Here is a 46,734-nt window from a genome sequence, read left to right on the forward strand (position 1 = left end):
AGACGGCCGACCGCTACGGGCGCTACCTGCAAGCAGATTTCGACAAAGTCAGTATTGCCACCTTGCTGCTTCCTTCGGGGATGAACGGCGATGAGGACTTGAACCAGAAGTTCAAGCTCATGGACGACTTCGGCAAGTACCTGGACAAGCAGCGGCGTAAACGTCGCGAGTACATTTATTGTGGCTCGCTGTACGTTGCGCAGCAGAAGCTCGACATCAAGAACTGGCGCGACAGTCAGCAATCCCCGGGCTTCCTGGCGCCAGAACGCGCCTGGATGGACGAGATTGTCGGCAACATGGGCTATGTCGATGCCCTGCGCGAAGTCAGCCGCGAAGGCGACCAGTACAGCTGGTGGCCGGACAACGAACAGGCCGAGATGCTGAATCTGGGCTGGCGCTTCGACTACCAGCTGCTGACCCCAGGCCTGCGTCGCTTCGTACGCAGCGCACGCCTGCCGCGGCAGCCACGGTTCTCGCAGCACGCGCCGCTGATCGTCGACTACGACTGGACGCTGACCATCTAAGCGTCGATTTGTCGTTAAAAAATGCCCGTATCGCGAGATACGGGCATTTTTTATGCCGCGCCTTAAGCAGCCCAGACCTCAGACGGCGACAAAAAACGGCAAGGCCAGATAAAGCTTTATGACGATCACGTTGATGATGTCGATGAAGAATGCACCAACCATCGGCACCACCAGAAACGCAAGCTGCGAAGGCCCGAAACGCTGCGTCACCGCCTGCATGTTGGCAATGGCCGTTGGCGTTGCGCCCAGGCCAAAACCACAATGTCCTGCCGCCAGGACCGCCGCGTCGTAGTTACTGCCCATCACTCTGAATGTCACGAAAATCGCAAACAGCGCCATGACCAACGTTTGCGCAGCCAGGATGATGAATATCGGCAGTGCCAACGCTGCCAGATCCCAGAGTTTGAGAGACATCAAGGCAATTGCCAGAAACAGCGACAGGCTGACATTACCCAGCACCGACACTTCCCGCTCGAATACCTGATACAGGCCCAGCGCCGACAGCCCATTACGCAGCACCACTCCCACGAACAAAACGCAAACAAACGTCGGCAACTCGAACGCGGTTCCGTGCAGAAAACCATTCAGCAGATTGCCAGCCAATAAACTCACCGCAATCAATGCCAGTGTCTCGATAAACGAAAAGGGCGTGATCGAACGCTCCTTGTTCGGCTGCTCAAAACCCTTTGGCATCCGTGGCGTTTGTTGAGGCTGGCAACCGGGCACCGCAACGCGCTTGATGAGCAGGCGAGCCACCGGCCCACCAATCAAACCGCCCAGGACCAGGCCGAAGGTTGCCGAGGCGATTGCAAGCTCGGAGGCCGACGCAAGGCCGTACTTTTCACTGAATACCGTGCCCCACGCCGCCCCCGTACCGTGACCGCCCGCAAGCGTGATTGAACCCGTCAGGAGCCCCATCAACGGATCAAGACCCAACGTTGTGGCAAGGCCAATGCCCAACGCGTTCTGAACCAGCAAAAGCCCGGTAACCGCCAGTAGAAATATGCCGACTACGCGACCACCCTTCTTCAGGCTGGCAAAGTCTGCGCTCAAACCGATTGTTGCAAAGAATGCCAACATCAACGGCGTCTGCAGTGAAGTATCGAATCTGATTTCCATATCAAAAGTTCGCAACATCAATAAACCCAGCGCAACCACCAGTCCACCGGCGACGGGTTCAGGGATATTGTAATTACGCAGAAAACCGACTCGTGCAATAAGTCCGCGCCCCAGTAAAAGCACCAGAGAGGCGGCCACGAGCGTTCCATAAAAATCGAGCTGGATCATTGGGGTTATTCTTGGCTATATATTCATCAGGCGCACTTTTTACCCGCGCACGCCTATTGAATCGGCTGACTGTCTCAACACTGATTGATTTGGAATTCAAGGACCTTCGATGGCTTGAATATATCGAGATATTTCTGAAGCAACGTTACGCGGAGCAACCTTAACAACCGACAAGTCCTGTTGCCAAGGACTGAGATCGTGTTAAAGCATTGCAGTTGTGACTAAAAGTGTAAGAGTTAAATATATAAAAATTATCGACTACCGCTTGTCGCAGATAGAACTGTTCCTACACGAAAAAGTAATTATTCGAGTTGCAGAAACACAAATGCCCTGACAAGTCAGGGCATTTGAATTAAAACTTTGCGAATCACGGAGGCCTTGCACTGATCGTTATTTGATCAATCGCCAAGTGAATGGATAACGGTAGGGAAAGCCTTCGTTCGCCTTCACCCCGGCGATGATCGTCAGCACCAATGCGCCGATGGCCAGCAGGCCGAGCAAGAAGAAGCCGATGATCAACATCATCAGCAGCAGACAGATCGCGGCAGCAATCGCCACGGTGATCTGAAAATTCAGCGCCTCCTTGCCCTGAGCGTCGATGAACGGGTCGGTTTCGCGCTTCATCTGCCACAGGATCAACGGCCCGATCAGGTTACCGAACGGAATCCAGATCCCCAGCAAGGCGGACAAGTGACAAAACATCGCCCATTGGCGAACCTCCTGGCTCGGCTTGGGCAGCAACTCCTGCTCATCACTCATCACGTCCTCCTTGCGGGTTACGAACCTGCTCAGTCGGCCAGTGCAGCCTTTTGCAGTTCGAAGATTTCGTTCATGCCTTTCTTGGCCAGTTCCAGCATGGCGTTCAGATCTTCAGGCTGGAACGGCGCGCCTTCGGCGGTGCCCTGGACTTCGATGAAACCACCGGTGCTGGTCATCACCACGTTGAGGTCAGTCTCGGCGGCGGAATCTTCAAGATAGTCCAGATCCAGCACCGGCTCACCCTGATACATGCCGACCGACACCGCGCCGATCATTTGCTTGAGCGGGTCGCCGCCTTTCAGGCCGCCGCGCTTCTTGATCACTTTCAGTGCATCGACCAGGGCAACCATCGCGCCGGTGATGGAGGCGGTGCGGGTGCCGCCGTCAGCCTGGATCACGTCGCAATCGACGTACAGGGTCACGTCGCCCAGCTTGGACATGTCCAGCGCAGCGCGCAGCGAACGGCCGATCAGGCGCTGGATTTCCAGGGTGCGACCGCCCTGCTTGCCACGGCTGGCTTCACGCTGGTTACGCTCGCCGGTAGCGCGCGGCAGCATGCCGTACTCGGCGGTCAACCAACCCTGACCTTGCCCTTTCAGGAAGCGCGGCACGCCGTTTTCGACGCTGACGGTGCAGATGACTTTGGTATCACCGAATTCGACCAGTACGGATCCCTCGGCGTGTTTGGTGTAGTTGCGGGTAATGCGGATCGAGCGGAGCTGATCGGCAGCGCGACCACTTGGACGTTTCATAGGGAATACCTGTACTGGGGACGGAAAACTGCCGAGCATTATAGAGCGCTGCACCGCGCCTGGGCACGGGTTAAAAATTCCAACCGTCGACCCAGGGCCCTGAAACACGCATAACCGACGGCCTGCAGCCCTTTGTCACACCGTGTGTTTGGGCGCATCCGCCGCACTGCGCTACAATCCTGCGCCTTTGCTGCCAGTCGGCTTAAATTCATTGATATCGAGCCTGCGGAACATCCCTTCTGCGCCGATCTGCATTGCGAGGTCACCGCCATGGTGCACAGCATGACCGCCTTCGCCCGCGTCGAAAAAGCCGGCGTCCAGGGCACCCTGAGCTGGGAGCTGCGCTCGGTCAACAGCCGCTATCTGGAACCGCACCTGCGCCTGCCGGAGTCGTTCCGCGACCTCGAAGGCGCCGTGCGTGAGGCCCTGCGCCAAGGCCTTTCACGGGGCAAACTGGAATGCACCCTGCGTTTCACTGAAGAAAGCACCGGCAAGCCGTTGCAGGTCGATCGCGAGCGCGCCGCGCAACTGGTCGCCGCCGCCGAAACCATTGCCGGCCTGATCAACAACCCGGCAGCACTCAACCCGCTGGAAGTGCTGGCCTGGCCCGGCGTACTGGTGGCCGACGCGACTGACCCACAGGCGCTGAACGCCGAGGCGCTGACACTGTTCAATCAAGGTCTCAAGGAACTCAAGGCCGGCCGCGAGCGCGAAGGCGCGGAGCTGGCACGCCTGATCAACGAGCGCCTGACCTCCATTGAAGAGGACGTCGTGACCTTGCGTGAACTGGTGCCGCAGATGCTCGCGACCCAGCGTCAGAAAGTCCTCGACCGCTTCAACGACATGAAGGCCGAACTGGACCCGCAGCGCCTGGAACAGGAAATGGTCATCCTCGCGCAAAAGAGCGATGTGGCAGAAGAACTGGATCGCCTGAGCACCCACATCATCGAAGTGCGCCGGGTGCTCAAGTCCGGCGGCGCCGCCGGCCGGCGCCTGGATTTCCTGATGCAGGAGCTCAACCGCGAAGCCAACACACTGGGCTCCAAGGCCTTCGACCCGCGCAGCACCCAGGCCGCCGTCAACCTCAAGGTGTTGATCGAGCAGATGCGCGAACAAGTGCAGAATATTGAGTAAGGCAACAGACATGACCCACAGCACCGGCACCCTGTACATCATTTCCGCGCCATCGGGCGCAGGCAAGAGCAGCCTGGTCAAGGCTTTGACCGATGCCAATCCGGAGATTCGCGTCTCGATCTCCCACACCACCCGCGCCATGCGTCCGGGTGAAGTGGACGGCGTGAACTATCACTTCGTGACCCGCGAAGAGTTCGTGAAGATGGGCGAGCACGGCGATTTCCTCGAACGCGCCGAAGTCTTCGGCAACTTCTACGGCACCTCGCAAAGCCGCCTGCAGCAGACGCTGGACGAAGGTCACGACCTGATTCTGGAAATCGACTGGCAAGGCGCCGAGCAAGTGCGCAAGCTGATGCCGCAGGCACGCTCGATCTTCATCCTGCCGCCGTCGTTGCAGGCCTTGCACCAGCGCCTGACCAACCGCGGCCAGGACAGTGACGAGATCATTGATGGCCGGATGCGCGAAGCCGTCAGCGAGATGAGCCACTATGTCGAGTACGACTACCTGATCATCAACGACGATTTCGCCCATGCACTGGACGATCTGAAGGCGATTTTCCGCGCCAATCAGCTGCAACAGAAGCGTCAGCAGGTACGTTTCGGCAAATTACTGGCCGAACTGCTCGGTTAATCAACTCTTCCCAAAACCGCTGCAAGGGCTTTACATTGGTGCTTGCAGCGCGTTGAAGGGTCTGGTCAAAAAATCAGCGCTTCCCTAATCGCTGGTGATTTTTTAAACTGCTCAGTCCGCTCGCCCAACCGGGCAGCGCGCATATTGCATTCGCTCCGAGGAATACCATGGCCCGCGTAACCGTTGAAGACTGCCTAGAACACGTGGAAAACCGCTTTGAGCTGGTCATGCTCTCTACCAAGCGTGCCCGTCAACTGGCCACCGGCGGCAAAGAGCCACTGGTCCAGTGGGAAAACGACAAGCCGACCGTTGTCGCCCTGCGTGAAATCGCAGAAGGCCTGATGAGCTACGAGTTCATCGCCGAGCAGGAAATCGTCCACGAAGACCCGGTCTTCGCTGCGTTCGAGGACGAGTCCAACGAGGCCGTCTATGCCTTTGCCTGGTCGACGTAGCACGGCGCAGGAACACAGCCTACGGCAGGAGTCATCATGCCGAGCATAGACGCCCTCGCCGATCGCTTATCGACCTACCTCGGCAACGACCAGGTCAACCTGGTCCGCCGAGCGTATTTCTACGCCGAACAAGCCCATGACGGTCAGCGCCGTCGCAGCGGCGAGGCGTACGTCACGCATCCTCTTGCGGTGGCGAATATTCTTGCCGACATGCACATGGACCATCAGAGCCTGATGGCCGCGATGCTGCATGACGTGATCGAAGACACCGGTATCGCCAAAGAAGCGCTGCAAGCGCAGTTTGGTGAAACCGTGGCCGAACTGGTCGACGGGGTCAGCAAACTGACCCAGATGAACTTCGAGACCAAGGCCGAAGCCCAGGCCGAAAACTTCCAGAAGATGGCCATGGCCATGGCCCGCGACATTCGCGTGATCCTGGTCAAACTCGCCGACCGCCTGCACAACATGCGCACGCTGGAAGTGCTGTCCGGGGAAAAACGCCGCCGGATCGCCAAGGAAACCCTCGAAATCTACGCGCCCATCGCCAACCGGCTGGGCATGCACGCGATTCGTATCGAATTCGAAGACCTCGGCTTCAAGGCGATGCACCCGATGCGTTCGGCGCGGATCTACCAGGCGGTCAAGCGCGCCCGGGGCAACCGCAAGGAAATCGTCAACAAGATCGAAGAGTCCCTCGGTCATTGCCTCGCGATCGACGGCATCCAGGGCGAAGTCAGCGGTCGTCAGAAACACCTCTACGGCATCTACAAGAAAATGCGCGGCAAGCGTCGGGCCTTCAACGAGATCATGGACGTCTACGCGTTCCGGATCATCGTCGACAAGGTCGATACCTGCTACCGCGTGCTGGGTGCTGTGCATAATTTGTACAAACCGTTGCCGGGGCGCTTCAAGGATTACATCGCGATCCCCAAGGCCAACGGCTATCAGTCGCTGCACACCACGCTGTTTGGCATGCACGGCGTACCGATCGAAATCCAGATCCGTACCCGCGAAATGGAAGAGATGGCCAATAACGGCATTGCCGCCCACTGGCTGTACAAATCCAGCGGTGACGAGCAGCCGAAAGGCACTCACGCCCGCGCCCGCCAGTGGGTCAAAGGCGTGCTGGAAATGCAGCAACGTGCCGGCAACTCGCTGGAATTCATCGAGAGCGTGAAGATCGACCTGTTCCCGGACGAGGTCTACGTATTCACGCCTAAAGGCCGGATCATGGAGCTGCCCAAAGGCTCCACGGCAGTCGACTTCGCCTACGCGGTGCACACCGACGTCGGCAACAGCTGCATCGCCTGCCGGATCAACCGCCGACTCGCACCGCTGTCCGAACCGCTGCAAAGCGGCTCCACGGTCGAGATCGTCAGCGCCCCTGGCGCGCGGCCGAATCCGGCGTGGCTTAACTTCGTGGTCACCGGCAAGGCCCGTACGCACATCCGCCATGCGCTGAAACTGCAGCGCCGCTCCGAGTCCATCAGCCTCGGCGAACGCCTGCTGAACAAAGTACTCAACGGTTTCGACAGCTCGCTGGAGAAAATCCCGGCCGAGCGCGTCAAGGCGATGCTCAGCGAGTATCGCCTCGAACTGATTGAAGATTTGCTCGAAGACATTGGCCTGGGCAACCGCATGGCCTATGTCGTGGCGCGCCGCCTACTCGGCGAAGGCGAACAGCTGCCTAGCCCGGAAGGCCCGCTGGCGATTCGCGGTACCGAAGGCCTGGTGCTCAGTTACGCCAAGTGCTGCACACCGATCCCGGGCGACCCGATTGTCGGGCACCTGTCGGCGGGCAAAGGCATGGTCGTGCACCTGGACAACTGCCGCAATATCAGCGAAATCCGGCACAACCCGGAAAAATGCATCCAGCTCTCGTGGGCCAAGGATGTCACCGGCGAATTCAACGTCGAACTGCGCGTCGAGCTGGAGCACCAGCGTGGCCTGATCGCCCTGCTGGCCAGCAGCGTCAACGCGGCCGACGGCAATATCGAGAAAATCAGCATGGACGAACGCGATGGCCGCATCAGCGTCGTCCAGCTGGTGGTCAGCGTCCACGACCGTGTGCACCTGGCCCGCGTGATCAAGAAACTGCGCGCCCTGACCGGGGTCATCCGCATCACCCGCATGCGTGCCTAATTCACACCTAACAAGGAGTCATACATGACCAAGACCGTTATCACCAGCGACAAGGCCCCAGCCGCCATCGGTACCTACTCCCAGGCGATCAAGGCCGGCAACACTGTCTACATGTCGGGTCAGATCCCTCTGGACCCAAAGACCATGGAACTGGTTGAAGGCTTCGAAGCCCAGACCGTCCAGGTGTTCGAGAACCTCAAAGCCGTAGCCGAAGCTGCCGGCGGTTCGTTCAAGGACATCGTCAAGCTGAACATTTTCCTCACCGACCTGAGCCACTTCGCCAAGGTCAACGAGATCATGGGCAAGTACTTCGATCAGCCGTACCCAGCGCGCGCCGCCATCGGCGTTGCTGCCCTGCCGAAGGGTTCGCAGGTCGAAATGGATGCCATCCTGGTCATCGAGTAATGCGCGCGGCGCAGCCTTCAAACGCTGCGCCGACTGCTCTGCGGTAAAGAAAAGGTTTTGAAAGGATTCCACCATGCGCAAAGCGCTTGCTCTCTCGCTGCTCGCCATTTTCCTCGGCGGCTGTGCCAGCGACCCCGCCGACCGTGACATCAGCGGCACCTGGATCAACCAGGTGGCGATCGACGCTGCGGCCAAGGGCGGCCCCCTGCGCGAAGCGCTTCAGGCCTATGGCCCGAACCTGGAGTGGGACGTCAACACCAAGGCCGGTCAGGCCCGCTACACCAACGGTTTCGAGAACGTCGAAGGACGGCTGCAGGGCGAACAGTCCGGCGCCTGGAAAGTCGACTTCTATGGCAGCTCCGGCAGCGAACTGAAACGCGACGGCGGCCGGATGAAACAAGCCGCCACCGAAAACGAACCCGACCAGTTGTTCGATCGTGCGCAAATCCCCGTGCCGGAAGGTGCGCCAATCGGCGCCAGCTTCGAACGCGCGCTGTATTCGGCCTATCTGGGCGGCAGCTGGAAGATTGCCAGCGGCGACGGCGAAGGCAACACTGTGCAATTCCAGGCCGATGGCCAGGTCTCCGGTCTGCCCGGCGCCGACCGCTATGCCCTGTGCCTGGCAGGCGACTGCGCCTCGATGAACAGCGACCACGACAGCATGTGGCTGCAACTCAACGGCCAGGGCAACAACTGGATCTTTGCCCGCAAAGGCAAGGCGCTGGAGATTTTCCAGGCAGTGAACAGCGCACTGGCGGATGAAATGCCGCAGTTCACCCCGGGTGAGCGCAAGTGGTTGCTTGAGAAGCAGTAACCGCGCCTGAGAACAATATATAACCCTGTGGGAGCGGGCTTGCCCGCGATGAGGCCATCAGACTCAACACCTTAGTTGACTGCCAAGCCGCCATCGCGGGCAAGCCCGCTCCCACAGTGGTTTGTGGCGTTAGAAGGTCAGCACTTGCCTTCAAGAATCGCCGCATAACCTTCGCGATAACTCGGATAAGTCGGCGTCCAGCCCAGCGCCTTCGCCCGGGCATTGCTGCAGCGCTTGCTGCCGGTGCGGCGTACGCTGGCGTCTTCCGCCCACTCGGTAACGCCCAGATACTCGCGCAGCCACGCGACCACCTCGGCCAGCGGCGCCGGCGCGTCGTCCACACCGATATAGATATCCTGCAATGGCTCGCCGCGATGAGCCGCCTGCAGCAGAAACGCCATCAGCCCTGCTGCGTCATCAGCGTGAATGCGATTGCCGTACAGCGGCGGCTCGACCGCCACCCGATAACCGCGACGCACTTGAGTCAGCAGCCACTCACGTCCCGGGCCGTAGATACCGGTCAGGCGCACAATGCTCGCCGGGATGCCGCTGTTCAGCGCCACTTGCTCGGCCTCAAGCATCACCCGGCCGGAGTATCCGCTAGCCACGGTTTCTGATTGCTCGTCGACCCATTCCCCTTCCTGCTGCCCGTACACACTGCTGCTGGAAACGAACAGCAGCCGCTCAGGGGCCTGCCCAAAGTCATCCAGCCAGCTCAGCACATTCTGCAAACCCTGCACGTAAGCCGCACGATAACCGGCCTCATCGTGATCGGTGGCCGCCGCGCAATACACCAGATAATCCACCGCCCCGAATGGCCAGTTTTCCGGGCAGTCTTCCTTGAACAGGTCACCCGCCACGCCGATGACGCCATCCGGCAAACGCGAAATATCACGGCGCAGACCATGCACCTCCCAGCCGGCGGCCAACAATTGCGTAGCCAGACGACTGCCGACATCACCACAACCGGCAATCAAAACAGAAGGCGCGGACATCAAAAAACTCCCAGACGAAAGGAACAGACTAGCCCTCACAAAGGACGAACGGCTAGCAATGAAGGAAAAAAAGAAACTCTATTACTTTTGTTAACAAGAATTACTTGCAATAATGCACCCCACTTTTGTTCTCGGCCTCACGAGGCCTGGAAGAGCATCAACCGTTTTTTACTTCAGGTCCGGCCAGCATGACACGTAATCAAATCCCCGCTTCGCCAACCAAACGACCTCGCGCCTTCAGCGCGGTGGCGGCCCTGCTGCTCAGCCTGATGCTGGCGCCGACCGCCGCCTTCGCTGATGCCCAGGCGCCAGCCGCCCCGGCTGCCACCGAACAGCACGCCCCTGCCGCCGCCGCGCCAGCCACCACCGACCCGGTGCAGGCTGTAGACGCCAGCCCGGCCGACGCCCCTGAAGTGCTCGAACCCGACAACACCCTGGGCATGGCCCACGACCTGTCGCCATGGGGCATGTATCAGAACGCCGACATCATCGTGAAAATCGTGATGATCGGTCTGGCCATCGCTTCCATCATCACCTGGACCATCTGGATCGCCAAAGGCTTTGAGCTGATGGGCGCCAAGCGTCGTCTGCGTGGCGAAATCGCCGCCCTGAAAAAAGCTGCAACGCTCAAGGAAGCCAGCGCCACTGCGGCGAAAGAAGGCACCCTGGCCAACCTGCTGGTCCACGATGCACTTGAAGAAATGCGCCTGTCGGTCAACAGCCGTGAAAAAGAAGGCATCAAGGAGCGCGTCAGCTTCCGCCTCGAGCGCCTGGTGGCTGCTTGCGGTCGCAACATGAGCAGCGGCACCGGCGTCCTCGCCACCATCGGCTCCACCGCGCCGTTCGTCGGCCTGTTCGGTACCGTATGGGGCATCATGAACAGCTTCATCGGCATCGCCAAGACCCAGACCACCAACCTCGCCGTCGTGGCGCCAGGCATTGCCGAAGCGCTGCTGGCCACCGCGCTGGGCCTGGTTGCCGCAATTCCTGCGGTAGTCATCTACAACGTGTTCGCCCGCTCCATCGCCGGCTACAAGGCGCAGGTGTCCGACGCTTCGGCGCAGGTCCTGTTGCTGGTCAGCCGCGATCTCGACCACCAACCTGAGCGCAGCTCGCAGCCGCACATGGTCAAAGTGGGGTAATCGGCCATGGGCCTGCATTTGAAAGAAGGCGCAGACGACGATCTGGCCGAGAACCACGAAATCAACGTCACGCCGTTCATCGACGTGATGCTGGTACTGCTGATCATCTTTATGGTGGCTGCGCCGCTGGCCACCGTGGACATCAAAGTCGACCTGCCGGCCTCGACCGCCAAACCGGCGCCGCGCCCTGAAAAACCGGTGTTTCTCAGCGTAAAAGCCGATCAGCGCCTGTACATTGGCGACGACGAAGTCAACGCCGATACCCTTGGCGCCGTGCTCGACGCCAAGACTCAGGGCAAGAAAGACACCACCATCTTCTTCCAGGCCGACAAGGGTGTGGACTACGGCGACCTGATGAGCGTGATGGATAAATTGCGTTCGGCCGGTTACCTGAAGGTCGGTCTGGTGGGCCTTGAGAGCGCAGCCAAGAAATGATCACGACGCGCCATAAGCTGACGCGTTACAGCGGTAGCCTGGCCGTGGTGCTGGGCGTTCACGCGCTGGCCATCGCGCTGGCGCTGAACTGGACCGCCCGCCCGCCCATCGAACTGCCGCCGCAGGCAATGATGGTCGAGCTGGCACCGGTTCCGGCCCCGCCACCGCCTGCTCCGCCGAAAGTCGTCACACCGCCGCAGCCACCAGCTCCGGTTGAAGAGCTGCCGATTCCGAAACTGGCTGAAGCACCCAAGGCCGAGATTGCCGTACCGAAGCCCAAACCCAAGCCAAAGCCGAAACCGCAGCCGCCCAAACCGGTAGAGAAGCCAGAACCACCGAAGGAAAAACCTTCCGAGGAGAAACCGGCCGACACGCAACCGACCCAGGCACCGACAGAGAAATCCGCTCAGCCGGCACCGGGCCCGTCGCCCGCACAAATGGCAGCCAAAGCCAGTTGGCAAGGCACCCTGCTCGCGCACTTGGCCAAGTACAAGAAGTACCCGGCCAGCGCTCAGGCGCGAGGCAAGGAAGGCTTGAACCGTCTGCGCTTCGTGGTTGATGCTGAAGGCAATGTGCTGTCGTTCGAACTGGTGGGCCGCTCCGGCAACGCCGATCTGGACCGGGCCACCCTGGAAATGATCCGCCGCGCGCAACCGCTGCCCAAGCCACCGGCCGACATGCTGAACAACGGTTCGATCGAAATTGTTGCGCCGTTTGTGTACTCGCTCGAACGTCGTCGCTAAGTAGCAAGATCAAAAGATCGCAGCCTTCGGCAGCTCCTACAGGTATCCCGCCCCCCTGCAGGAGCTGCCGAAGGCGGCGATCTTTTGCTTTTCAGCTCATCCATAAACGGCAAACCCACATTGCCCGGTGTCGCATTCCTCACTCAGTCTGATAACGTGCGTCTATCGATTGCAGCCGTTATGCTTGGCCCGCAACTTCATGGACGCTTGCTATGACCCTCACAGAATTACGCTACATCGTTACCCTCGCCCAAGAGCAGCACTTCGGCCACGCCGCCGAGCGTTGCCACGTCAGCCAGCCGACCCTGTCGGTGGGCGTGAAAAAACTTGAAGACGAACTCGGTGTGCTGATTTTCGAGCGCAGCAAAAGTGCCGTGCGCCTGACCCCGGTCGGCGAAGGCATCGTCGCCCAGGCGCAGAAAGTCCTGGAGCAGGCGCAAGGCATCCGTGAACTGGCCCAGGCCGGCAAGAACCAACTGACCGCACCGCTGAAAGTCGGCGCGATCTACACCGTCGGGCCGTACCTGTTCCCGCACCTGATTCCGCAACTGCACCGGGTCGCCCCGCAGATGCCGTTGTACATCGAAGAAAACTTCACCCACGTGCTGCGTGACAAACTGCGCAACGGCGAGCTCGACGCCATCATCATCGCCCTGCCGTTCAACGAAGCCGACGTGCTGACCCTGCCGCTGTACGACGAGCCGTTCTACGTCCTGATGCCGGCCCAGCACCCGTGGACGCAAAAAGAATCCATCGACCCGGGCCTGCTCAACGACAAGAGCCTGCTGTTGCTCGGCGAAGGCCACTGCTTCCGCGACCAGGTGCTCGAAGCCTGCCCGACCCTGACCAAGGGCAACGACGGCGCCAAGCACACCACGGTGGAGTCCAGCTCGCTGGAGACCATCCGCCACATGGTCGCCTCCGGTCTGGGCATCTCGATCCTGCCGCTGTCGGCGGTGGACAGCCACCACTACGCCCCGGGCGTGATCGAAGTACGACCGCTGTCGGCGCCGGTGCCGTTCCGCACCGTGGCGATTGCCTGGCGCGCGAGCTTCCCGCGGCCGAAAGCCATCGAGATCCTCGCCGACTCCGTTCGCCTGTGTTCGGTGGCCAAGCCCGCCGCGCCGGTTACGGCCGGTTAAGCCAGGGTCATGACTGAGCTGTCGCAAGTGTCGGTGACGGCACTCAAGGGTGTCGGCGAAGCCATGGCCGAGAAACTGGCCAAAGTCGGCCTGGAAAACCTTCAGGACGTGCTGTTTCACCTGCCGCTGCGTTATCAGGATCGCACCCGCGTGGTGCCGATCGGCCACTTGCGCCCGGGCCAGGACGCCGTGGTCGAAGGCACCGTCAGCGGTGCCGACGTGGTCATGGGCCGGCGGCGCAGCCTCGTCGTGCGCATGCAGGACGGCACCGGCGGCCTGAGCCTGCGCTTCTACCATTTCAGCAATGCGCAGAAAGAAGGCCTCAAGCGCGGCACGCGGATTCGCTGCTACGGTGAAGTGCGCCCCGGCGCTTCGGGACTGGAAATCTACCACCCGGAATACCGCGCCATTAACGGTGACGAACCACCGCCGGTGGACGAAACCCTGACCCCGGTCTATCCGCTCACCGAAGGCCTGACCCAACAGCGCCTGCGCCAGCTGTGCATGCAGACCCTGACCCTGCTCAAGCCGAACACCCTGCCCGACTGGCTGCCGACCGAACTGGCCCGCGACTACCAACTGGCGCCGCTGGCCGACGCGATACGCTACCTGCACAACCCGCCCGCCGATGCCGACGTCGATGAACTCGCCCTCGGTCATCACTGGGCCCAGCATCGGCTGGCCTTCGAAGAATTGCTGACCCATCAACTGTCGCAGCAGCGTCTGCGCGAGAGCATGCGTTCACTGCGCGCGCCGGCGATGCCGAAGGCTACGAAGCTGCCGGCAAAATACCTGGCCAACCTCGGCTTCAGCCCGACCGGCGCCCAGCAACGGGTCGGCAACGAAATCGCCTACGACCTCAGCCAGCACGAACCGATGCTGCGGCTGATTCAGGGCGACGTTGGCGCGGGCAAGACCGTGGTCGCCGCCCTCGCTGCCCTGCAGGCGCTGGAGGCGGGTTATCAGGTCGCATTGATGGCGCCGACCGAGATCCTCGCCGAGCAGCACTTCATCACCTTCAAGCGCTGGCTCGAACCGCTGGGCATCGACGTCGCGTGGCTGGCCGGCAAGCTCAAGGGCAAGAATCGCGTCACCGCGCTGGAACAGATCGCCAGCGGCACGCCGATGGTGGTCGGCACCCACGCGCTGTTCCAGGACGAAGTGCAGTTCAAGAATCTGGCACTGGTGATCATCGACGAACAACACCGCTTCGGTGTGCAACAACGCTTGGCGCTGCGGCAGAAAGGCGTCGGCGGGCGCATGTGCCCGCATCAACTGATCATGACCGCCACGCCGATCCCACGCACGCTGGCGATGAGCGCCTACGCCGACCTCGACACCTCGATCCTCGACGAACTGCCGCCCGGTCGCACTCCGGTCAACACCGTGCTGGTCACCGACACCCGTCGCGTCGAAGTCATCGAACGGGTGCGCAGCGCCTGCGCCGAAGGGCGCCAGGCCTATTGGGTGTGCACGCTGATCGAAGAGTCGGAAGAGCTGACCTGTCAGGCCGCCGAAACCACGTTCGAAGACCTCACCGCCGCCCTCGGCGAGCTGAAAGTCGGACTGATCCACGGGCGCATGAAGCCCGCCGAAAAAGCCGCGGTCATGGCCGAATTCAAGGCCGGCAACCTGCAACTGCTGGTCGCCACCACGGTGATCGAAGTCGGCGTCGACGTGCCCAACGCCAGCCTGATGATCATCGAAAACCCCGAACGTCTGGGCCTTGCGCAACTGCACCAGTTGCGCGGTCGCGTCGGCCGGGGCAGCGCGGTCAGCCATTGCGTGCTGCTCTACCATCCGCCACTGTCGCAGATCGGCCGCCAGCGCCTGGGCATCATGCGCGAGACCAACGACGGTTTCGTCATTGCCGAAAAAGACCTCGAACTGCGCGGCCCCGGCGAAATGCTCGGCACGCGTCAGACCGGCCTGCTGCAATTCAAGGTCGCCGACCTGATGCGCGACGCCGACCTGCTGCCTGCCGTGCGCGATGCCGCGCAAGCGCTGCTGGAACGCTGGCCAACCCACGTCAGCCCATTGCTCGACCGCTGGCTGCGCCATGGGCAGCAATACGGCCAAGTGTGAGCACCGTCGCAGTTTGTGCAGGATCGTTCCGACAGAGCTGGTTATACTCCTGCCATTGTTTCAAAAACGGATACAGACCATGACTGACGCAGCTCTCGCCCCTGAACTTCCGCACGCGCCGTCTGTAATTCGGCTGCTGCTCGGCAAGCTGGGGATCGCCTACGAAGAAGTGCTCGACCACCACGGCCTCAACGCTTCGCGCAAGGTACAAGCCGTGTTGCTGGACGATGCCGTCGGCGCGCTGATGGTGCTGTTTCCGCAGAGCCAATTGCTGGACCTCAACCGCCTCGCCGAACTGACTGGCCGGCGCCTGACCGCCGTGTCCACCGAGCGCCTGGAAAAGATGCTCGGCAAACACAGCCTGAGCCTGCTGCCGGGCCTGCCGGCGCTGACCAGTTCGCCGTGCCTCTACGAAGAAAGCTTGCTGCGCGAGCCGAAGCTGCTGATCAACTCCGGCGAGCCGGGCGTGCTGCTGGAGATCACCAGCGAAGCCTTCAAGACCATGCTGACCAAGGCCAGCGCCGCCAATTTCGGCGAAGCCCTGAGCAGTATCCGCCCGAACCTCGACCGCCCGGACGATGACCGCGAGGAAATCACCCAGGCCGTGCAGGCATTCACCGCACGCCGGATTCAGCAGCGTCTGGAAGCGACCATCGAGATTCCGCCGCTGGCCGAGACGGCGCAAAAAATCATCAAGCTGCGGGTCGACCCCAACGCCACCATCGACGACATCACTGGGGTGGTCGAAACCGACCCGGCGCTGGCTGCACAAGTGGTGAGCTGGGCGGCGTCGCCGTACTACGCCTCGCCAGGCAAGATCCGTTCGGTGGAAGACGCGATCGTTCGCGTGCTGGGTTTCGATCTGGTGATCAACCTGGCGCTGGGCCTGGCCCTCGGCAAGACCCTGAGCCTGCCGAAAGACCACCCGCAACACACCACGCCGTACTGGCAGCAGTCGATCTACACCGCCGCCGTCATCGAGGGCCTGACCCGCGCCATGCCGCGCGCCCAGCGCCCGGAAGCCGGCCTGACCTATCTGGCCGGTCTGCTGCACAACTTCGGCTACCTGCTGCTGGCCCACGTGTTCCCGCCGCACTTCTCGCTGATCTGCCGCCACCTGGAGGTCAACCCGCACCTGTGCCACAGCTACATCGAGCAGCACCTGCTGGGCATCAGCCGCGAACAGATCGGCTCGTGGCTGATGCGCTACTGGGACATGCCCGACGAACTGGCCACCGCCCTGCGCTTCCAGCACGACCCAAGCTACGACGGCGCCTACGCCGAATACCCGAACCTCGTCTGCCTGGCCGTACGCCTGCTGCGCAGCCGCGGCATCGGCTCCGGCCCCGACGAAGACATCCCCGACGCCCTGCTCGAACGCGTCGGCCTGACCCGCGACAAGGCCAACGACGTTGTCAGTAAAGTCCTCGAAGCCGAAGTCCTGCTGCGCGAACTGGCCTCGCAGTTCAGCCAGGCCTAAAAACTTCGCGAGCAAGCTCGCTCCCACAAGGTTTCGGTGACCTCCTGTGGGAGTGAGCTTGCTCGCGAAGAATCCAACCCAATTTACCTGCCTGACACAAAACCTGTGGTGAGGGGATTTATCCCCGACCGGCTGCGCAGCAGCCGCAACTAGGCCAACAGGGTGTTTCAGGTAAATCGAGATCTCAGGTTTTGGGGCTGCTTCGCAGCCCATCGGGGATAAATCCCCTCACCACAACAGCCCCTCCACTCAAGCCCGTCTACTCAAGCCTTCGGCTTGGCCTTCCTCGGCTTCAAATACTTCATCAACCCCTGAAACCACATCACCAGCGCCGGATTCCCCTTCAGCTGAATCGACTTGTCCTGAATCCCCTGCATAAACGCCAACTGCTTGTTCTTCGCCTGCATCGTGGCAAAGGCATAACCCGCATCCTTGAACGCAATCGCAAACGCCGGCTCCGCCACCACGCCAGACTTGCTTGTGATGCGCTGATCCTTCACCACGAAATGCCGCGCCACTTTCCCGTCCAGCGTCTGCAGCTGAAACACCAGATCCTTGTCACCCAACTGCTGCTGGAACGCAGGATTTGTCCGGCTGGCCTTACCCATCAACAAACCCATCATCCACAGAAGAAAACGAAATTTCATGCGCACAGCCTCAAAAGGAAAATGAACGGCCGGGGCAGTGTAAGGGATTCAGACGATAACGCCACTATCGACCGCCATTGGAAGATGATGCAGCCCATTTCCCGCACGATGACCGCCAAGTCACACTTCTGCCCCCCACTTCCTACACCTGTTGAAACACATCCCTGTAGGAGCTGCCGAAGGCTGCGATCTTTTGATCTTCCAGCCTGCAAACCTATGGGAAATTTCCTGCAAGGCGTGGTGTTGTGCGTGAACTAGGCAGGCTGGAGCATGGTCGATAGCCTGTGTGTGTCACTGCAAAATCGGTGACTCGGACGTGCAAGTCCAGACTCGTCATGCATTCAGTTATGGCTATTCGCCGGGCGTTTTCCTATGCTCGCGAACTGTTATGGCGGCTGTGTATGGGAGGCCTTCGGGTCTGCCGGTTTCCGAGTCCGGTCTTGCACACCTATACACAGCTGCCACCCTCTCGAAGCAAGCGAATCGGTGTTGGCTCCATAACTCGGAAATAACTATGATCAAACCAACACCCAATCCCCCCGAAACCCCAGACATATCGCCCTACGAATCGCTGGAATCCAAGAAATTCCACGAGGCCGCCGAACGCGCCCTCGACCACCACTTCAAACCGCGCACCGAATCCCAACCCAAACGCGAAACCGGCCTCTTCAGCCTCACCCCCGGCACCGACGCCGAAGCCCTGATGGCCAACGCCTCCGAAGACCTCCTGTCCATCAGCGCCATCGCCTGCGACCTCGCCGACGACCTCCACGGCTCCCGCCGCTCGGTAGCACTGGCCCTGAGCAGAATGGCGGACGGGGTGCGATTGATGGTGGAAGGGACGCTCGACCATATTGAAGTGCGAAACCTGGCAGCCAAGTCGTAGCGGGATTTGCGGATGAAAAAAGGGGACGTTAAGTCCCCTTTCTCAATGAACCCCGGCTCACCACTGACAGCCTGTTTCTGGCGTAGCGTCCATGGTGATGTCTTGATCGAATGAATACTTCTTACCGGATTTGTAGTTCGTGTAGGTCATCCCGTAGATTCGGGCACCTTGGCTGACCATTTCGTATTCGCCTGTCAGCGACCCTTCGGAAACCTCCACCCAGATTATCGTGAACTGAGAGGGGCGCCCCTCCTCCATGACTTCCTCTTCGACACTCCGGTAGACAAGAGGAATCGCCTTTGGGGACTTTGTGTACCTAACCCCCGCTCCACTCCACCGGGAGACCGTGTCGTAATAGGATCGAAACTCGAAATTGATGTTGTTGCCTTCCAACGAACGGAAGCAAGAAACCTCGGTAGTAACCTCACCGTGGGCAGTCAGCGGTATCAAAAGAAGCGCAGAAATAAACGCAGACGAAGATTTCAAACCGATCATTCCTTTAGCGGTTCATGGGTAATTGAAAGCGCACCCTCACCGCGCAGTAGGCGACGTCTTCACGCAACAGACGGCCAGCCATCTCACAATGCCCGTCTGCGTACCTCTTCCAAAGCGGATCATCGAACTCATCCCCTCCCAGTCGCTCAATCGCGGCCGCTAAATTTCTCTCACGATCGTTCCCCGCAATCGCAGATGCGGCTTTATAAAAGCCATCTAGCGTTAAGCCCGTCTGCAGAGCAATCAACTCTCCCAACCGGGCATTGGTCGTTTGCACCAGGCACCCAAGCCTCTCGATTGGCGCCTCAGCGCCCGGCAAAGTGGATTGATAAAGCTCCTCGCAAAACGACTCTTTGAAACGCACCCAGTTCTTTTGCACATCTCTCAGATGGCTCTGCTCCGCAGGAGCCAAACTCGTCAGCGCTTTTTTATATTGCTCGTTCAACACAGTGTCGACCTTCTCGAAGGTTTGCTGCCCGCAAATGATCAAGTCGGGGTTGGAAAAGCTGTCTGGATTACACACTTCTGCGGCAAGTGCCGCAGTAGAGGTTGCCAATGCCAAGCAGCAGAGAAGAATCGAAAATCCTTTCACGCTATAACTCCTTCGATACCAATATGCCCAATGCGCATTTATTGAGCGATTTTTCGGCGGTCCTGGACATACAGCCAGATCAACGGCGGCAATAGCACGAGCAACGCAAAACCATCGAGCCACAGATGCGACCAGACCTGCCGTTGCGCTGAAAGCCACATGTCCTGCGGCGCCCATAACAGGATGCCGGCGATCAACCATCCCCACACTGCTGGAGCTTTCAAGCGATTACCCAAGTGCACCAACGCAAGCATGTACAACGAATAGCTTTGCAGCGTCGCGCCAAACAGCGCGAGCCACCAGACTTGTTGTTCGTGGCCGGCGGCGGGAATTTCATCTGCGCCCCAGAATGCGAGTTCGAGGGTGTGCAGGTAGCCGTCGAGTAATCCAGCATGCCCGGCCCAGGTCAGGGTGAGACCGGCGAGTATGTGCGCCATTGCGGCTGCGTAAAGCCAGAGCACTAACGCTGGGCGGAGCGAGGTAGAGAGGGCTGGCATTCCGTGTCCTGAGCGCATTCCTTGGGGCGGGAAGTTTAAAGGAAAATCCCGGTCGTCAGATGCTCAAGTATTAAACGTTTGAGCGTGACGGACTCAGGCTCAATACGTGCGGAAGCGCATCAAATGTCACCCCGACCTTCAGATGCAGTGACTGGCTTTGATAGGCTGCGATCCCAATCGCTTCACGCTGTCAATGCTCGGCTGATCACCTTTGTCAGCCGCCATTTGATAACAGGCTAACGCTCGGGACATATCCTTCGTTCCCAACTCACCACCCTCAAAAGTAGAAGCCAGATAACTCATCGCGTCTGTGGAACCCATGGTGATCGCCCGAATGACCTGCTCTTTTGCCTGCTCGGGATGGAGGCAAGGGCCGTTATAGTCAGTGGAGTTTCCCGAACAAAGAAACGTGGCATAGCCCAGCGCCCCACTTGGTATTTTCGAGGCCGCTTTGAACAACGCCTCTACCTTAGGGGTTTCCAACTGAGACGCCATCTGCGAAAGACTCAAGCGTGCCGCCGACAGGCTCGCCTTCGCATCACCCGACTCCGCAGCACATACATAATTCTCCAGCGACGCCTCAATCAACTCCGCAGTCAGCGGATATTGCTCAAGAAATCCCAGCCCTCCTAAAGCTTCAGCACGTTGTTCACAGAAATTCTCTGCGCGGCTCATTCCTGGATTACGTGTTGCGACAAGATCCTTCTCACTAATCGACCAATCCTCAATCCCCTCAAGCACCCAGCACGCCTGACGAGAGAAGTTGAAGATCTTGATATTACTGTTGCCCGCCGTTTATCCACCACCTTAACGTGACTGTCATCAACCTCTTCGATCTCGACTCCAGATGTCTTGCCGGACGTGATTGCTGCCATCAGCGGGTAGGTGAAATTGGCTCCACCGACACCCGAGGTTGAAGGTTCAAAGGTACTTCGATCCCTTCCCACCACCGGTTTCAGCACCAGCGACTTGACCGTCATCGCAGTGAGGCGGCGTTGTGATTCGCTGTTGGCGGAAAATGCTGTCAGGAAAGCAGGGAACTCCTCCGAAGGACAGGCACCGTTGGCCGGCGCTGTCGACGCGTTCTTGTCGGACGCAAGCTCAGGGACGATCTTGTCCAGATACGCCGAGCGCTCACGACTCATTCTGGCGATGCACGAGTTAACCGCGAACACATGCGCCGGCATCCCCGTCTCGATCTCGAATGCCTCCAAAGGGCAGTTCGCATCGCGCAACTTCAGCCATGCACGTTGCGATTCTTTAACCTTCGCTGCGTACTCCGCTCCCAATGCCGGATCCGCTCGATAATCAGACTCAAGCCGCGCCATCAATTGCTTGTAGCTGAGGTTCAACTGCGTATCGGCAGCCTTCTTCGCCGCCTCCGAGCAGGGCACCATTTCCAGGCTTGAGGCTACATGGCTGCAGTCGTCCTGCGCATAGGCCGCTGAAACCGGCAGTAGTAGTGCGACCAACAGCGTAAAAACAAAGCGGTTCACTGTGTTCATCCTTGAGTCATTCAGGCTTTGCGCTCGGCGAGCCGGGGCCAAACCACGTTCACGCATAATAAAGAGTAGCCTGCCCTATTAAACGCAAAACATTGGCAGCCATCGCTATTTAGCGCCATTTATTTTCTTGATATAAGATTTTATCAACCCTGCATTAACATAAGGAAAATGTTGCTCCTCACCTTCTTGATATCCTTCCATCCCACTCAGATTCTTATCAAATCGGACAAGCTTATTCACAACCAATTTATTGTCCGCACTTTTTTCATACCCATAAACTTGATAAAGGGTCCCGTACGTTCCAATTCCTCTGCTCGTAATTTCCCAAGAAACCAAAACAAGCACATTTTTTTTACCCTTAACTGGATAAAAGAAAATCGACTCAATTTTTGGGTCTGACCCAGCCACATCGTATTTATCGACAAGACTTCTATTTTTTTTATTGTCGACCCCAACAACATCCAGGACCAGAGAAACAGGAAACTCCTCGCTCGTCGTCTGCAGGAATGATAATTCACCCCCATTTACGACGTCAGTTCTAAACGGCCCTTGGATTACCGTTCCCTGAAGATAGTCTACATCTTGCGCACTGCTGGAGTTTGCCAGAAGGAAAACAAAAGCAAACATAAATACACGGAGCATATAGAACGACCTCTTAGTTAATGTTCATAAGTGCAGCGAGTGCTTGAAACCTACTGTTTCTGTCCGTATATCCGTTTTGCCCGCCATTCACCATTTGTGTGACGTCGACCACACTCCCCGTCTTGGCGACTTCGCACAATTTTGTGCCTCCTTGCCCAGTTTTGGTAAACCAAAAAACGAAGGCAGACTCAACTCCGTACTCGGTTGAGGAAATCAGGAGATCTGGATTGGCCACGAAGTCCTGAATATCCGACGGATTTCGCTGATTATGCACATTAGTAAACCGTTGATACTCGGACTTTCCGGTTACCTGCAGCATTCCACGGCCACGATATCGATAACCGTCTCGACTAGCCTCATTGCCATTACCCATTCGATCCGCGTAGACGTAACTGGCAAGATTTTCAGCATTCATCGCGTAATGACTTGTTTCTGACCAAAGCTTGCTTCTCAACACACCAAAATCGCAGCTATCCGTTTGCTCATTATAGCCATTCACATTGTTTTGCCGTCGGCACCCATAGGTCTTCTTCATTTGCCGGGCACTATAATTCAAGCCCTCTTCAATAATCCTGAATTGACTTTCATGGCCGACTTGGGAAAGGAAATGCGCAATAGCTTTAGGTTGCTCAAGCTTATACGCCGCGGCATATTTATTGAGATACGGCAAAATACTCGAATGATGTGATTCAGCCCCTGCTGGGTTAGCGGCCCTAAGCATTTCCAAGGTAATCAGATCACGTGTAGCAGTGAAACTTCCAATAAGTGCAATCGGGTGAATATGCCGAACATTTGTATCACTGGTAATTCCATGCTGCCCGATAAGCTTGTCCCACCAACTCAACGTCTTAATTCTTGCTTTTTCTTCAATCCATTCATTGTGTGGCTCTGTTTCAGTGTGACCCATTAACTCATCCAGAGAATCCCATTTTTCTTGTTTGAATTGCCACTCGTTTTCATAGCGTGTAACCATCTGAGAAATCGGCTGAGCGAACCATGGTTTACTCAAAGCCTCTTTTATTTCCGAAGGCGTGAGTTTTTTATCGCCGTTTCTGTCTAGAATTTTGTAAAGATTTTGCTTTGTAGAACCTTCTTCGGCGTTACCGATATTAGGCTGATAGTTAGCTTGCTCCTCCTCACTAAGACTTTCCTGCGCATGAAGAAACGCGGCCAAATGATCTACGTTACTCCCAGCCTCATCTATAAAACTAAAACCCTCCCACTCAAATGGTGAATGGCGTGACAACGCAGTATCCGGCTCTGCAAACCAACCGCTGATTTCATTCCCTTCGGCATCCCCCAGCAACCCATCCAGACGCCACCAAAGCGTATAGGTAGTGGTTCCACCCATCACAACAGGAACTTTTATCTTTTTTTCCGCGGGTAGCGCTTCCAATACTCCGACTGGGATAAAGAAGTCATAGCCAACCTTTTTGTGGGGATCGGTCACTTTCGGAGGATTTGTTGCGCTCATTCCTTGCGTGTGAGTAACCAACACACTGTCTTTTGGAATCTTTACGAGCGTTTTTCCAGCGGCAGGCATTCCCGCAGCTTTCTCTTTACTCAGTTCAGTAAATGCCTTTACGTCCTCGCAGCTGAACACCTCAACGTGCAACAGATTCTTGGGCGCCGAATCCGAATGGTTTTGATATTTGCCTACGTGACCGATCAGACTCCCCGCCGTAATCGGGAATGGAGTCGCCAAAACATGTACCGAGTCCTTCTCGGCTGGCTCACTTTTGGCTTCAAGGTTCCCCTCCCAGACATACCCAAGTACCTCAGCAGGCGCCAGCGGAGGAATAGCACTCCCGCTGACAATCTCCAACAGTTTCTGGTACTTACCACGCGTCCCATCGCTCCCGATTCTGACTTGCGTGCCGTGGGGCAAAATGGCTTTTTCAGCGCCAGATCGACTTGCAGAAGCGCGAACAACCAAACCTTTCTGCGGTGGGTTCATCGGGTCTTTTGCAGCGGCGCCAATGACGTAAGTGTTGGGTGTCGGGCCCGCCGTCATTTCTCTCTTGAAAACCCAGCCTGCTCCGGGTTGGAGATTGGTATTAGCCGGCGTGACGCTGACCACCTTGAGCCAACCGTTTTGCTCTTCCCCCGTCTCGACGACCGTACCGCGACTCAAAACCGTTAGCACGGTTGCGTACCCAGGCTTGCCACGCGGTTCCTGACGAACGCGCAAACCGAGGATTTCGTCGTCGGCCGTTGCTTTGACTTGCAACGTACCACCTCCCCAAAAGGACGGTCGCGATAATGCCGGAGTTTCCTCGTAGTTCTTCCACTGCAACAAATGCATGTAAAGGCTGAAAAAAATCAGGCTTGGACCAGGTGCTGACGGCGAAGCAGGCGATCCAGCAGGAGCTGGGGTCGCAGGTTGCACCGGCACTTCCAAACGATGCTTAACCAAAACAAAACCCGTCGAAAACTCGGCCTCAGCCGTACCGTAGGCGGATTTCGGGTACGTGCTATCAATGCGATAAGCGACTACTTCACCGTCAGCGATGCATTTGACTTCTGCCAGGTCCGGCACTAAACCCGAGGCTTCATCGAAATGAATACCACCATGCCAAAGACCATTGGCACCCAACGGGTAGAAACCATCTTTGGCCTTGGCTAAGGCCTTGTAGAACTGCTGCGGATCCGTCGTCCCTGCCGCTCCAACTTTTAATGGATACGACCATTTTTCTACTTTCTTGCTGGTTGTCTCTGTCATTACCAATTACCTGAATTCTGATCCCTGGTGGCTTGGATTGCCGTCAATGTCTTACCCGGAAAAATTGAGCATCCGCTTCGGCTTGCGTTTGATTTTTTCCTCAGACGCATTCCCCAACGCCTGATCCATCAAACTCCCCGCCTTATCCTTATCCGCCGCCCCCGGCAGCACCGGCGGCTTAATCCCGATGCCAGTCCCACTCCCCGGCGACCCACCGGCATTAATCTTCACCACCGGCCCAACCACGGTCACACCACCACCATCGAGCTTGATAAAGCTCCCACCCCCAAGAATGGTCAGCTCTGTCCCCGCCTCAATAACAATCTTGTCCCCAGCCTTGAGGTGAATCTCTTTCCCCACACTGGTGAGCTGCGCCGTGCCCAGCTTCACATGCTGGTTCTGCCCAACCGTCAGGTGATCATCCAGCTTCGCCTCAATCTTGCGGTCGGAGATCGTGGTGCGGTGTTCTTCAGCCTTCAGCTCGGTGTAGGTGTTCTTCACCACGGTGTCGTGGCGTTCATTGCCGACGCGGATTTTCTGGTCGTGCTCGATGTTTTCATCCCAATCGCGCTGGGCGTGGATGTAGATCTGCTCCGCGCCTTTTTTGTCTTCGATGCGCAGCTCGTTGTAACCGCCGCCGCCCGGGGAGCTGAGGGTTTTGAACACGCTGCGGGTTTTGTTTGCCGGCAGGGCGTACGGCACCGGGTTTTCCTTGTGGTACAGGCAGCCGGTGACGAGGGGGTGGTCGGGGTCGCCTTCGAGGAAGGTGACGAGGACTTCCATGCCGATGCGCGGAATGCTGATCGCGCCGTAGCGGTCGCCGGCCCAAGAGCTGGAGACGCGTAGCCAGCAGCTGGTTTTGTCGTCGGCCAGGCCTTCGCGGTCCCAGTGGAACTGGACTTTGATGCGGCCGTATTGGTCGCAGTGGATTTCTTCGCCTTTGGGGCCGGTGACCATGGCGGTCTGGCTGCCGAGCACGCGCGGTTTCGGGTGTTCGAGGGCCGGGCGGTAGAACACGTCCCACGGGGTAGCGAGGAAGGTGTTGCGGTAGCCCTGGTGGAAGTCGTCCTTGTTGTCGGTGGTGTCGCTGGTCACGCCTTCTTCGAGGACTTGCGGCTGTTTGCCTTCGTGGAAGATTTCGGTGAGCAGCCACAGGTCGTTCCACTCGCTGCGCGGGTGGTCGGACAGGGCCATGAAGTGGCCGCTGACCAGTTTGGTCTGGTCGCCACGACCTTCGGCCTGACGGTAGTCGGCGCGGTGGCGTTCGAGGGCGCGCTGGCTGAGGAACTTGCCGCGCGCACGGTCGATGAAGCGGCCCGGGTAGTCGTAGTCTTCGAGATCCGGTTCAGTGCTTTCGCCATCCGGCTTGTAAGCCGCTTCCATCTGCAGGCGCGGTTTTTCGAAGTCGTAATCGCGGCGCGTGGTGCGGCTGGTGCGGGTTTCCAGACGCAGTTTGAAGCCTTTGATCACCGGCTCTTCGGCGACCATGCCGCTGCCCTGTATGTAGGCGGTCGGCTGGCCGAGATCGGGGAACACGGTCTGGTCGTCGCCGAACACCAGCAGGTGAGCCTTTTCGCTGTGCTGGAAGTGGTAGTGAATACCCTCCTCTTCGCACAGGCGCTGAACAAAGTGCAGATCGGTTTCGTCGTACTGCACGCAGTAGTCGCGATCCGGGCACGGCTGGCTCAGCTGGAAGCTGTAGGCGTTGCCCTTGATCCCGTGTTCGTCGAGGATCAGCGCGATGATTTTCGGCGCCGACATCTGCTGGTAGATGCGCTGGTTGGTGCGGTGATGCAGGTATTGCAGTTGCGGCACCAGCGACACCTTGTAGCGGGTCAGGCGCTTGCCGGCATCGCCCTGAGCGACGCGGTAGATCTGGCCGTGAATGCCCGAGCCCTGTGGATCGAATGCGAGAAACGCCTGCTTGTGCAGGAGCTTTTCCAGGTCCAGGTCGGGGTTTTCGCTGACCAGTTCGAGGTCGAAACGAAACGGCTGGCTGATGCCTTCGGTGCCGGTGAACGACAGCACTTGCAGGTCGCCCACGTAGTCTTCGACCTTGAGGCTGAAGTGGGTTTCGTTAGCTGGGTTGAACATAAAGCGCTCCCTGTTCGAATGTCGTCCGTTACGCCCGAAGTCGCAACCGTTGCAGCCAGGACGAAGTGGCGCCCAAGGCGTCACGCAATTGGTCGGCAGTGATGGTGCGTTCTGCCGCGTTGAAGCTCAGCGCGGTTCGCAGCGCTGGCCAGCCGTGTTTCGGTAAGTTCGCCGGGGCTTGCAGTTCGCGCTCCAGGTGCTCGTCGCGGGCCTGGGTCGAGGGCAAGCGGCGGAACGGGTGTTTGCCGCTCGCCAGTTCATAGATCACGCAAGCCACGCCGTACACGTCCGCGCTGGCCGACAACGGTTGGCCCTCAAGCAGTTCGGGGGCGGCGTAGCCCGGGGTCCAGGCGTTGAAGCGCTCGCGGCTCAGGTGCGGCAGGCCGGGCAACACGCCCTCGTCTGCTTGGCCGAGACCGAAGTCGAACAGGCGCAAGCCGTCTTCGCTGAGCATGACGTTGCTCGGTTTCATGTCACCGTGCAGCACGCCGCGACGGTGGGCGTAGGCCAGCGTATCGAGCAGCGGCAGCGCAATGTCGCGCGTTTCTTTCCACGGCAGGCCGAGAGGCCGCTCGCAGAGCAATTTGTCCAGGGTCAGGCCACGCATGTATTCCATGGTGATGAAGGCCCGCTGGCAGTCGGTGTCGACTTCAAAAGTATGTGCACGCACGACGTTGTCGTGGCGCAGGCGTCGGGTCAGGGCGAACTCGCTGTAGAGCAAGGCACTGGCGTCCGGCGATTCGGCAAATTCTTCGCTGAGGATTTTCAGCGCAATGTAAGGGTCGGGATCGCCGAACTGCTCGTGCAGCAGATCCCGCGCCCGGTAAACGGCGCCCATGCCGCCGGCCCCGAGCAGACGCTCGAGGTGATAGCGGCCGGCGAGTACGTCCGGCAATGCACCGATGCTGGCCTTGGTCGGCGCCAGCAACGGCTCGGCGTTGTTTGCCTTGGCGAAGGCGAAGTAGGTCAGGTTGCTGGCCTGCTCTTCGCTCATTAGTAAGTCATCGACTGAGGATTCGATTTCAGTCATTGGCGGATCACCACGGCAGTCAGGTTGTCCCGGGCGGCGCCACGCAGGGCGCCGTCGAACAGACGGTCCAGCGCCACATGCGGCGCGCTGAGGCTGAGGGCGTTGCCGAGGGCATCGCTGCTCAGGCCCTGATACAAACCATCGCTGCACAGCAAAAACGCATCGCCCGGATAGACCTCGAGTTCGAGGACATCCAGGGTCAGCTGTTCGGCGGCGCCGACGGCGCGGGTCAACGCCTGAGCCGCCGGGTGCGCTGCCGCCTGTTCGACGCTCATCTGTTGCTCGTCGATCAATTGCTGTTGCAGCGAATGGTCCTTGGACAGCTGATACAGCCGCTGCCCGCGCCACATATAGCAACGGCTGTCGCCGGCCCAGATGCAGGCCGCACGATTACCTTCCACCAGCAGCGCCACGACGGTGCTGCCCATGATGCTGTCGTGACGCCCGGCGGTGACCGTCAACTCCTGCCCCAAGCGCCGGTTCAGCCAGTGCAGGCACTGGCGGATGGCTTTGAGGCGTTCGTCGAAGTCCTCGTGTTGCGGCAGTTCAGCCAGGCTGGCGACGATCAACTGGCTGGCGATGTCGCCACCCTGATGACCGCCCATGCCGTCCGCGACCACCCACAGCCCCTGCTGTGGCGAGTCGAGGAAGGCATCTTCGTTGCGCGCCCGCACCTTGCCCGGGTCGGTACGCGCCGCGCTGCGCCAGGGACTGGCCACCAGCATCAGAGCTGCACCGGCATACGGAAGGTGCGCAGCACGCCCATGTCGAACGGGTTCGGCGTGCGCTGGCTGGTCAGCAGGTAGTTGGCGCGCAGGCCACCCACGTCGGCTTTCAGCACCAGCACGTCGCGACCGGTCAAGTACTCGGTCTGCATCAAATCGAACAGACGGAACAGCGACCATGGGCCGGAGTTCTTCTCGATGCCGATCGGGCGCCCGGCCATCTTGTCCATCACCAAGCTGGTGCGACCGTCTTCAGCATCGGTCGGCCACTTGAACGTCATCGGAAGGATCGGACCGTGGCGGTACTCCATGGTCTTGTCGCCGAACTTGAACTCGGAACGGCTGACGGCCGGATCGAGGGTGTACGGCTCCAGTTTGAACTGCACGGTCGGCTCGGCCGGGTTGATCGAGAAGAAGCTCTGACGAATCGTCAGGGCTGCGGCCATCTGGTCGAGATACATCTTCGATACCGGCAGGCTGTGACCGTCGACGCTGCGCATCCGGTAGTTGCCCGGATCACCGCTGACGAACGGACGCATGTAGCTGTCGAAGAAGCGGTCGACGGTGCCTTGAGCGCGGAAGAACTCGCGGAAATCGCTGATCGCCACATCGCTGGTGCTGCTGGCGCTGAACGGATAACGCTTGCTGATGGTTTTGCCATACACGCTGTACAGCTCGTTCTGATAACGGCCGTTCAGGTATTGGTAAGCGTCGTTGAGCACCAGGCGCCACGAGTCTTCGGCCAGCACGTTGAACCACACGCTCAGCGGACGCGGCAGGCGACCCGAGGCCGCACGCAGGTTGGTCAGCGCATCACGCTGGCCGCTCATGCGGGTTTTCGCCATTTCGAACGCGGCTTGTTCCGGCGTGCTGGAACGGGCCAGACCGGACAGTTGCAGTTGCAGGTCGTTGAGCGCGCTGATGGCCGGGGTCAGGTCAGCGGCCGGGCCGTTGTTGTCATCGAGCAAACGATGCAGCGGCTCGAAGCGGCGTTGCAGCGACTTCTTCGCGGTGTCCGGCAGGCTTTTCGCCACGGCCATCGCCGAAGCCTTGTCCGCCACGGCAGACGCCAGTTTGCCGACCTTGCCCAGTTTGCCCTTCTGCCCTGCCAGTGCATCGGCAGCATCACCGGCTTCATCCACCGGATCGGCAGCCGCCGGGAAGCGCGTGTTCTCGCGCACTTCAGTGAGCAACGCCAGCACCGGCGAGTTGGCCGAAGTCAGGCCCGCCAGTTGCTCGGCGCCTTCACCGGCGTCGCTGATCGGCGGCAAGGCCACCTGGCCGACGGCTTCGCTCCAGTAGTTGGCGTAGTCGCGGAAGTACAGCTGTTCCAGCTCGACCATCAGGCGACGCAAGTCCATGTCGCTGATACCCGCGCCCTCGCCCAGCACCCAGTTGTCACGCAGGATGTCGGTGACCAGCGCCGAACCCTGCACCGAGAAATACTGCTGATAACCCTGCTGGGTGTAGAAGCCCGGGATCACGTATTCGGTGCCGATGAACAGCGAGCCCTGCGGGCCGAGGTGTTGGCTGAAACGGTATTCCGGCAGGTTGCGCGCCTGCTCACGGAGCATGCGGTAGACCACGGTGGCCAGCGATTCGGCGCGCAGCACCTGACGTGCCTGAGTCACCAGTTGATCGTTCAGTGGGTAGATGAACGGCTGCTTCAGCAGGCGCTCAAGGTGAGTGTTCAGGCCGTTCTGCACCGCGGTGTTGCCGGTGTAGCGCTGCGACCAGTCAGTGGCGACCCAGTCCTTGAGCCACGCCGCGTCACGACGGTCTTTCATGTTCAGCATCAGGTACGCACGCAGGCTGTTGAGCAGCTTGTCGCGGTCCTTCATGTTGGCGCGGATCTGCCCTTCGAGCATCGTCGCGACCCGTGGCAGCAATTGCGCTTCGAGCTCATGCTCGTAGGCTTGCCTGACCACCGGATTGACGTCTTCGCCCTGATACAGACCGCCACGCTCGTGGTACGAGACGTCGCCCTTCTTCGGGAACACCTGAGTCGCAGCGTAGCTGGTGTCGAGGGTCTTCAGCACGCCCATCGCGTCATCACGCGGGGTCAGCGCCGAACGCTGCTGAGTCCAGTTCTGCGCCAGCGTGCGCAGGTTTTCCAGACGCTCGTAGTTGGCCGAGAAACCTCCGGCCCAGAGCATGCCGAACAGCGCCAGTGCCGCCAGTGCGCCGACGTACAACGCCCGCTGGCCCCAATGGATGCGGCTGCGCTCGCGCTTGTCGAGGCCGGCCAGATCCGACTCCGGAAAAATCACCCGGCTGAACAGATGATGGATGAAGCGCGAACGGCCGCTGCGCAGGGTCGGCAGCACGCCGGCACTCATGCCGAGGCTGGCGCCGATGCCGGCGGTAGTTGCGTCCATTTCCTGGGTCAGGTGCGGCGCACTGGTCAGGTAGAAACCCCGCAGCAGCGACGCACGCTGGTAGCGATTGCCGGTGAACGCCATGTCGACGAACAGGCACAGGCGCTCGCCGATTTGCCCCAGTTGATGCGGGAAGTCGAGGATGCGGCCACGGCGCTGGGTATCGCGCTCGGAGTGCATGCGCATGATCACCTGATTGTTCAGGCGCCGCAGCAGCTCTTCGAACTCGCCGCGCAGCACAGCCACGTCGGTGCCGATCTGATCCTTGCGGAAACTGGTGCCCAGCACCTGATCGCTTTCTTCGCGGGTCAGTTGATCGAAGAACTCGTCGAAACCGAGCAGCTTGTCGGCCTTGCTCAGTACCAGATACACCGGCACGTCGACGTGCAGTTTCTGATAGACGTCTTGCAGACGACCGCGCACCTGGCGCGCCAGGGTGTCGATGTCCTGCTCGCTGCCACCGATCAGGGATTCCACCGGAATGGTCACCAGCACCCCGTTCAACGGACGCCCGCGACGACGCTTGCGCAGCAGTTCGAGCAAGGTGGTCCAGGCACTGCCGTCGACTTCCGCGTCCGGCTGCGTGGTGTAGCGCCCGGCGGTGTCGATCAGCACACCGTGGTCGGCGAAGTACCAGTCGCAATGACGGGTGCCGAGGGTGTCGCGGGTCAGCTTGCGGTCGATCTTGTTGATCGGGAATTCCAGCCCGGAGAAGTCCAGCAGGCTGGTCTTGCCGGAAGCCTGCGGACCGATCAGCAGGTACCACGGCAAGTCATTGCGCCAGCGTTCGCTGCGGCCGCGATACAGGCTCGAAGTCTTCAGGGTTTTCAGCGCGTCCTTGAAGCGCGCCTTCAACTCTTTCTGCTCTTCTTCGATCAGCTCGTCACGACGGATGCGATCCTGGCCATCTTCGGTTTCTTCGACGGCTTTCTTGCGGATGCCCGCGCGCCAGCTGACGAAGACCATGGTCAGGCCCCAGATCAGGAACAGCACGGCGATGGTCAGCAGACGCGAGGTCGCGCTTTCCCAGAACTTGTAGTCATCCACCGCCAACAACGGGCCGACGAACCACACCAGCAGCGCCACGAACAGCACCAGCAGCAAGGTCCAGACCCAGGTCTGGCGCAGGAAGGCGCCGACTTTCTTGAAAAACTTTTTCATCACACGTCCCTGTTACGGCTGCGACTGCGGTTGAACCGCGGCCGGATCAAGCGGCTGATAAGGTTGCAGAACGGTGTCGCGCTGCTCGCCCAGGACCCAGGCGAAGCCCGAATACATGACCACCAGGCAGACCAACGTGAACAGCACCACCATCCACGCCGGCACGATGCGCACCAGGTTGCGGCGCTGATCGTTGAGGCCTTCCCAATGCGGCGACAACTCGCGCGGCACGTCGCCACGCAACTGACGGATCTGCCGGTACAGGGCGTCGCGGATGCCTTCAAGCTCAAGCATGCCACGCGCCTGCACGCGGTACTTGCCCTCGAAACCGAGGGACAGGCACAGGTACATCAGCTCAAGCATCGGCAGGTGTTTGACCGGGTTCTTCGACAGCCGATCGAGCAGCTGGAAGAACTTCTCGCCACCGAACGTCTCGTTGTGGAAGCTGCTGAGCAGGCTCATCTGCGACCACTCGCTTTCGTTGCCCCACGGCGTGGTCACCACAGCTTCGTCGACCACGGTGCAGAGCACGTAACGCGCGGCCATCACCTGGCTGCTTTCGGCGCCGTTGTGCAACGCGCGCACTTCAAACAGCTTGAGCCCGGCGGTCAGGCGCTCGTTGAGCGCGTAGAGGTCTTCGCGGGTTTCACTGTGCTTGAGGCGCACCACTTCCGAGAGCAGTTCGGACGACGCCGCCACCAGCGAATTGAGGCTGATGTTGAACGCCTCCGCCGGGCGCAGGCGCGCGGCGTAGATCATCCGTTCTTCCAGTTGCTCGAAGCGCGGCGGCGCGGCGAAGTCGGTCAGCGGACTGGCTGCCGGTCCGTGGCCCTGACGATCGAGCAGGACGGTTTTGTCGTCCTGGTTGTAATCCGTTTCCTTGATCATGTCGGTCAGTTCCTGATGGCCCAGAATTTCAGTTCAAGCTCGGCGAATTCGCCGGACACGTGGAACGCGAAGCCGCCGGAGCGCTCGAGTTGCGCCAGGTCTTCGGAACTGAGTTCGAGGATGAAGTAGGTTTTGTTCGAGTGGAACGCGATCTGCCGCGGGGCCACCGGCAACGGTTTGACCTTGATCCCCGGCAAGTGCAGGTTGACCAGTTGGCGGATGCGCTCCACCGGGCCGACCTTGAGGTGCGCCGGCAAGCGGTGGCGCAGTTCTTCGGAGTCGCAGTTGGCACTCGCCGCCAGCACGAACGATGCCGAGCCGAGCAGTTTGTGGTCGTGCAACGGCGACACGATGATCCCGTACTGACGCGCTTGCAGGATCAGTTCGATGGCGTGCTGTTCGAGCACCATCGACAGCACCTGACGAATCGCTTCCATCAGTTTGCGGAAGCTCGCGCCCTGATCGGCGTGGGAATAGCGGCTGTCCAGACGCGGGCGTTTGCTGTCACTGGAGAAGGTCGCCAGATCACCGAGCATGGTCAGCAGCGTGCGGTACAACTCTTCCGGGTGCACCTGCTCCAGACCGAGGTAGTGGCGCAGCAGCAGTTCGGTACGGTTGATCAGTTGCAGCATCATGAAGTCGCCGACCTCCGCGCCACCGACCTTGCCGTTGGAGCGAATCCGCTCGGCAATCGTGTCGCCACGGTGGTTGAGCATGCTGATGACTTCTTTGAGGCACGACAGCAGATAGCTGGACGCATGGGCCTGGATGTAGGTCGGCACGAAATCCGGGTCGAGGCTGATCACGCCGTCCGGCGTGGTGTCGAGCACGTCGCAGATCTTCAGCTTTACGTAGGCCTGATCGCTCTGCTGCTCGCCGAGCAACAGTTTGAAATCCGGGCGACCACAGCTGACCTGGCTGGCGGAATCATCGCCGGCGTTGGAGTCGGCCACTTCGGCGTCGTACGCGGTGTAACGCGCGAGCACGTCGGACTGCTCCGGGCGGCGTGCTTCGATGTGGTTACCGGTGACCAGCGGCAGCGCCAGGTAAATCGGCGTGTTGCCGGTGTTCGGCGGCACGTCCAGTGCCAGCGGCTCGGTGTTGCCGCCGAGTTCGAACAGGCTGCCGTCCGGCAGGATCCCCGAGGCGGCACTGATCACCAGTTTGCCCATGTTGAGGAACTGCAGGTCGATCTCCAGATTGAGGAAACCCCAGGTGTAGCCACCCAACAACTGGGTGCGGGTTTTCATCTGGTGATCGTAATAGCGATCGTTGTGCTGGAAGTGCTGCGGCCGCAGCAACATGCCTTCCTGCCAAATGACTTTATGGGTATTCATGTTCAGTCATCCGCCTTGGCGAGCGCTTCATGGGTGTTGCGGATACCGGCCTGATCCAGGGTCAGATCGGCCTCGGTCAGCTCCAGCGGAGTGACCTGAACGGTGTAGCGCCACTTGGTTTCCGGCAGATCGCGGTACGCAGCGAGGACGCCAACGTAGCGGCTGCCCTCCTCCACGCTGAGCTTCATTTCCACGGTTTCACCCGGGCGCAGTTCGAGTTCTTCGCTGGCCACCAGATCCGGGTTGAGGGATTCCTTGGCGCGCTCGTAGAGGCTGAAGAAATCAGCGTTCTCGAAGGTCACCGGGTGCTTGAGTTCGAACAGGCGCACGACGATCGGCGAAGGACGGCCGTTGAGGTCCGGGTTGAGCTGATCGCTGCCGGTCAGCTTCAGATTGATCTTGGTCACTTTCGAGTACGGCGACAGCGACGAGCAACCGGCGAGCAGCACCAGCACGGTGAGCGCAGTCAGCGTCTTGAAAAAAGCGGTCGAGCGGCGAGACATGCGCATCATCCTTGGTGGTCGGTGTGGAGGGTGGAGATCAGGCGGATCTGTTCTTCGTAGGCCTGGGCGAAGTCGCGGGCCAGCAAACGCTCGCTCCAGTCATCGTCCTGACGCAGGGCCTGGTGGTACCGGCCGAACGCTCTCCAGCGGCCGCCCGAGGTGGCGATCAACGGTTTGTTGTCGCGCTCGAAACGCAGGGTCAGCTGTTCCGGCGAGAAGTGCTCCAACGTACCGCGCACGGCGGCGCGACTGGCGGTGAGCAAGGCCACCTGGTGCGCCTGCAGATCGCGGAACGCACGGGAGATCGCCTGCTCGGCCGGCAAATGACCGGGCTTGTGCGGCTGCAACAGAATCTCCAGCGCTTCGCTCGGATCGACGGCGAATTTCAGCGGGTTCTTGTTGGTGCCTTGCACGGTGGTCTGAGCCAGACGCAGTTCGTTTTTCAGCTCCGAACGGGTGCGCAGGCTCTGCTGCAAACCGCCGATGCTCTGCCGCAGCAGACGCGCGGCATTCAGCGCCAAGGCTTCGCGGGCGTCGTGATCCAGACCTTTGACATCCACACCCAGTGCCGCGCCGAAATGCTCCCAGAACCCTTCGCTCTGACGCTCGACGACCTTCGGGGCCGGAGCAGGCTCGGGCTCAACCGGGGCGACGAGTTCGGGCACCATCAGGCTTTCCATGTCGATGCGCGCATAGTCGGCGCGCTGACGGGAATCCTCGGGCTTGGCGGTCGGGGCCAACAGTTCGTCGATTTCCGAGTAGACGCGCTCTTGCTGTTCAATCGCGTTCAGCGGATCGAGGTCGAGGAACGCGTCGTCCGGAATGATGCTACCGGCAGCACGCGGACGGCCGACTTCACCGTCGAAGGTCGCCGGGTCACGCACCAGCCGCGCACGAATCTCGAAGTCGCCGAGCACGTAGGTGCTGCCGTGCTCGATGCGCACCGGCTCGCCCTTGTGCAGGCGTGCGCCGCTGCCGCCGTCCTGGACGCCGTTGCTACTGGTGTCGGTGAGGAAAAACGTGCCTTCGCGGTAGCTGACAATCGCGTGGTGATTGGACAGATGACGCTTGCGGTCAGGAATGATCCAGTCGCAGTCCTCGCCACGCCCGATCACGCCGCCGGCCTGTTTGAAGGTCTTCTGGCACAACTCGGTGGGCACGAACTGCTTGGTGTTCAGCATTTCGAAAACCAGTTCCATGTTTGATGCTCCTTGCGGTCACTTGCCGCGATTGACCGCTTGCGGATCACCCAACGGGCGATAGTCGTTGTCGTTGAATTTGTAATTGCCGCTACAGCCGCCAAGGCCGCATAGAACGACGAGGGTCAGCAGGACAGCGTGCCAGTGACGAACAGACATCAGAGGGTCTCCAGGGGTAGACAAAGCACAAAGCGCCGACCCTTGCGGGCGGCGCTGAAATTAATTCTTTGGGTGGTCTCGAAGGCTCTACATCGGGGCCTTGAGCCAGACCATCGAGGTGAACGCACCTCCTGTGGCCAGTGCGCAATCTGTGGCGAGGGAGCTTGCTCCCGCCGGGGTGCGCAGCAGCCCCAAAACCAGACACTGCGGTGCCTCAGGGAAACCGGGTTCAGCGGGTTACGACTGCTGCGCAGCCGAGCGGGAGCAAGCTCCCTCGCCACAGGGGAATATTCCGATTCAGGACACTTCTGCAGATCAACCATCGAAGTCACCCAGGTTGATATTCAACCGCCCGAGGCGGTACAGCAGGGTGCGGCGTGGCAGGCCCAGTTCGCGGGCAGCGAGGGTCTGGTTGCCGTCGTTCTTGCGCAGGCAGTCGAGCAACAATGTGCGTTCGACTTTTTCCAGACGCTCGCGCAGATTCAGGCCGCTGTGGTCTTCGGGCATCGGCTCCATGCGCAGGGAGAAATGCTCGGCGAGCAACTCGCCGCCCTCGCACAACAGCACCGCGCGTTCGACCAGCGCCTTGAGTTCGCGCACGTTGCCGGGGAAGGTGTAACCGGACAGGTGTTCCAGCGCCGCGCTCGACCAGCGCACCGGGTCGCGCTGCAAATACGCGCAGGTCTTCTCGGCGAAGTGCAGAGCCAGTTCCAGAATGTCGCCTTCGCGCTGGCGCAGGGCCGGCAGCTCGATCGGGAATTGCGCGAGGCGGTAATACAGGTCCTCACGGAATTTGCCTTCGCTGACCAGCGTCGACAGATCGCGATGGGTCGCGGCGATGATGCGCACGTCGATTTTGTGCGTGTCGTTGGAACCCAGCGGGCGAATCTCGCCCTCCTGCAACACGCGCAATATCTTCGCTTGCAGTGACAGCGGCATGTCGCCGATCTCGTCGAGCAACAGCGTGCCGCCATTGGCCGCATCGAACAGCCCCGCGCGGTCGCGATCGGCACCGGTGAAGGCACCTTTGCGATAGCCGAACAGCTCGCTTTCCAGCAGGTTCTCCGGGACGGCCGCGCAGTTCTGCACGATGAACGCCTGAGAGCGACGCGGGCCGCAATCGTGAATCGCCCGGGCCACGACTTCCTTGCCGGTACCGGTTTCGCCGCGCAACAGCACGGTGTAAGGGCTGTGCAGGACTTTGCTGATCAACGAATGGGTCTGACGCATCGCCGCACTTTTGCCGATCAGGCCATAGCCGTTGATGCTCGGCACGCTGCGCGCCACCGTGACCGATTCGGCCGGCGGCTGGCGCAGACGCTGCAGCAAGTGCAGTTGACCGAGCACGAACGAGCCGAGCTGACCGAGCGAATCGGCAAAACCCTGCAGGTCGACGTGACGGCGACTGGCGCACAGCAGCAGGCCTTCAACCGCCTTCTGCTGATTGACCAGTGGCACGCACAGCAGCGATTGCCAGGCACCAGCGGTGGCCGGCAAAAAGCTGGTCTCGTGCAGGCTGGCGCCCAGATCGTCGAGGCAGACCACACGGTTCTGACACAGGGCAAACTGCAGCAGTTGCTCGCCGTTGTAGTCCGCCGGCAGGCTGGTGGCGGCGCGCGGTTGCAGCGCGCCGTCGAGGCATTCGGCGTTCATCCCCAGACAGGTATGGGTAGCGTCGAGCAGGTACAACTGCGCCAGTTCGCAACCGCTCAGCTCGGCCAGGCCACGCACGAAGTCACTCAGCAGCGCAGCACCGTCCGCCGCGCGCGACAGGCTGGCGAACTGCGCCAGCAACGCTTCGGCATAGACCAGTGGCTGCGGCACTTGAGTGAACATCACACCCACCTCAGGCGAACTCGCACGTCACGCTGGCGTTGCCATCGAGCGTGGCATGCACACGCTTGAGGCTTTCACCGGTGGCCATCGCATCGAGCAGGCGGTCAGCTACCAGCGGCAGCACGTGCTGATCGAGCAGATGGTCGATCAGGCGCGCGCCGCTTTCGCTTTGCGTGCAACGCTCGGACAGATGATCGACGAGGTTCTGGCACCAGCTGAAATCCAGCTGACGACGGTTCAGGCGCTCGCCCAGACGACCGAGTTTGATCTCGATCAGCTCGCGCAGTACCGGGCCGCCCACCGGGTAGTACGGCACCACTTTCATCCGCGCCAGCAGCGCCGGTTTGAAGTGCTTGCTCAGCACCGGGCGAATGGTTTCTTCCAGCAGCTCGGCGGTCGGGCGAGCGCCGTTTTCGCAGAGGTCGCTGATCTTGTCGCTACCGAGGTTCGAGGTCATCAGGATCAAGGTGTTGCGGAAGTCGATCTCGCGACCTTCGCCGTCGTTGGCCACGCCTTTGTCGAAGATTTGGTAGAACAGGTTGAGCACGTCCGGATCAGCCTTTTCGACTTCATCGAGCAGCACCACCGAGTACGGCTTCTGCCGCACCGCTTCGGTGAGCATGCCGCCCTCGCCGTAACCGACGTAGCCCGGTGGCGCACCGATCAGACGCGAGACGGTGTGCTTCTCCTGGAATTCGGACATGTTGATGGTGGTGATGAAACGGTCGCCGCCGTACAGCAGGTCAGCCAGGGCCAGCGCGGTTTCGGTCTTGCCGACGCCGCTCGGGCCGACCAGCAGGAACACGCCGACCGGTGCGTCAGGCTTGTTCAGGCCGGCGGCAGTGGCGCGCATCGAGCGATCCAGAGCGTGCACGGCTTGTTCCTGACCACGGATGCGCGTGCGCAGGTCAGTGGCGAAACTGGCGACCTTGGCGTTGTGCTCGCGGGCCAGTTGCGCCAGCGGCACGCCGGTCCAGGCGCTGATCACTTCGGCCACCAGACGCGGGCAGACTTCGAAGCTGACCAGACGTTCTTTGACTTGAGCCGCGGTCAGGGCGCTGTGGGTCTGGTGCAGTTCGGCTTCCAGCGCTTCGACGCTCTGGCCTTCCTCGACCTCGGCGGCGATGGTTTCGATCACCGTACCTTCGGCGTCTTCTTCAACGCTGACGGTCGGCTCGACGGCGGCGGCTTCGCGGGCCTTGGCCAGTTGCTGACGCAGTTCCAGCAGGCGCTCGGCCAGTTGCTTCTGCTCGGTCCACAGGCTTTCCAGGGCGACCATTTCGCTTTCGGCTTCGTCCAGCCGCGCTTCCAGTGCGTCCAATGCTTCGTGGTCGATCAACAGACCGGCCTCGGCATCGCGACGCAGGGCCTGACGCTGACGGCCACCTTCGGCCAATTCACCACGCAGGCGTTCGAGGCTTTCCGGGGCAGCGGCGAGGCTGATGCGCACGCGGGCACACGCGGTGTCGAGCACGTCGACGGCTTTGTCCGGCAGTTGGCGGCCAGCCAGATAGCGGGCGGACAACTCAGCGGCGGAGACCACCGCGTCATCGCGCAGGTAGATGCCGTGGCTCTTCTCGTAGACCTGCGCCAGACCACGCAGGATGGTCACCGCTTCACTGACGGTCGGCTCGTGCAACTGCACCGGCTGGAAACGACGGGCCAGCGCCGGGTCTTTCTCGAAGTATTTCTTGTACTCGGCCCAAGTGGTGGCGGCGATGGTGCGCAGTTCGCCACGGGCCAGCGCCGGTTTCAGCAGGTTGGCCGCGTCGGAACCGCCGGCGTTGCCGCCCGCGCCGATCAGGGTGTGGGCTTCGTCGATAAACAGGATGATCGGTTTCGGCGAGGCTTTGACTTCGTCGATCACGCCTTTGAGGCGACGCTCGAATTCACCTTTGACGCTGGCGCCGGCCTGCAGCAGGCCCATGTCCAGCGACAGCAGCTCGACGCCCTTGAGCACCTGCGGCACTTCACCGGCCGCGATGCGCGAGGCCAGGCCTTCGACGATGGCGGTTTTACCGACGCCGGCCTCACCGACCACGATCGGGTTGTTCTTGCGGCGACGCGCGAGGATGTCGACCATCTGCCGGATCGCGCCATCGCGGCACAGCACCGGGTCGAGTTTGCCGTCGCGCGCCTGTTGGGTCAGGTTGTGGGTGAAACGCTGCAGCAGCGATTCGCCTTGAGCGGCAGGCTTGCCGTTGGCCGCCGGTTGCTCCTGTTGCGACAGGGCAAATTCCTTCAGGCGATCAATGTTCAACTTGGCGAGCAGCGGCTGATAACGGCTGCCGGCGTAGCGCATCGGGTTGCGCAGCAGCGCGAGGATCAGCGCAGCGTCTTCGACCTGGGTCTGGCCCAGTTCGAGGTTGGCCACCAGCAGCGCGTCTTGCAGCCACTGCACCAGTTCCGGGGCGAACACCGGGTTGCGCGAGGCGCTGTGTTCAACGCGAGATTGCAGCGCGGCGCTCAGTTCACCGGCATCGACATCGGCATCCTGCAACGCACGCGAGAGCAAACCGTTCGGACGCTCCAGCAGGCCCAGCAGCAAGTCTTCGACGAGGATCTTGCTGCCGCCACGGGCCACGCAACGTTCGGCCGAACGCTCCAGATCACGACGGGTTTCGGCGTCCAGCGCCTGGATGAGTTGTTGCAGGTCTACGTTGATCATGGCTCACGTCCTTAATGAATTTTGCTGCCCAGGGTGACCACGCCGTCTGCTTTTTCGCAGCCCAGCCAACTGGTCCACCCCAGGCGACAGTCGTTCTTCTCACCAATGCGCAGTTCGCGGATTTCTTCCGGGCGCAGCACCAGGCGAATGTCGTAATCGAGCGGGTCACGCAAGGTGAACCGCACCAGCGCGCACAGCGGCTGGTAACCGAAACCGATTGGCAGGAATTCGTGGAATCGCTCCCAGTCGAGTTCGGTGATGTGAATGCGGAATTTGCCGCTGCGGTCGCGCACCTGCTCGCCCAGCACCAGGTCTTCACCGAGCAGGCTGTTGGCGCGACCGAGGCGGTTGCGCTGCTCCTCAAGGATCTCCACGCGGCGCTCGATGCACTGCTCGATGACCAGGTCTTCGTGCTTGAAGTAGTAACGCAGTACGGCTTCGATCAGCGCCGCCGAGTGCGCCCGCAAGCTGAGCAACCCGAGGTACGGCAGCAGGCGCTTCCAGTTCAGCTCCTTGGCCTTGCGGATCTCGTCGCCACCCAGACCGATCAGCGCGAACAGCTGCGACGAGAACGGGTCGATCGCGCCGCTCTGGAAGCTGGCGCGATAGCGGTACTTGCGCCAGATCGGCAGCATCAGCCGTTGCAGGCGATGGTGGAACAGGTCGAGGAAATTGCGCGTCGGGTTGCCGTCCTCGCTGTCGCCCAGAGCCTGCTCGCCGTAGAACGCCGGCAGCGGCGAACCGGAGCCGACCAGCCCGATCAGGTTGAAACGCATGCGCGCGCGCATCTGCCCGTGCTCTTCGAAAAACTCCACGCGATCGACGTCGCTGCGCGGAAAGCCCAGGCTCGGGTTGGCCTGAAACTCCACCTGATCGTACAGATCGTCTTCGCTCAGGTACGGGTGTGCCTCGCGCAGCCGGTCGATCACCAGCAGCACGGCCTGAAACAGCGAGTACTCGCGTATTACCTTGGTCAGCCCGCTTAAAGCAGGGGCTGCAGGCCCATACGTGGTGTCCATTGGTACACCTCTCCCTGTGTGCTTTTTACCCGCAGCTCGTGGTACGAATTGAGACTGGCGTAAAGCGCGAAAAACTCGTTGAGAACCGAAGCGAAAACGAACAGGTCGCCTTCGCCGATATACCCTTCCGGGTCGATGGTCAGTTCGGTGCGCAGACCGCGTACCGGCAAGCCACGGTGCAGCCGGTCGACGTGGTGGTGCTTGATGTGCTTGAGGCCGCCGAGCAGGCGCTTGCTGACCTTCTCCGCGTGCTGGTCGTAGTAGCGCGGCAGGTCGTAGGTTTCGAGAATCACCTTCAACGCGTTGACGTCGGCCAGCGACAGATAGTTGAGCGACATGTTGCTGATCAGCTTCCACAGGAAGTCACGGTTCAGCGGCGGCGCAAAGCTCGACGTGGCCGGGGTGATGTTGCGGAAACTGAGGAACTCCGGGGTCTCTTCGCAGGCCATGCAGATGTCGCCGAGCTTGAGCTTGCGCGGCAGGTTCTGGTTGGTGCATATCAGCTCGATCGACAGGGTTTCGTGGGCTTCGGTGTGGCGGATGCCGAAGCTCAGGTAGGTGTCGAGGCCGTCATGCAGCAACGACGAACGCTGGCGGATGCTGTAATGCGGACGGCTGTTGGGCACGTCGAAACTCGGGTCATGCTCGAAGGATTCGAACGGCACGTACTCCTGATAACCGAGGCCGCCGGGCTTCCAGCCGGTGACGGTTTCCACCGAAAACACGCCGCAGTTTTCCAGATCGTATTCCGCTGGCAGCAGCAGGTATTCATCCTGTTTGCCGTCGAGGCGGATCGGCAGCGCATCGTGGGCGAACAGGTTGGCAATCGGCGTGCAGAACAGCTTCACGTTATCCAGGGTCGGCCGCATGCGCATGATCCCGCTCTTGCGGATATCGAAACGCAGCTCCAGGCCGCGCATCTGCTTGAGGGTGTCTTCCGGCAGCGCCTTGAGGATGTCCAGACCGTTGACGTCGACGAACAGGAACTTGTCCTGGAAGGCGAAGTATTCCTGCAGATAGCGGTAGCCACGGAAGGTGTTCAGCGGATACGGGATCAACGCTTCTTCTTCGGCAAAGCCCACCGGCTTGACCCGGTCACCCGGAATCTTGAACGCCATCGGCTTGCCCGCCACGCCATCGATCGGCTTGCCGGCGCCGTCGAGCGGGATCAGTTCGATGCCTTCCAGGTTGCGCAGCAGACTCAGGTACAGCATCTGGCTGATGTAGCGCTCGCCGGCAAAGTGCAGGCGCAGTTTGCTCAGCTCCAGCTCACCGAGGTGGCCGTCGGCGCTCATTTCCAGACGCAGGCTGAGCAGCGAGCCATCGCCCTTCACCGAGTAGTTCAGCGCGGCCAGATCCAGCGGCAATACTTCGGTCGGGTAGCAGGTGCGGAAGCGGCAACGCACGTCTTCGATCGGTTTGCTTTCGATCGGCGTATCGCGCTCGACCACCAGCGCCGGCCCGGAACGCTTCAGCGGATCAAACTGCAGAATGCTGAACGCCGGCAGCGGACGCATGTAGTTCGGCCACAGCAGTTGCATCAGCGAGTGGCTGAGCTCCGGCAGCTCGTCATCGAGCTTCTGCCGCAGCCGCCCGGTGAGGAACGCAAAACCTTCCAGCAACCGCTCCACATCCGGATCCCGCCCGGCCTGGCCCAGGAACGGCGCCAACGCCGGACTACGCTCGGCGAAACGGCGACCGAGTTGGCGCAGTGCGGTGAGTTCGCTTTGGTAGTAGTGGTTAAAGGACACGGGTTACCTGCCTGGTAGTGGAACTCATGGAATAACTGTCCTGCGGATTACGCTGGATGTCCGACCTGGTCATTGGATTGCACCTGCAGGCTGACTTGGCTGAATGCGACCTGCGATGTTTCGCAAAGCCCAACGCAACTCGATGACTTGAGTGGTGAGGATCGCCAGCAACGTGACGCAGCCTTGAGCTACGCCGTAAAACAGGGCTCTTAACGGGTTGTCGGGTAGCATCCAAAGCAGGATGAAGCCCACCATCAGAAAAAGGATGGCCAGCTTGGCGACCAGACCTGGAATCAGCGCAACGATCAGGTTGACGCCCAGAAAAATGTAAAACAGTGCGTAACTCGCAATGCCGATGGCGACACCATGGGAGGTAAATCCGCCGTTAAAAAGCCTGTAAGCATGCACAACCGCGTCATTCAAAAATGCATAAGCCACGCATCCGAGGGCGTGGATTAATAGGCATAGGGCGAGACGAACGTAGCTGTTCATACTGCTATCAATTTTCCAGAATCTCGTAAGGTGTATTACTGATGAAAATATTCAGCCAGTTTTCTTCCCATTGCGGCATGGAAATTATAAAAGCCTTATCTTTCTTTTCGAAGGCGATCCAAGTAATTCCAACCTCAGCATCATCTTCGAATGTGCGCATATCCAACGACTGCGTATCATACAACGGGGTTCGATATACCTTCCCTGGCTCTTTTGAGTCGATAACTCTTAAATACGCCATACCGCCAAGCATAAAGATCCTGCCGACACGCACATTCTCAATTGTGTAGCGGCCCGAGGGGCTAGCTGTAGTTGTACTTGCAGGATACCCTAGCATTGCATTTACGCAATAAACGAGCAATGCAATCAATACCAAGAGCAAACTGATAGGCACTAGCCATTTCTTTCTAAGCGTAGTCATTTTTTTGCCACACCCACTTCGACAGAGATTGTACATGAGCAAAAAATGCGCATCATTTATTCCAAACATTAATAACTGTCATGGGAACATTCTGATATTTGATATCAGACAAAACCTGGAAATCACCGCCTTTTTTAAATTCCGTTCGATATTTTACAAAATGAGAATTCGTAATATAGAAATAACGCGAGCTTTCTATTTCCCGAAACATCGCCTGAGAGTCTTCTGCACTGATATAGGGGTTTGAAGCGATGTCTGACTTCATCTGCGCCGCACCGGCATTTGCAGTGGCCGCATAAGCCGGGTTGGCTATACCATCGAAGTTCCAGAACCCCAATGGCTGACTGAAATTGTCATCCGGTGCGTCATTGAAGTCATAGGCGTCCTCAGCGTAAAACCCAATTCGTTCCACAAACAGTTGAATGCTGTCTACGGAAATAACCAGCTTCCCTTCTGGAAATACGCGGACATTAAAGTTTGCCAGCGCAGCTCGCAGTTCATCCGTCTTCTCTATTAAACCGAACTTAACTGCTCGATTATTACTATATCCAAACTCTTCAACCTTCCTAGCGCTAGCAAACTTAAAAGGATAGACACCCGGCGCCGAGCCAAGATACTTATCTTTAATCTTCTTGCTTATATTATTGCGGCCTGCAGGATTATCCCAAGCAGATTTAAGCTCTTCAATGACAGTTTTCGCAGGCTCAAACTTTTCCAACCAAGCCATTTTTACGATGGTGTCATTTACGTAGGCGATGTCAGCAAGAGCAATATGGTCTTTAACCTCTTTACTCATGGCACCATCGGCAGTTGGCCATGGTTTGCCATCAAACCAATGGCGCATCAGCTTCGCAGCAACTGGCCACTTCATCTTATCCATCGCATCAGGTATATCTGTGATTTTGAATTGACGGACAGCTGCGGACTTACCAGTTTGGTTACTGGCCGGCGTCAGACTTGATGCTATTTTCATATCCGCCATAACAAAATCCTTTTATCCAATCACGACTTCAGATTGCTGTTCAATAATCAACTCATAGGGCTCCGCTACAGAGGACGAGATTTTTTGCGTCTTCCCGTCGGCTCCCGTGACACCACTGATAACTTTTCCCGAGGCTGTTTTGAAACTGTATGCCACTCCCGCCAATGGCTTCCCGGAGTCCTGACAATTGATGACGTAGTGCTCGTTAAACGGCCACTTGATCTCCACCGGCAAAGGCGGCACAAACGGCGCCGGCGAGTGCGAATTACCGATAATCACCGTCCCGGAACCTGCCGTGACTTTATTGCCGTGAGAACCAACCGAACCTACGGTCGCAGCCGGTTTGCCATTGATCAAAACCGTGGTCGCCAGATCGCCGACCAACGCACCACCACACGCCGAGGCATCGCCTTGGCGGGCGGCCGCGAGGCCGTCGAAGAACACGTCGCCGGAACCGGCGGCGATCGGGTTGGTACCGTGGCCAGGAAGTGGGCAAGCGGTGGGGTCGGATACGCGTGCTGCGGGTTTGCCAGACATCGGGAATCTCCTTAGGTGACCTTCACTTGACCGCTGCCATCCAGGCGCGCGGAAAAACTGACCTGACGCTTGAAACCCTCGACTTCCAGCAGGCCTTCGATGCTGAAGGCCAGCCGTAGCTGGTCGTGGTCACGCGGCAGGGAAATGACACGCACGTTGCTCAGGCGCGGCTCGTAGGCTTCGATGAAGTTTTCGATGGCCAGACGGGCCTGACTCAGGGAGTCGTGCAGGCTCAGACGCATGTCATTGAGATCGGGCAACCCGTAGTCGGCCAGCGTTTGCACGCTGCCGGCCCGGGTGCTGAGCATTTTGGCCAGATGGGCAGCCACTGACGCCATGGCACAAGCCTCGAGGCTGTTGCCCTTGCGTAGTTGCGCGTCGCCGTTGAGGCGCTCGAACAGGCTGCCGTATCCGTCCATGAGTCGCTCTTACTCTTTGTCCAGCTTGCCAACCAGCGACAGGGTGAAATCGGCACCCATGTACTTGAAGTGCGGACGCACGTTCAAGCTCACGCGGTACCAGCCCGGCTCGCCTTCAACGTCGCTGACGATCACTTGCGCAGCGCGCAGCGGACGACGGCCACGCACTTCGGCGCTCGGGTTTTCCTGGTCGGCGACGTACTGGCGGATCCACTTGTTCAGTTCCA

42 protein-coding genes and 2 pseudogenes are annotated in these 46,734 nt (G+C 59.8%); 14 read left to right on the forward strand and 30 right to left on the reverse strand.

The annotated features are described in order from the left end of the window. A partial coding sequence (locus tag ACIP8I_RS24955; RefSeq protein WP_400764570.1) for a catabolite repression control protein Crc occupies positions 1 to 524 on the forward strand: 524 nt, incomplete at its 5' end. Between the two features lie 78 nt (positions 525 to 602). Here ACIP8I_RS24955 and gltS read toward each other — a convergent pair. The 3 genes from gltS to rph form a co-directional block, all read right to left on the reverse strand. Then, the gene (gltS, locus tag ACIP8I_RS24960; protein WP_400764572.1) at positions 603 to 1,811 is read right to left on the reverse strand and encodes a sodium/glutamate symporter; all 1,209 of its coding nucleotides are present in this window, start codon (positions 1,809 to 1,811) and stop codon (positions 603 to 605) included. 390 nt (positions 1,812 to 2,201) lie between these two features. Continuing rightward, positions 2,202 to 2,570: a DUF4870 domain-containing protein gene (locus ACIP8I_RS24965; protein WP_400764574.1), complete on the reverse strand. Its 369-nt coding sequence runs from the start codon at positions 2,568 to 2,570 to the stop codon at positions 2,202 to 2,204. Between the two features lie 29 nt (positions 2,571 to 2,599). Continuing rightward, positions 2,600 to 3,322 carry a ribonuclease PH gene (gene rph, locus ACIP8I_RS24970; protein WP_027610407.1) on the reverse strand — a complete coding sequence of 241 codons (723 nt, stop codon included), beginning with the start codon at positions 3,320 to 3,322 and terminating at the stop codon, positions 2,600 to 2,602. A 270-nt stretch (positions 3,323 to 3,592) separates the two neighbouring features. Here rph and ACIP8I_RS24975 point away from each other — a divergent pair, with 270 nt between their 5' ends. From ACIP8I_RS24975 to ACIP8I_RS25000, 6 genes are all read left to right on the forward strand, one after another. Continuing rightward, a complete protein-coding gene (locus tag ACIP8I_RS24975) occupies positions 3,593 to 4,456 on the forward strand; it encodes a YicC/YloC family endoribonuclease (RefSeq protein ID WP_400764576.1) in 864 nt (287 codons plus the stop codon). A gap of 10 nt (positions 4,457 to 4,466) precedes the next feature. Then, positions 4,467 to 5,087, forward strand: coding sequence for a guanylate kinase (gene gmk / locus ACIP8I_RS24980; protein ID WP_003229498.1), 621 nt, complete (start codon positions 4,467 to 4,469; stop codon positions 5,085 to 5,087). Positions 5,088 to 5,254: 167 nt separating this feature from the next. After that, entirely contained in the window at positions 5,255 to 5,539 is a 285-nt protein-coding gene (gene rpoZ, locus ACIP8I_RS24985; RefSeq protein WP_400764577.1) for a DNA-directed RNA polymerase subunit omega, read from the forward strand. A 36-nt stretch (positions 5,540 to 5,575) separates the two neighbouring features. Then, the gene (gene spoT, locus ACIP8I_RS24990; protein ID WP_025112705.1) at positions 5,576 to 7,681 is read left to right on the forward strand and encodes a bifunctional GTP diphosphokinase/guanosine-3',5'-bis pyrophosphate 3'-pyrophosphohydrolase; all 2,106 of its coding nucleotides are present in this window, start codon (positions 5,576 to 5,578) and stop codon (positions 7,679 to 7,681) included. A gap of 24 nt (positions 7,682 to 7,705) precedes the next feature. Then, positions 7,706 to 8,086, forward strand: coding sequence for a RidA family protein (locus tag ACIP8I_RS24995; protein ID WP_003229509.1), 381 nt, complete (start codon positions 7,706 to 7,708; stop codon positions 8,084 to 8,086). A gap of 73 nt (positions 8,087 to 8,159) precedes the next feature. Next, positions 8,160 to 8,900 (forward strand): hypothetical protein, encoded by a 741-nt coding sequence (locus ACIP8I_RS25000; RefSeq protein WP_007962358.1) that lies wholly within the window; start codon positions 8,160 to 8,162, stop codon positions 8,898 to 8,900. Positions 8,901 to 9,037: 137 nt separating this feature from the next. Here the strand turns inward: ACIP8I_RS25000 and ACIP8I_RS25005 are convergent, their stop codons facing one another. Further along, positions 9,038 to 9,895: an SDR family oxidoreductase gene (locus ACIP8I_RS25005; RefSeq protein WP_400764578.1), complete on the reverse strand. Its 858-nt coding sequence runs from the start codon at positions 9,893 to 9,895 to the stop codon at positions 9,038 to 9,040. Positions 9,896 to 10,083: 188 nt separating this feature from the next. Here ACIP8I_RS25005 and exbB point away from each other — a divergent pair, with 188 nt between their 5' ends. The 6 genes from exbB (at position 10,084) to ACIP8I_RS25035 (ending at position 16,922) form a co-directional block, all read left to right on the forward strand. Beyond that, complete coding sequence (gene exbB, locus ACIP8I_RS25010; RefSeq protein WP_400764580.1) at positions 10,084 to 11,037, forward strand: tonB-system energizer ExbB; 954 nt, start codon at positions 10,084 to 10,086, stop codon at positions 11,035 to 11,037. 6 nt (positions 11,038 to 11,043) lie between these two features. Beyond that, positions 11,044 to 11,472, forward strand: coding sequence for a TonB system transport protein ExbD (gene exbD / locus ACIP8I_RS25015; RefSeq protein ID WP_007962355.1), 429 nt, complete (start codon positions 11,044 to 11,046; stop codon positions 11,470 to 11,472). Continuing rightward, positions 11,469 to 12,215, forward strand: coding sequence for an energy transducer TonB (locus tag ACIP8I_RS25020; RefSeq protein WP_400764581.1), 747 nt, complete (start codon positions 11,469 to 11,471; stop codon positions 12,213 to 12,215). The genes exbD and ACIP8I_RS25020 overlap by 4 nt, the downstream gene beginning before the upstream one ends. Positions 12,216 to 12,427: 212 nt before the next feature. After that, the gene (locus ACIP8I_RS25025) at positions 12,428 to 13,357 is read left to right on the forward strand and encodes a hydrogen peroxide-inducible genes activator (protein ID WP_007962352.1); all 930 of its coding nucleotides are present in this window, start codon (positions 12,428 to 12,430) and stop codon (positions 13,355 to 13,357) included. Positions 13,358 to 13,366: 9 nt separating this feature from the next. Next, positions 13,367 to 15,442 (forward strand): ATP-dependent DNA helicase RecG, encoded by a 2,076-nt coding sequence (gene recG, locus ACIP8I_RS25030; RefSeq protein ID WP_400764583.1) that lies wholly within the window; start codon positions 13,367 to 13,369, stop codon positions 15,440 to 15,442. 79 nt (positions 15,443 to 15,521) lie between these two features. Beyond that, positions 15,522 to 16,922 (forward strand): aminoacyl-tRNA deacylase and HDOD domain-containing protein, encoded by a 1,401-nt coding sequence (locus tag ACIP8I_RS25035; RefSeq protein WP_007962347.1) that lies wholly within the window; start codon positions 15,522 to 15,524, stop codon positions 16,920 to 16,922. Positions 16,923 to 17,185: 263 nt separating this feature from the next. Here ACIP8I_RS25035 and ACIP8I_RS25040 read toward each other — a convergent pair whose 3' ends face one another. Beyond that, positions 17,186 to 17,569, reverse strand: coding sequence for a helicase (locus ACIP8I_RS25040; protein WP_086792441.1), 384 nt, complete (start codon positions 17,567 to 17,569; stop codon positions 17,186 to 17,188). A gap of 514 nt (positions 17,570 to 18,083) precedes the next feature. On the opposite strand from ACIP8I_RS25040, the gene ACIP8I_RS25045 reads away from it, so the two are divergent. After that, positions 18,084 to 18,455, forward strand: coding sequence for a DUF6124 family protein (locus tag ACIP8I_RS25045; protein WP_027610398.1), 372 nt, complete (start codon positions 18,084 to 18,086; stop codon positions 18,453 to 18,455). Between the two features lie 57 nt (positions 18,456 to 18,512). Here ACIP8I_RS25045 and ACIP8I_RS25050 read toward each other — a convergent pair whose 3' ends face one another. The 25 genes and pseudogenes from ACIP8I_RS25050 to ACIP8I_RS25170 all read right to left on the reverse strand — a co-directional run. Continuing rightward, positions 18,513 to 18,941 carry a hypothetical protein gene (locus tag ACIP8I_RS25050; protein ID WP_400764585.1) on the reverse strand — a complete coding sequence of 143 codons (429 nt, stop codon included), beginning with the start codon at positions 18,939 to 18,941 and terminating at the stop codon, positions 18,513 to 18,515. Positions 18,942 to 18,954: 13 nt separating this feature from the next. Continuing rightward, a complete protein-coding gene (locus ACIP8I_RS25055) occupies positions 18,955 to 19,542 on the reverse strand; it encodes a lysozyme inhibitor LprI family protein (protein ID WP_400764586.1) in 588 nt (195 codons plus the stop codon). A 38-nt stretch (positions 19,543 to 19,580) separates the two neighbouring features. Beyond that, on the reverse strand, positions 19,581 to 20,039 hold the full coding sequence (locus tag ACIP8I_RS25060) for a cell division protein (protein WP_400764587.1): 459 nt from the start codon (positions 20,037 to 20,039) through the stop codon (positions 19,581 to 19,583). 138 nt (positions 20,040 to 20,177) lie between these two features. Continuing rightward, positions 20,178 to 21,535: pseudogene (locus tag ACIP8I_RS25065) on the reverse strand (lysozyme inhibitor LprI family protein). A gap of 114 nt (positions 21,536 to 21,649) precedes the next feature. Then, positions 21,650 to 22,186 carry a hypothetical protein gene (locus tag ACIP8I_RS25070; RefSeq protein ID WP_103521970.1) on the reverse strand — a complete coding sequence of 179 codons (537 nt, stop codon included), beginning with the start codon at positions 22,184 to 22,186 and terminating at the stop codon, positions 21,650 to 21,652. A 13-nt stretch (positions 22,187 to 22,199) separates the two neighbouring features. Further along, positions 22,200 to 24,908 carry a hypothetical protein gene (locus ACIP8I_RS25075; RefSeq protein WP_400764589.1) on the reverse strand — a complete coding sequence of 903 codons (2,709 nt, stop codon included), beginning with the start codon at positions 24,906 to 24,908 and terminating at the stop codon, positions 22,200 to 22,202. A 51-nt stretch (positions 24,909 to 24,959) separates the two neighbouring features. After that, positions 24,960 to 27,002: a type VI secretion system tip protein VgrG gene (locus ACIP8I_RS25080; protein WP_400764591.1), complete on the reverse strand. Its 2,043-nt coding sequence runs from the start codon at positions 27,000 to 27,002 to the stop codon at positions 24,960 to 24,962. A 28-nt stretch (positions 27,003 to 27,030) separates the two neighbouring features. Next, on the reverse strand, positions 27,031 to 28,032 hold the full coding sequence (locus tag ACIP8I_RS25085; protein ID WP_027610390.1) for a serine/threonine-protein kinase: 1,002 nt from the start codon (positions 28,030 to 28,032) through the stop codon (positions 27,031 to 27,033). Next, a complete protein-coding gene (locus ACIP8I_RS25090) occupies positions 28,029 to 28,757 on the reverse strand; it encodes a PP2C family protein-serine/threonine phosphatase (protein WP_400764592.1) in 729 nt (242 codons plus the stop codon). The genes ACIP8I_RS25085 and ACIP8I_RS25090 overlap by 4 nt, the downstream gene beginning before the upstream one ends. Continuing rightward, positions 28,757 to 32,296, reverse strand: a complete 3,540-nt coding sequence (gene tssM / locus ACIP8I_RS25095; RefSeq protein WP_400764594.1) for a type VI secretion system membrane subunit TssM — start codon at positions 32,294 to 32,296, stop codon at positions 28,757 to 28,759. The genes ACIP8I_RS25090 and tssM overlap by 1 nt, the downstream gene beginning before the upstream one ends. 12 nt (positions 32,297 to 32,308) lie before the next feature. Then, positions 32,309 to 33,184 carry a type IVB secretion system protein IcmH/DotU gene (gene icmH / locus ACIP8I_RS25100; RefSeq protein WP_003229559.1) on the reverse strand — a complete coding sequence of 292 codons (876 nt, stop codon included), beginning with the start codon at positions 33,182 to 33,184 and terminating at the stop codon, positions 32,309 to 32,311. A 5-nt stretch (positions 33,185 to 33,189) separates the two neighbouring features. Beyond that, positions 33,190 to 34,521, reverse strand: a complete 1,332-nt coding sequence (gene tssK, locus ACIP8I_RS25105; RefSeq protein WP_007962327.1) for a type VI secretion system baseplate subunit TssK — start codon at positions 34,519 to 34,521, stop codon at positions 33,190 to 33,192. Positions 34,522 to 34,523: 2 nt separating this feature from the next. Continuing rightward, positions 34,524 to 35,024, reverse strand: a complete 501-nt coding sequence (gene tssJ / locus ACIP8I_RS25110; RefSeq protein ID WP_007962325.1) for a type VI secretion system lipoprotein TssJ — start codon at positions 35,022 to 35,024, stop codon at positions 34,524 to 34,526. 5 nt (positions 35,025 to 35,029) lie between these two features. Then, a complete protein-coding gene (gene tagH, locus ACIP8I_RS25115) occupies positions 35,030 to 36,223 on the reverse strand; it encodes a type VI secretion system-associated FHA domain protein TagH (protein ID WP_108589158.1) in 1,194 nt (397 codons plus the stop codon). Between the two features lie 18 nt (positions 36,224 to 36,241). Then, complete coding sequence (locus ACIP8I_RS25120) at positions 36,242 to 36,382, reverse strand: hypothetical protein (protein WP_003229566.1); 141 nt, start codon at positions 36,380 to 36,382, stop codon at positions 36,242 to 36,244. Between the two features lie 315 nt (positions 36,383 to 36,697). Beyond that, complete coding sequence (locus ACIP8I_RS25125; protein ID WP_400764596.1) at positions 36,698 to 38,218, reverse strand: sigma-54 interaction domain-containing protein; 1,521 nt, start codon at positions 38,216 to 38,218, stop codon at positions 36,698 to 36,700. A gap of 10 nt (positions 38,219 to 38,228) precedes the next feature. Then, entirely contained in the window at positions 38,229 to 40,886 is a 2,658-nt protein-coding gene (gene tssH / locus ACIP8I_RS25130) for a type VI secretion system ATPase TssH (RefSeq protein WP_247267169.1), read from the reverse strand. An 11-nt stretch (positions 40,887 to 40,897) separates the two neighbouring features. After that, positions 40,898 to 41,905, reverse strand: coding sequence for a type VI secretion system baseplate subunit TssG (gene tssG, locus ACIP8I_RS25135; RefSeq protein WP_027610384.1), 1,008 nt, complete (start codon positions 41,903 to 41,905; stop codon positions 40,898 to 40,900). Then, positions 41,869 to 43,656, reverse strand: a complete 1,788-nt coding sequence (gene tssF / locus ACIP8I_RS25140) for a type VI secretion system baseplate subunit TssF (protein WP_007962320.1) — start codon at positions 43,654 to 43,656, stop codon at positions 41,869 to 41,871. The genes tssG and tssF overlap by 37 nt, the downstream gene beginning before the upstream one ends. 69 nt (positions 43,657 to 43,725) lie before the next feature. Then, positions 43,726 to 44,148 carry a hypothetical protein gene (locus ACIP8I_RS25145; protein ID WP_400764597.1) on the reverse strand — a complete coding sequence of 141 codons (423 nt, stop codon included), beginning with the start codon at positions 44,146 to 44,148 and terminating at the stop codon, positions 43,726 to 43,728. A 7-nt stretch (positions 44,149 to 44,155) separates the two neighbouring features. Further along, entirely contained in the window at positions 44,156 to 44,542 is a 387-nt protein-coding gene (locus ACIP8I_RS25150) for a hypothetical protein (protein WP_258677323.1), read from the reverse strand. A gap of 79 nt (positions 44,543 to 44,621) precedes the next feature. Further along, on the reverse strand, positions 44,622 to 45,551 hold the full coding sequence (locus ACIP8I_RS25155) for a DUF6402 family protein (RefSeq protein WP_400764598.1): 930 nt from the start codon (positions 45,549 to 45,551) through the stop codon (positions 44,622 to 44,624). Positions 45,552 to 45,563: 12 nt separating this feature from the next. After that, the gene (locus ACIP8I_RS25160) at positions 45,564 to 46,088 is read right to left on the reverse strand and encodes a PAAR domain-containing protein (protein ID WP_258677326.1); all 525 of its coding nucleotides are present in this window, start codon (positions 46,086 to 46,088) and stop codon (positions 45,564 to 45,566) included. A gap of 11 nt (positions 46,089 to 46,099) precedes the next feature. After that, a complete protein-coding gene (gene tssE / locus ACIP8I_RS25165) occupies positions 46,100 to 46,507 on the reverse strand; it encodes a type VI secretion system baseplate subunit TssE (protein ID WP_007920274.1) in 408 nt (135 codons plus the stop codon). Positions 46,508 to 46,516: 9 nt separating this feature from the next. Further along, positions 46,517 to 46,734: pseudogene (locus ACIP8I_RS25170) on the reverse strand (type VI secretion system contractile sheath large subunit); the annotation flags it as partial.

Source organism: Pseudomonas sp. NPDC088414, from assembly GCF_044753325.1.
Classification (GTDB): domain Bacteria; phylum Pseudomonadota; class Gammaproteobacteria; order Pseudomonadales; family Pseudomonadaceae; genus Aquipseudomonas.

Excerpts from the sequence above, each read along its gene's own strand:
- tagH (WP_108589158.1), bottom strand. The coding sequence starts at position 36,223 with ATGGAACTGGTTTTCGAAATGCTGAACACCAAGCAGTTCGTGCCCACC.
- ACIP8I_RS25060 (WP_400764587.1), bottom strand. The coding sequence starts at position 20,039 with ATGCCAGCCCTCTCTACCTCGCTCCGCCCAGCGTTAGTGCTCTGGCTT.
- ACIP8I_RS25020 (WP_400764581.1), top strand. The coding sequence starts at position 11,469 with ATGATCACGACGCGCCATAAGCTGACGCGTTACAGCGGTAGCCTGGCC.
- tssG (WP_027610384.1), bottom strand. The coding sequence starts at position 41,905 with ATGGACACCACGTATGGGCCTGCAGCCCCTGCTTTAAGCGGGCTGACC.
- tssJ (WP_007962325.1), bottom strand. The coding sequence starts at position 35,024 with ATGTCTCGCCGCTCGACCGCTTTTTTCAAGACGCTGACTGCGCTCACC.
- ACIP8I_RS25005 (WP_400764578.1), bottom strand. The coding sequence starts at position 9,895 with ATGTCCGCGCCTTCTGTTTTGATTGCCGGTTGTGGTGATGTCGGCAGT.
- ACIP8I_RS25085 (WP_027610390.1), bottom strand. The coding sequence starts at position 28,032 with ATGACTGAAATCGAATCCTCAGTCGATGACTTACTAATGAGCGAAGAG.
- tssE (WP_007920274.1), bottom strand. The coding sequence starts at position 46,507 with ATGGACGGATACGGCAGCCTGTTCGAGCGCCTCAACGGCGACGCGCAA.
- ACIP8I_RS25070 (WP_103521970.1), bottom strand. The coding sequence starts at position 22,186 with ATGCTCCGTGTATTTATGTTTGCTTTTGTTTTCCTTCTGGCAAACTCC.
- ACIP8I_RS25125 (WP_400764596.1), bottom strand. The coding sequence starts at position 38,218 with ATGTTCACTCAAGTGCCGCAGCCACTGGTCTATGCCGAAGCGTTGCTG.
- ACIP8I_RS25045 (WP_027610398.1), top strand. The coding sequence starts at position 18,084 with ATGATCAAACCAACACCCAATCCCCCCGAAACCCCAGACATATCGCCC.
- ACIP8I_RS24975 (WP_400764576.1), top strand. The coding sequence starts at position 3,593 with ATGGTGCACAGCATGACCGCCTTCGCCCGCGTCGAAAAAGCCGGCGTC.
- ACIP8I_RS25145 (WP_400764597.1), bottom strand. The coding sequence starts at position 44,148 with ATGAACAGCTACGTTCGTCTCGCCCTATGCCTATTAATCCACGCCCTC.
- gmk (WP_003229498.1), top strand. The coding sequence starts at position 4,467 with ATGACCCACAGCACCGGCACCCTGTACATCATTTCCGCGCCATCGGGC.
- ACIP8I_RS25090 (WP_400764592.1), bottom strand. The coding sequence starts at position 28,757 with ATGCTGGTGGCCAGTCCCTGGCGCAGCGCGGCGCGTACCGACCCGGGC.
- ACIP8I_RS24965 (WP_400764574.1), bottom strand. The coding sequence starts at position 2,570 with ATGAGTGATGAGCAGGAGTTGCTGCCCAAGCCGAGCCAGGAGGTTCGC.
- exbB (WP_400764580.1), top strand. The coding sequence starts at position 10,084 with ATGACACGTAATCAAATCCCCGCTTCGCCAACCAAACGACCTCGCGCC.
- spoT (WP_025112705.1), top strand. The coding sequence starts at position 5,576 with ATGCCGAGCATAGACGCCCTCGCCGATCGCTTATCGACCTACCTCGGC.
- exbD (WP_007962355.1), top strand. The coding sequence starts at position 11,044 with ATGGGCCTGCATTTGAAAGAAGGCGCAGACGACGATCTGGCCGAGAAC.
- ACIP8I_RS25155 (WP_400764598.1), bottom strand. The coding sequence starts at position 45,551 with ATGGCGGATATGAAAATAGCATCAAGTCTGACGCCGGCCAGTAACCAA.
- ACIP8I_RS25075 (WP_400764589.1), bottom strand. The coding sequence starts at position 24,908 with ATGACAGAGACAACCAGCAAGAAAGTAGAAAAATGGTCGTATCCATTA.
- tssH (WP_247267169.1), bottom strand. The coding sequence starts at position 40,886 with ATGATCAACGTAGACCTGCAACAACTCATCCAGGCGCTGGACGCCGAA.
- ACIP8I_RS25040 (WP_086792441.1), bottom strand. The coding sequence starts at position 17,569 with ATGAAATTTCGTTTTCTTCTGTGGATGATGGGTTTGTTGATGGGTAAG.
- ACIP8I_RS25000 (WP_007962358.1), top strand. The coding sequence starts at position 8,160 with ATGCGCAAAGCGCTTGCTCTCTCGCTGCTCGCCATTTTCCTCGGCGGC.
- gltS (WP_400764572.1), bottom strand. The coding sequence starts at position 1,811 with ATGATCCAGCTCGATTTTTATGGAACGCTCGTGGCCGCCTCTCTGGTG.
- ACIP8I_RS25025 (WP_007962352.1), top strand. The coding sequence starts at position 12,428 with ATGACCCTCACAGAATTACGCTACATCGTTACCCTCGCCCAAGAGCAG.
- rph (WP_027610407.1), bottom strand. The coding sequence starts at position 3,322 with ATGAAACGTCCAAGTGGTCGCGCTGCCGATCAGCTCCGCTCGATCCGC.
- recG (WP_400764583.1), top strand. The coding sequence starts at position 13,367 with ATGACTGAGCTGTCGCAAGTGTCGGTGACGGCACTCAAGGGTGTCGGC.
- icmH (WP_003229559.1), bottom strand. The coding sequence starts at position 33,184 with ATGATCAAGGAAACGGATTACAACCAGGACGACAAAACCGTCCTGCTC.
- ACIP8I_RS25035 (WP_007962347.1), top strand. The coding sequence starts at position 15,522 with ATGACTGACGCAGCTCTCGCCCCTGAACTTCCGCACGCGCCGTCTGTA.
- ACIP8I_RS25120 (WP_003229566.1), bottom strand. The coding sequence starts at position 36,382 with ATGTCTGTTCGTCACTGGCACGCTGTCCTGCTGACCCTCGTCGTTCTA.
- tssK (WP_007962327.1), bottom strand. The coding sequence starts at position 34,521 with ATGAATACCCATAAAGTCATTTGGCAGGAAGGCATGTTGCTGCGGCCG.
- tssM (WP_400764594.1), bottom strand. The coding sequence starts at position 32,296 with ATGAAAAAGTTTTTCAAGAAAGTCGGCGCCTTCCTGCGCCAGACCTGG.
- ACIP8I_RS24995 (WP_003229509.1), top strand. The coding sequence starts at position 7,706 with ATGACCAAGACCGTTATCACCAGCGACAAGGCCCCAGCCGCCATCGGT.
- ACIP8I_RS25080 (WP_400764591.1), bottom strand. The coding sequence starts at position 27,002 with ATGTTCAACCCAGCTAACGAAACCCACTTCAGCCTCAAGGTCGAAGAC.
- rpoZ (WP_400764577.1), top strand. The coding sequence starts at position 5,255 with ATGGCCCGCGTAACCGTTGAAGACTGCCTAGAACACGTGGAAAACCGC.
- ACIP8I_RS25160 (WP_258677326.1), bottom strand. The coding sequence starts at position 46,088 with ATGTCTGGCAAACCCGCAGCACGCGTATCCGACCCCACCGCTTGCCCA.